The following is a 53879-nucleotide window of genomic DNA, read 5'->3' on the forward strand; positions in this document are numbered from 1 at the left end:
GCATATGCTGTGGCGGATTAAAAATATGTTTATTCTCACGGGGATTTTTTTCTTCTCAGTGCTTTTTGCGGGAGTTCTGAGTGAAGTGATTGAAGATACCTGGAAGGGCTTTGAGTTATTTATCACCACATACTTTTGGTTGTATGTTATAGCATTGTTGGGGGGAGGGGGTCTTTCAGGATTAATTGCATTCTTTGCTTATAAAGCCTGTGCTCCAACACGCTGCAAACTGGCGGAGGAGATATTTCATCTGCTGGGTGTGAAAAATATTAGAACAGTAAACCTCAATAAGGTGACAAAAAAACGTGAGCAACAACTAAAAGACAATGGGAAGTGGCATGAGCCGGGTGATAAAAGTAAACCTGCCTGTCCCAGTGGGAAATTCATTTATTCAGATGAAGGCTGGTTTTACTACTAGACAGAAAAAGACAGTGTTATTTTGGTTACCCTCGACAGGAAACGAGGTCAGCCAGCATGCCCAATTTTGAAATTTACCTACTCAGGAGGAAATTGCTATCTCTACTGAGAGAGGGAGCGGCTAAATATGAATAAGATAATGATGTTTTATGAAAATCATAAATAAAAATTAACTGAAATATTTTTCTAATATTATTCTGATAGGGTTGATTATGGATGGTAAATTTTTTAACGACATACATGAAGAAATTACCAATGCTGCTTTTGGGAAAAATGGGAAATGTTTTCTGCTAATAGATGCATCTTTAGAACAGTATCATTCAGAACTTTTTTTGCCCGGTATTCTTAGAGAGTATAAATCTTTTCCGGTTACATTCCGCCAGGAAGAACTTCAGGGGGCTTTACCACTTTACCTTTTCCCTATTAGTGCCTCCAGCGAGAGAGATGGTCAATTGTTTAAGAATAGTATTTACCATTCATTAAATGAGTTGAAAATAGAAAAACTTGACTCCGGGGAAGGGCGTAGCGTCTGTGCGTGGATTTCGACGGATTTAACTGGGGAGCAGCTTGCTGAACAGGTCGCTTTGTCCGCCGTACAGTCGATTCAATCAGTTGGTAATATATTACTTCGCTATTACGACCCATCAGTATTTGGTTTGTTAATGTATACGCTAGATAAATGGCAAAAACAACAGCTATTAAGCAATATTAATACATGGTCTTATATTGATGGAGGCGGAATAGCTCAGGTGGTGAATGGTGATGGTAAATGCAAAAAAAAATTAAACTACTCACTTGGATTAACAGAGCAAAATGCATTAGAAATGGGCCGAATTTTAGTTGTTAATTATATTTTGCGAGCATATCGGAAAATGAGAATGCCGCATAAATTTAGTGAGCGTGATGTTATGGGATTATTGCATCCTGCGTTGAATTATTATTATTCAACTTTCTCAACATCCGATAAGGATGTTATTGATTTTGGGCTTGATGTGTTGAGCGCGCAGCGGCTATTTTATCAGGATGAGGTATTTAAGAAGATCTTATTTAGTAATCGCAGTAAAGACCTTCAGTCATACTCAGATATTAAATCCATAATTGACAGTATGGCATGTTAAGAAGTTTTTTCTCTTAAAGTAAATGTGCTGTTAACAATGATGGAGAATGATATGAATTGGCCTGTGCAAATAATCCCTCCAGTCGAGAAGATTCCTGGAATTAAATGGAGTAAATGGTTTTTTTCTTTCATAAGTATTTTGTTGATTGTGGTGGTTAGTTGGGTTGGGGCTAAAATTATTTTGCCTGCTGAAGATGATGAGCTTTTGAAATTGCTTACCCTGTTGTTTTTTTCGGTGCCCCTAGCTTTTTCTGTCATAATTTCCGTTAGAATCTATTACCATGGTTTGTGTTTGTCGGCATTCGAAGCCAGAGAGCGCGAAGCAGCATTGGTCAGGAAAGACTGGACTGAATGGGCAAGTAAAAAGTTTTATGTTTCCGCTTATAAACTATTTCTCCCTTCTGCAATATCGCAAACCGATATAGCAATGTCTCATTCGGTTGAAATATATAATAACCAGCGATTGAAACTACGGGGCCATAACGATGATTTATATACTGAAGAACAACTGATTTACGAACTGTTGTCGTCTGTCAGAACAAGGCTGTTACGGTTGAGTGAATCATGTATATTTGATGTTATATTTACCTATGATAGTAATTATATTACTTTCTCAATATTTCAAGAGTGTTGGGCTGCGATCGGGTTTGATGAAAATTGCTTGCGTAATTATTACTGTTGGAGTAAAGCATTAGGACAGGGATTTGATACATTATCCAACATCTCAAAAAATCGGGTGTCAATAATAATATCTGCAAACATTGAAACTTTTGTAAAATACCCCCCTGACTCAACAGAGTTCGCTTCAATATTGCTGGTGACTCATCAAGGGCAACCACCTGAAAAAGACAATAATGGTGTGGCTTTGCGACCAATGGTATGCAACAAAAATCTCACCAAACAAGAGGTCATCCACATGATGACTTACCAGCCAGATATTCTTAAAACGACAAGAGTACTTTTTAGCAATATGAGTGCAGAGGAAGCTTCAGAAGTTTCGGGGATATTAAGACTCTCATCTTTATCTATGAATGTTGAATGGGAGTGTGAGATAATGCATTTAAATTTGATGCTGGGTAATTTAAATGAGCACCATTTTTGGTTGGTGTTTACTCTGGCACTTTTCATATCAGAAAAAAATAATGAGCCGGTTTTAATGGTCACTGGCGTTGGTGATGAATACCTTTTAAATGTCATTAACCCATTTGATAATAGCAAGGAGCATTAAATTGAACACCTCGGCAAAATGGAGAGTGATTGGCCTTGTATCCTGTCTCATTATCTTTGGTGTGCTGACTTTTATAGGATGTTACTACTATGGGGATATCTTTGGATGGGTATCCTCAAAAGAAAAAGTGAGCCTTTGGTTCTTATGCATGTTTTTAATTTCTGTGTTCCTGATGTTGATGAACTTCGGTGTGTGGTTCCATCAAAAAGAGTATCGCTTTCAGCATATCGCGGGAGGGAAGTCCGTCACAGCTAATGTTCTTAATAACTATAAAAAGTCCAGTAAAAAGGATCCTGTAAAAGCTCATTTACGCCGACGCTATAGCTTCTTGTGGCAAAACAAGATCCGCCTGCTGTTGATCACCGGCGATGAAGCCGCGATTGAGCAACTGGTACCTGGCCTGCAACAGCAGCAGTGGCTTGAAGGCAACCGCACAGTGCTGATTTACGGTGGCAGCCTGGCATCGGAGCCTGACCGCGAAAAATACATCGCGCTGCGTAAACTGCGCCGCGGGCGTCCGCTGGACGGGATTGTCCGTGTACTGCCTGAGTCACTTAATCTGACCCCACAAATCAGTGACAACGATTTACGCGGCCTGGAAAAAATCAGCGAACTGCTGCGTTATTCCGCTCCGGTCTGGCTGTGGCAACTGTGCAGCAGTCACTGGTCGCAGGGTACGCGTCCTGAGCAGGCGGTAGGGGCAAGCTTTCCACCACTCGCAAAAGAAGATGATGTAATCCGCCAGCTGGAACTGATGCTGCCGGCCCTGCGGGCGCAGGGGATGAGTCAGGTCGCGGAAAACAGCAGCCACGACTTCCTGCTGCGCCTGAGCCAGCACATGAACGACGGTGCTATTGCCCGCTGGGCTCAGCAGTTGCAGCCATGGCTCTTTGTTTCTCAACAGCGCGTCCCGCTGCGTGGTCTGATGTTCAGCCTGTCGGAGAAGAAACCTGCCGGAATGTCAGCGGGGACAGCCGATGCTGAGAATTATGGATCACAGCGTCATGCCCTGACTCTGCCAGCAACCTGGCAGGGTATTGTTGACGACTGCACCCGCGTACGTGGCCGTCGTGTCGGTATGCCGTGGGAACGAGCGCTGGCCTGGGCACTGATGGCCATCATCAGTGTCTGGGGGGGAGGGATGCTGCTGTCGTTTGCGGTCAACCGGTCACAAATAGTTTCTGTTGCACAGCAGGCTCATGCTCTGGTGGAGCACCCTTCTGTATCGGATTACCAGCTGACGGCCCTGCATGCTTTGCGTAATGATGCCGGTCGCCTGCTGCACCATATTCTGGACGGCGCGCCATGGTATCAGCGCTTTGGTCTTAACCATGATCAGCAATTGCTTGACGCAATGCTGCCCTGGTACGGGGTGGCGAACAACCGTCTGATACGTGATCCGGCAAATGAAGCGCTTAAGCTGAAGCTCATTGCGCTGGTCAATTCGGCACCCAACAGCGACCAGCGGACACAGATGGCGAAACCGGGTTATGACCAGCTGAAAGCCTGGCTAATGATGTCCCGTCCGGATAAAGCTGATGGTGCATTCTACGCGCAAACCATGAAAACCGTGCAGACGACGCGTTTAGGTATCTCAGCTGGCCTGTGGCAAAGCCTGTCACCGGATTTGTGGGCCTTCTACATCACCGAACTGCCAGCGCAGCCACAGTGGAAAATCACGCCGGATGCGCAACTGGTCAGCCAGAGCCGCCAGGTGTTGTTGCAGCAGATAGGACGGCGCAACGCGGAAAGTACGCTGTACGAGAACATGCTCAAATCCGTACGTCGTAACTTTGCCGATGTGTCTCTGGAGGACATGACCGGCGGTACCGATGCCCGTCGCCTGTTTACCACCGATGAGGTGGTGCCGGGCATGTTCACCCGTCAGGCCTGGGAGGGTGGTATTCAGCAGGCCATTGAGAAAGCGGCAAACTCCCGCCGCGATGAAATTGACTGGGTGCTGAGCGACAGCCGGAAAGCCGTCTCCTCAGACCTGTCGCCGGAAGCACTGAAAGCACGTCTGACGGAACGCTACTTCACCGACTTTGCCGGTAGCTGGCTGAGCTTCCTCAACAGCCTGCAACTTAATCCGGCAAACAATATTGCAGACGTCACTGACCAGCTGACGCTGATGAGTGATGTTCGCCAGTCACCGCTGATTGCCCTGATGAACACCCTCGCCTGGCAGGGGCAGGCCGGCCAGAAGAGTGAAGGCCTGTCGGACTCCATCATCAAATCGGCTAAAGACCTGGTAGGCGGGAAGGACAAACCGGTAATTGACCAGTCAGCCTCAGGCCCGCAGGGCCCACTGGATGAAACCTTTGGACCGTTGCTAACACTTATGGGTAAAAACAACGGCAGCAACGTTATGTCGGCTGACAATTCACTGAGCCTGCAAACGTATCTTACCCGTATCACCCGTGTGCGTCTGCGTCTGCAACAGGTCGCCAGCGCCTCTGACCCTCAGGAAATGATGCAGAGCCTGGCGCAGACCGTATTCCAGGGCAAAAGCGTGGACCTGACCGACACCCAGCAGTACGGCAGCCTGATTGCTGCAAGCCTGGGCGAAGAGTGGAGTGGTTTTGGCAGCACCATGTTTGTGCAGCCGCTGACCCAGGCCTGGGAAACTGTGCTTCAGCCATCGGCAGCGAGCCTGAATGACAAATGGAGTCGTTCCGTGGTGGCGAACTGGCATACGGCATTTGACGGACGTTTCCCATTTGCTGTCAGCAAGAGTGATTCCTCTCTGCCAATGCTGGCTGAGTTTGTGCGTAAGGATAGCGGACGTATTGAGCGCTTCCTGACCACGGAACTCGGCGGTGTGCTGCATAAGGAGGGCAGCCAGTGGGTACCGGATAAGGTCAACAGCCAGGGACTGAACTTTAACCCAGCCTTCCTGCGGGCGATTAATCAGCTCAGCCAGCTATCGGATATCTTGTTTACCGACGGCAGTCAGGGCATCAGCTTTGAACTACAGGCGCGTCCGGTACCGCAGGTGGTAGAAACGCAACTAACTATTGATGGACAAAAGCTACACTACTTCAACCAGATGGCAGACTGGCAGAGCTTCCGCTGGCCTGGTGACACCTACAAGCCCGGAACCATGCTGACATGGACCACCGTCAATGCGGGTGCACGTCTGTTTGGTGATTACAGCGGAACCTGGGGCTTTATTCGCTGGCTGGATGAGAGTAAACGAGAGCAGCTTGACCGCAGTCAGTGGATGATGAGTTTTACCGCCCCGGATGGTCGTACCCTACAGTGGGTACTGCGTTCACAACTGGGCAGTGGGCCGCTGGCGTTACTGGCACTGCGGGGCTTCACGCTGCCAGATCAAATATTTAGCGTAGATAGCGCGGCTATGGCGCAGGCGCTGATGACCAATACAGAAAACAGTGACATGGACGGAGTCGAATAATGGACGCTTTGCAGAATCTGGTTGTTGCCTGCCAGGCAGATGAAACCCTGCTGCGACAGCAGGCGCAGTCACATTCCGAAAGCTGGCAGCGCTGGCTTACCCCGATCAGTGAGAACAGACCTACAGGAGAAGACCCGGGTTATGACGATGATTTCCAGCGTATCCGGGAGGAGGTCAATAAACTTTCCAGTATTGATACCGGGCTGATTTGCCAGCTGGCTGAAAAGGTGTTGAACACTGTGGCCAAAGATGTCCGGGTTGCTACTTACTATTGTTGGGCGCGCTTGCACCAGGACGGTGAAACCGGGTTTGCTGAAGGGCTTGAGCTACTTGCGGGATTACTAACGCGCTATGGAAAGCAGCTTCACCCACAGCGAGAGCGAAGCCGTAAACCAGCACTGGAGTGGCTCGCAGGCTCTCGTCTGCTTGACAGCCTGTTACTATGGCCAGAAGTGGTACGCGACGATGCCCAGCGTACGACCGGTGCGTTGCTGCTCATCCGTGACAGTCTTGAAACTGAGCCGGAAGCGTCACGTCCAGATCTGAATGCTCTGTACAGCGCGCTGGGATCCCGCCTGATGAAAGCCGGTGGCGTGGATGCGGTAATACCCCAGAACGCCAGCAGTCAGACACGCGCGCATACAGCATCTCAAACGGCAGAACAGGACGCGCCAGTGCTGAGCCGCATCACGTCCGGTCAGGATTTGCTGGCTCAGGCCCGAACCCTAACGGGATATTTGCGTGAGCAACCTGATGGCTGGCTTGCCGCACACCGGCTGATGAAAAGTCTGCGTCACGACACGCTGAGAGCGATCCCGGCACCGGATGCCGAAGGGAAAACGCGCATCGAACCGCCGCGGGCTGACCAGCGGGCAATGCTCAAACGGCTGTATTTGCAACAGAGCTGGCTGGAGATACTGGAGCAAGCGGACAGCACTTTCTCGCGTGGCGCCAATCATCTCTGGCTGGATTTGCAGTGGTACATCCATCAGGCCCTGATTAAATCAGGCCAGGATGTGCTGGCCGATATCATTACCGCTGACCTGAAAGGGCTGCTGCGGCGCCTTCCCGGACTTGAAACGCTGGCCTTCAATGACGGCACACCCTTTGCTGATGAGGTCACGCTGAACTGGATACACCAGAACGTGCTGGACGAGATGTCCGGCTGGCGGGATGAGCCGGTCACTGCTGTCAGTGAGACGGACAACGATATTCTGGCCCTCGAGCCGGAAGCGCTGGAGAAAGCGGACACGGATGGTCTGGATGCCACACTCCACTGGCTGCAAACGCGCCCGGGCACCGACACCACAAAAGACAAATGGTTGGTGCGTCTGCTGATGGCACGTGTGGCGGAGCAGAAGGGTAAGAATGAACTGGCGCTGCATCTGCTGGGTGAGCTTGACGGTGCAGCACAGGCCATCACCCTCACTCAGTGGACGCCAGCGCTGTTGTTTGAAGTGAAATCACGCCGCCTCCGACTGCTGCGCATGAAAGCCGCCCGCAGTGAAACCGATAAGTCACGGCTTCAGCCAGAGATGGACCAGCTTCTGGCGGGCCTGATTGCGCTTGACCCGGCAGGCTGTGCGGTGCTTTGCGGGTAAAGCGACTGACATACCTTTAAAACACATTTATTCAGGTTCTTATGGATGATTTAACCCTGCGTTATTACGACGCTGAAATGCGCTACCTGCTGGAAGCCGGCGAAGAATTTGCCCGCGCTCACCCTGAGCAGGCAGCAATGCTCAATCTCGATAAGGCGGGCGCGCGCGACCCGTACGTGGAGCGCCTGTTCGAGGGCTTTGCCTTCCTGATGGGCCGTCTGCGCGAGAAGCTTGACGACGACCTGCCGGAACTGACCGAAGGGCTGGTCAGCCTGTTGTGGCCGCATTATCTGCGCACCATTCCCTCGATGTCGGTGGTGGAGTTCACTCCTGTCTGGCGTGAGATGAAAGAACCGATGCGTATTGCCAGAGGTTTCGAGGTCAATTCGCGGCCGATCGGTGAAAAAGGCACGCGTTGTCGCTACACCACAACTAAAGAGATAACCCTTCAGCCACTGGCGTTGGAGCATGCCCGCCTGTCGACTGATCCTGACGGGCGCTCTGTCATCAGCCTGCGCTTCAGTTGTAGCCATCTTGCTGACTGGAGCCGTGTCGATCTCAGCCAGATCCCGTTCTATTTCAATGCTGACGCACCGCTGGCCTGCGCTATGCATGAAGCTTTTACCATGAATACGGCGCGTCTGTGGCTGCGCATGCCAGGTGACGTAGACAGAAGGCCGATGGTCGGGTATTTCACCGCACTGGGGTTTGGTGATGATGACAGGCTGTGGCCAAAGGGTGACAGCAGTTTCAGCGGTTACCAGTTGCTGCTGGAGTACTTCACCTTCCGCGAGAAATTTATGTTCATGGGGCTGCGCGGGCTGGAGGCCGTGATCTTTCCTTCTGAGCTTCCTTGGTTTGAAATCGACGTGGTGCTGGCGGAACGCTGGGAGCATGACTTCAGCTTTACCGAAAAGCACCTGCGCCTGAATTGCGTGCCGGTCATTAACCTGTTTCCGCTGGAATCCGATCCGCTGACGCTCAATTCTCTGCAAACCGAATACATGCTGCGCCCGATGCGCGTGCAGGATGGCCATACCGAGATATATACCGTGGATTCGGTGATGTCGTCGAGTCAGCATACCTACGTGCCGTTTTCGAGCTTCCGTCATAAGGGAGGAATGATGCGTCATGAAGCACCGGAATATTACTACCACACCCGCGTGCGCCGCGGTCCGTCCGGCCTGCATAACACCTGGCTCATTCTTGGCGGCGAAGCATTTGATAATCATACCGTCCCGGAAGACGAAAGCCTGTCGCTGACGCTCACCGGCACAAACGGTCAACTGCCACGACGTGCGCTGCAAAGCACCGTGCTTGATACGGTGATGAAAACCACTTCGGTCAGCATTGCCGTGCGCAACCTGTGTGCGCCGACGCTGCCTTGTTACCCACCGGCGCAGGACCGTTTCCACTGGCGCGTGCTGAGTCACCTTGGCAGCGGATTTCTGTCGATGATGGATAATGCCGACGTGCTGCGCGGTACCCTGGCGCTGTATGAATGGACCGACAGCGAGATGAACCGTCGCCGCCTGGAAGCCATCATTGACGTGAAGCACAGTGAAACCGAACGCTTTGAGCAGGGCTATCTGGTGCGCGGCGTGCAGATTGAGGTGACCCTGGACAGCCATGGCTTTGCCGGGCGCGGTGACATCTGCCTGTTTGGCGAGATGCTGAGTCGTTTCTTTGCGCTCTATACCGACATTTATTTGTTTAACCGACTGATTATCATCCTGCAACCTACCGGAGAGCGCCTGGAATGGGAAGAGAAGCACAATCGCTGTATTCCCGGCTGAGCCCACGGCTGGAAGCCGACCTGCATCGCATTAACTTTTACCGTTTATGCCAGTTACTGGAGAAGCGTAACCCGGGCAGGCCGCTGATGGGCTCGACCAGTCACCCGGGGGATGATCCGGTACGCTTTGCCCCACATCCGGGGATGGGATTTCCGGCCAGTGAGATGAAAGCCGTGGAATATGATGAGGAGGATGACAGCCGGCCACCACTCATCCGCACGACCTTTATGGGAATGTACGGTGTCGACTCACCCTTGCCGACGGCGTATCTCGATGACATCGCTCAGCGTCGGGAAGGGCATGATGCACTACAGGGTTTTCTGGATATCTTCAGCCATCGCATTCTGACGCAGTTTTACCGTATCTGGCGTAAATACTCTTATCCGGCCACCTTTGAACCCGGTGGTACGGACAGCATCTCGCAGTCACTGCTGGGCCTGGTGGGGCTGGGTATTCCCGGCACAGCAGACCACATTGCCACACCGGTATCCCGTTTTCTGGCTTTGCTGGGTGTCCTACAGCAACCGGGCAAAACGCAGGAGGGGATGCAGGCGCTGGTGACTTTGCTGGCCCCGGAAACCACCGTGAAGGTTAGCCCGTACTGCCTGCGGCCGGTGGAAATTGGTCAGCCACTGGGCTTTTACGGTGATGACGATTTTCTGTTGGACGGCAACACGCCACTGGGTGACGAAGCGATGGATGCGGGTAGCCAACTGCTGGTTGCGCTTAGGACGGATAATGAACAGGAGGCACAGGGCTGGAAGCCGGACGGTCTGCTGTATCTGGACTTTATGGTGATGCTTCGTGTCTGGCTCGGTTGGCGTTTTAAGGCAAAACTCACCCTGACCACCCGGACCCGACTTCTTGCCGTTCCGCCGCTTGGTGAAGGCCCTTTCTGGCTCGGGATGAACGGCGTGCTGGGGGCTGATGAGGGGGAGTTTACAGACGATATCCCACCGACCTTTACGACGGAACTGGGCTATTACACCGGCCTGAAGCCGGCAATATCACAACAAGGAAACCGACGTGTTACGTACAAGTTCAATTAAACACGCGAGCTTGCTGCCTGCTCTGCTGGCATTCAGCCTGACGGGGTGCGGGGTGACGCAGGGCATCACTGATGGCACCAAATCGGCATTTAACTCCGTGTTCTACAAAAAAATTAAGATGCTGCACCTGGATTTCACGGCGCGTGAAGCGTTAAACACCGATTCCCGCGAAAATAACTCACTCTCCGAGCCGGTGGTAGTCCGCGTCTATCAACTGAAAGACCGCAAAATCTTCGATAAAACGGTTTACCAGCAACTCCTGAAAGATGGCGAAACCATCCTGAAAGCCGACCTGCTGACGACCCGAGATGTGGTCGTAAAACCGGGTGGTGATACAAATCTTGATATGCCAATGGAAGAAGAAACGCAGTTTGTCGCGGTAGTCGGCCTGTTTCGTCACCCGGACCTGGACAACAATACCTGGAAGCAGGTTCTAAAACGTGAAGATCTCGATCCGGATAAGCCGCGCATTCTGGAGGCCGGGAATAACCACCTGACGTTACAGCCATTGAAGGATGACTGATGCCAAAGGGACATAATACGCCATCGCTGTATGAAATGCTGAGCGGCAATTTCTCAGGTGGCCTGAACCTCAACCAGGTCAGCGAACAGAATCAGGTGATTTTATCAGTACTCGATAACATGCAGCGCATCCTCAACTGCCGCGCTGGTACGCTGGCTCACCTGCCAGACTACGGCATGCCGGATATGACAAAAATCCTCCAGGGGATGCCCGGAACCGCCCATCAGCTGATCACCACACTGTCGGCCGTGTTGCTGAAATATGAGCCGCGCCTGAATCGAATTAACGTGGTGATGCAGGAACAGATTCAGGCCGGTGAGCTTCGCTACGCCATTGACGCGGAGCTGAAGGGGGTGGGGCTGGTGCGCTACGGCACGGAATTTATGCCCGAGGGCAGGGTATTAATCCGTCATCTGAAACAACAGCAATACCTCGATGCACGAGCCGCCATCTAGTTATTACTCAGGTTAAAACAGTTATGACAATAAATTCTGAACGCCAACTTAAAACCGGCGGCGATCCGCGCACGCTTGCGGATTACGCTGCCTTGCGCGAAGAAATGAACAAGCTCACCCATCCGGCACGCCCGGATGTGAACTGGCAACACGCGGAAACGCTCTGTCTGTCACTGTTCGGGCATAACGGTGTGGAGCTACAAACGGCTGCCTGGTATACGCTCGCCCGTACGCATCTGGCCGGATTGTACGGTATGAATGAGGGGCTTGCGTTACTTGCTGCACTGGTAGCCCGCCAGTGGGGAAACCTCTGGCCACAGCCTGTCCATGCGCGAATCGAAATCCTCAGTGCACTCAACAAGCGCCTGCAACAGGTGGTACGGACGCTATCGCTGACGTACGCCGACTTAGGGCAGCTGTATCAGTCTGAAGAGCATCTGAACGCTTTGGAGGACGTCTTGCAGCGTCTGGAACTCAAGCATGCTACTCAGCTTGATGCTCTGCGCACGATGATGCAGAACGCAGCAGTGCGTCTGGAAAAGAGCGAAAATACGGACATGAGTCTGCACGGTGACGCATTGGGTGCTACGGAAATTCACCTCGTCGAACCGACTGAGCGTAGTAAATGGGTTTATGTGGTAGAGCCCGAGCCGGTGCTGAACGTTGGGGTGGTTAAAGAACCTCCGGTGTCGATGAAACCCTGGAAGCCATTTGCTGCTGGTATGTTGACCATGCTGGTGGCAGCCAGTGTCGTCGTAGGAGGATGGCAGATGTTGCATGCGCCAGATTCGGCACAAGCGCAGCTAGCCGCGGCTCTGGCTCCTCTACCTCAAGGGCTATCTACAGGGCAATTAGAGGCGCTGAAACAAACGTCACCGTCACCGGAACCGGGGATTGGCAAGACACAACAGCTGTTAGCGCAGCTTTTACAGTTGAAACCAGACTGGGCAGTGAGCTTCGGCGACCGTCTGGTGCAGCAGGCGCTGACGCTGTGGCCGGAAGAAGCCAAACCCCTGGCGCAATATTGGCAGAAACAGATGAGTATCGCTGCGCTAGCAGATTTAGATCTGAATGGATGGCATCAGGGTATGGCGCAGTTGCAGCAGTTGACGAACAAGCTGAACGCACTGGATGAACAGAAGGGGAAGTACATGACGGTGAGTGAACTGAAATCAGACGTGTTTGCCATGTCGCAGTCATTTAGCCAAACCATACCGCTTGAGGAGCAGCTTCGTCTGCTTTCCACTCTACCTGCCGGGCAACCCCGGTCAGCAGCGCAGCAAAACAAGGTCGAACAACATCTTCAGCAGTTGATTGTTAGCTACGCCCTGCTGAAGCACAAAAAAGAACAATAAGACTGGCGAAAAACACGGAGTTAACATGTCAGCAAGAGAGCGTTTTTTTAAGAAAGTGCAGCAGAATAACGTAAATAAACCGATTCATATTAATACGGCTGAAGCCGAAGTCAGGGCTTTTTGTCAGCGGATGGATGATCTTGCACAGCAAATTATTGTTTGGTTTGAGGGTTCTGGTATTGAAGTCCTGTTATCCCAAAAGCATATCACCGATTTGAGTACGGTCGGCTACAGCCTCAGTAGCAGTATATGTCGTTATGTCATCACGACTGTCATTCTGCGAAATGGAGATCGCAGCGTCAGCATTATGCCAGAACAGATCATCAGGGGATCAGAGAAGGGGTGTATGACAATGTGCATTAATGCCCCCGGCAGTATATCGGGGGAGAGGATATACCATTTAAGCATGGCGCCTGAAACAGGCTGGTATATTCGTCGCGGACATCAAAGTGTGAAAGAGAATGTTCTCATGACGGAGGACTATTTTTTCCAGTCAGTCGACTGTCTGGCCTGAACGTAAGCCAGCCTGGTGGGAGGTCACGGTAACGTAGTTGATATATATTAACTACGTTAACTTATTAAGCATGACTAAACAATGTTGCCCTACGGTACTCCTTCTTAAATAGGTAAGCGCTAATATTTAAGGGGGGGCGGTAACCAAACTACAAGCTGGATATTTACCGTATACCATGCTTTTTATCTGCCTTAAGCGAAACTGCTCAAATCAAACTGCAAAACAACAAACCAACGACGAACGTGAGGACAAAATACTGTGGCAATGCTATAAACCTTAGAGCCCACAAAAATATAAAGTCGTAGGAAAAACTATGCTAAGAAATATTAGTGTCAGAACCTTCATTGTCTATTTCCTTTTATGTGTGTTTTTGGTAAGTGATGGAGTTATAGCGCTATTTTCAGGGAGTTTTTCGCTTTTTATTGCAGTCATTATCGTACAATGTATCGCCTTAATTTTACTCTGGGCGTATATGACAAAATATCTTGTGACGCCGATCAATACTGTGAAAAAAAGTATTGAAGAAGTGACGTCAGGCAATCTTGGCGTGTCGATCCCTGAATTCGGCAACAACTGTGCGGGACGACTGATCCCGGGCATTAATAGTCTCTCCAGCAACATTGCAACGCTGGTCCGTGAGATCCGCGCCTCCTCGCAAACCGCGATGACCCTGTCAGATCAGCTTTCTTCACGCAGCGCGCAGCTTTCCGTTAAAACAGAACAGCAGTCAGCTTCGCTGGTGCAAACGGCAGCCAGCATGGAAGAGATGGCTGCAAGTACAAAAAATAATGCCGACAATACCCGTTTAGCCAGCGAACAGGCGAATATCGCGACGTTGCAGGCGCGTAAAGGCGGAGAGTTAATGGGGCAGGTCGCGAACAATATGCAATCAATTACCGACTGCGCCCAGCAAATGACAGAGATTATCTCGCTGATTGACGGTATCGCTTTTCAGACCAATATTCTGGCGCTTAACGCCGCCGTTGAAGCGGCAAGAGCGGGCGACCATGGAAAAGGATTTTCAGTGGTCGCTGGTGAGGTCAGAAGCCTGGCGCATCGTAGCGCCGAAGCGGCAAAAAATATTAAGTCATTGATTGAAGTCACCAGCCATAACGTGACGCAGGGCGTTAACGTAGTCTCTGAAGCTGAAAAAAACATGCACGACATCGTTACCGGCTCGGGCAACGTGAGCCGACTGATGGATGAAATTTCCGCCTCAACATCGGAACAAGAAAAAGGGATTTCACAAATCACGCTGGCATTGTCAGAGCTGGAACGCGTAACACAGAGCAATGTGTCGATGGTTGAAGAACTCAACGGTTCGTCAGATGTGCTGCGCAATCAGGTGATTGAACTTCAGACACGAACACGTAATTTCCGTCTGAAGAACGAGTACCAGGCTGATAATGCGTTAATAAGCCGCGAATGGGTGGTGAATTCCTGAGCATATTCAGGATGATGCCTCACATAATTATTGCTTAACCCTCGACGAAAGCTAGACTGACACCGAAAGAGATAAATCGGTGGAGGCGCTGTGGAGAGCATTAAAGGGTCTGAAGTTAACGTACCTGACGCGGTTTTTGCATGGGTACTTGATGGGCGCGGGGGCGCAAGGCCGCTTGAAGATCAGGATCACATCGACAACGAACACCCATGCTGGCTGCACCTCAACTACACGCACCCGGACAGCGCCGAGTGGCTCGCGTCCACGCCGCTATTGCCCAACAACGTTCGGGATGCGCTGGCGGGAGAAAGTCTCAGACCTCGCGTCAGCCGGATGGGTGAGGGGACGTTAATAACACTGCGTTGCATAAACGGCAGTACGGATGAGCGTCCGGATCAGCTGGTGGCAATGCGTGTCTACATGAATGAACGATTGATTGTTTCCACCCGTCAGCGAAAAGTGCTGGCGCTGGATGACGTCATTAACGATCTGAAAGAGGGCACGGGGCCTACGGATTGCGGAAGCTGGCTGGTGGATGTATGTGATGCGCTGACCGATCATGCCAGCGAGTTTATTGAAGAACTCCACGATAAAATCATCGATCTGGAAGACAACCTGCTCGATCAGCAAATTCCCCCACGTGGTTTTCTGGCGTTGTTGCGAAAACAGCTTATTGTTATGCGCCGCTATATGACCCCGCAGCGCGACGTCTATGCGAGACTGGCCAGCGAACGCATGAGCTGGATGAATGACGATCAGCGTCGCAGAATGCAGGATATTGCTGACCGGCTGGGACGTGGTCTGGACGAAATTGATTCGTGTATCGCCAGAACGGCGGTCATGGCGGATGAGATAGCACAGGTAATGCAGGAGTCATTAGCCAGGAGAACCTATACCATGTCGCTGATGGCGATGGTCTTTTTACCGAGTACGTTCTTAACCGGGTTGTTTGGCGTCAATCTTGGGGGGATCCCCGGCGGTGAATATCACTATGGCTTCACCACGTTTTGCATCATGTTAGTGGTTTTGATTGGGGGTGTTGCATGGTGGTTGCATCGTAGTAAATGGCTGTAAATTTACGCATTTTCTAATGCTGCGACTGCTTCAAAACGACATTTTAATTGAGCGAAGTCAATAAACTTAGACCATGTTAGGTGCAATATGACTCCCGCAGGTGAATGCAACGTCAAGCGATGGGCGTTGCGCTCCATATTGTCTTACTTCCTTTTTTTGAATTACTGCATAGCACAATTGATTCGTACGACGCCGACTTCATAGTCGGCTTTTTTTTGCCTCCTGTTTATCTGCGTCTACCCTTTAGGGGTAAGCACCCTAATCTGGAGGAAAAGATGAGTATGCTACTTGCCCTGCAACGCCTGAACACATGGCAGTCCGATCCGGTGCCCACCGATCCGACCCCAATTCCCGATCCCATCCCGCGTCCGCAGCCGATGCCGGATCCGCCACCGGACGAAGAACCGATTAAATTGTCGCATCGTTAGCGGAGATCTGCGAGGATACGCGCCATCTGACTGCAATCATTACCATGAGAGTATATTGTGACCGCTTTTTCCACGCTGAACGTTCTGCCTGAAGCCCAACTGACAAACCTGAATGAGTTGGGTTACCTCACTATGACCCCTGTCCAGGCCGCCGCGCTGCCGGCTATCCTTGAAGGCCGGGATGTGCGCGTGCAGGCGAAAACCGGTAGTGGAAAAACGGCTGCATTTGGACTCGGCCTGTTGCAGCATATTGATGCAACCCTGTTTCAGACCCAGTCCCTGATACTCTGCCCGACGCGCGAGCTGGCCGACCAGGTCGCGGGTGAGCTGCGTCGTCTGGCGCGTTTTTTGCCTAACACTAAAATTTTAACGCTCTGCGGCGGGCAACCGTTCGGTGCGCAGCGCGATTCCCTTCAACACGCGCCGCATATCATTGTGGCAACGCCGGGCCGTCTGCTCGATCACCTGCAAAAAGGCACCGTTTCACTCGATGCACTGCAAACGCTGGTGATGGATGAAGCTGACCGCATGTTGGATATGGGATTCAGCGATGCGATTGACGACGTGATCCGCTTTGCGCCCGCCACACGTCAGACGCTGCTTTTTTCTGCCACCTGGCCAGAGGCGATTGCGGCGATCAGCGGGCGCGTGCAGAAGAACCCGCTGACCATTGAAATCGATACTGTCGATGCGTTACCAGCGATTGAGCAGCAGTTCTTCGAGACGTCGCAGCAGGGCAAAATTCCACTGCTGCAAAAATTGCTTAGCCAACACCAGCCAGCGTCCTGCGTGGTGTTCTGTAATACCAAAAAAGATTGTCAGGCGGTGTGCGATGCCCTGAATGATGCCGGACAGAGCGCATTATCGCTGCATGGCGATCTGGAGCAGCGCGATCGCGATCAGACGCTGGTGCGTTTCGCTAACGGCAGCGCTCGCGTGCTGGTTGCAACGGATGTGGCGGCTCGTGGCCTGGATATTAAATCGCTTGAACTGGTGGTGAATTTCGAACTGGCATGGGATCCGGAAGTGCATGTCCACCGCATCGGGCGTACCGCGCGTGCGGGTAACAGCGGTCTCGCGATCAGCTTCTGCGCGCCTGAAGAGGCGCAGCGTGCTAATATTCTTGCGGAAATGCTGCAACTGAAACTCAACTGGGTGAATGCCCCCGGTAATATCGGCATCGCTCCGCTGGCGGCGGAAATGGCCACCCTGTGCATCGACGGCGGAAAAAAAGCCAAAATGCGACCCGGTGACGTTCTGGGGGCGTTAACAGGGGATATCGGTCTCGACGGGACAGATATTGGCAAGATCACGGTCCATCCTGCACATGTCTACGTAGCAGTTCGCCAGTCGGTTGCGCATAAGGCCTGGAAACAGTTGCAGGGCGGGAAGATTAAAGGGAAAACCTGCCGCGTTCGGCTGCTGAAGTAAGGGAAAAAAGCGTCTCAGAAGCACTGTCTGAGACGCAGTCAGGTTATTTCACTTCCACCACGTTCAGGCGCAGTTCATCGAATTGCGCATCCTCTTCCTCTGGCTGCCAGCCAGCAGGCTGCATCGGGATCTCTTCGCGGTCAAACGCCAGATCCCCGCCATTCACTACCTCTGAACCGTGGTTAATCCCTTTGAAATCGAACAGTTCAACATCGGCGAGGTGCGAAGGCACCACGTTCTGCATGGCGCTGAACATGGTTTCGATGCGGCCCGGATAGCGTTTATCCCAGTCACGCAGCATGTCGCCAATGACCTGACGTTGCAGGTTCGGCTGTGAGCCGCACAGATTGCACGGAATGATAGGGAAGGCTTTGGCCTGAGAGAAACGCTCAATGTCTTTCTCGCGACAGTAGGCGAGTGGGCGGATCACGATGTGTTTGCCGTCGTCACTCATCAGCTTCGGTGGCATTCCCTTCATTTTGCCGCCGTAAAACATATTCAAAAACAGCGTTTGCAGAATGTCGTCCCGGTGATGACCAAGCGCAATCTTGGTGGCGCCCAGTTCGGTTGCGGTGCGGTACAGAATGCCGCGACGCAAACGTGAGCAAAGCGAGCAGGTCGTTTTGCCCTCAGGGATCTTATCTTTTACAATGCCGTAGGTATTCTCTTCTACGATTTTGTACTCAACGCCCAGGTTCTCAAGGTACTCCGGCAGGATATGCTCCGGGAATCCTGGCTGTTTCTGATCGAGGTTAACCGCGACCAGGGAAAAGTTCACCGGTGCGCTTTGCTGTAGATTGCGCAGGATCTCCAGCATGGTGTAGCTGTCTTTACCGCCCGACAGGCAGACCATGATGCGATCGCCTTCCTCAATCATGTTGAAGTCTGCAATGGCTTCGCCCACGTTACGGCGCAGTCGCTTTTGCAGTTTATTCAGGTTGTATTGTTCTTTCTTGTTAAACTCTTGATTTGGTTGCATCTATTCGTTACTCAGATCTCAAATGGGGCACAGGGTGAGAAAACGATTTCAAAGCGTCAGCTTCGTGTTCATCTCTTCTATCCATGTAGCATAGATTTCATACACCATCTGCGCATTTACGTGCCCCATCTGGTTAGCGATAAAAGACGGGTTTGCGGCTACCGGTAAAAACCAGCATGCGAAAGTGTGTCGTGTATGGTACGGATTGCAGCGCCGAATGCCAGCACGATTTACAAATCAGCCCCTCAAAGAAGTTTGGTTAAGACTAACGGGTTGTCTACACTTACAGCTTACGCAGTAAAAACGGAGGTGAAAATGTCTGACCGTCCCGTTAATGGAGACCATCCTGATTATAATCCCAGCCCGGATAACCCGGAAAAGGATGGAAGAAAACCGAAAGATGATCCTGGCTCAGCGCCTGAATCAGGCGATAAAGATCCAGAGTAATGACCAGCCGCCTTTACGAAGGCGGTTTTAAAACCCATTACGGCCTCGCTATGCGCAACGCTATTCACGATATTCCGATACCCGCTCAGAACCCCCCTGTTTTGCCGGACGAGAAGGTGAGATAAAGCACCGATCTCATCCCCGCGTTCCAGCACGTTTTACAGTTCTCCTGCTACGCTTTTGAGGGGGACAAGGGAGCGCTTCTATGAAAAATAAAGACGAACAGACAGGATTAGTTGGGCTGGCGATTGGTGCCGCCGTTATCGGGCTGGTTTCAGCGCAGAAGATCATCAACCGTGAAAGTATTGTCGATGAGCTGGTGAGGCTCGGCAGGCAGAAGGGGGATGGTGTCGAAGATGAGGTCTTTTTGAAAGCGGCTGAGTTAGTGAGAAAAGGGGTATAAGCGATGGCTGAAATTCGTCATGCACAGTGTCATTGTGGGGCGGTGAAATTTACTGTTGAGCTGACGGACGGCCTGAATACCGCACGGCGATGTAGCTGCTCGTTTTGCAGGATGCGCGGGGCAGTAGTGGTTTCCGCGCCGTTGACGGGTATTAAGGTGACGCAGGGCGCGGACACGCTCACAGAGTACCGTTTCAACACCGGCACGGCGCGCCATTTCTTCTGCTCGGTTTGCGGTATTTATACGTTCCATCAACGACGTTCCAATCCCAATGAATATGGTGTGAATGTCGCCTGTCTGGAGAATGTTACGCCATTCGACTTCCCGGAAGTGGCGGTAATGGATGGAGTAAATCACCCAATGGATGGCGACAGCGGGGTAATTGGCTATCTCTCTTTTCGTAAAGAGCAGGCGAAACAGAGATAAAAAATTAGCCCGCAGATCGCTGCGGGCTAACGGGATTAGAACTGGTAAACCAGACCTAACGCTACGATGTCATCCGTACCGATGCCATTGTTTTTGTAGAATGAATCATCTTCATCCAGCAGGTTGATTTTATAATCAACATAGGTGGACATGTTTTTGTTGAAATAGTAGGTAGCACCGACGTCAGCGTATTTCACCAGGTCTTTATCGTCCTGACCATTGCCCAGATCTTTACCTTTGGACTGTAAATAGGAAACAGCCGGGCGCAGACCGAAATCGAACTGATATTGTGCGGTCACTTCAAAGTTCTGGGTTTTATTTGCAACCGCATCTGCATTGTCGCCGTACGGCGTCATATTACGGGTTTCGGAATACATTGCAGCCAGGTAAATGTTGTTGGCATCGTATTTGAGGCCTGCGGTCCATGCATCCGCAGTATCGCCGCCCGCAGTAGTGTAATTTACCTGATCGTTAGTACGGTCAGATGAAGCATATGCCGCGCCTGCGCTGAAGCCCATGCCGAAATCGTAGGTTGCGGAGATACCGTAACCGTCACCATTTTCATGACGTGTATCACGACCGTTGTTGGTCCCTTCATTAGTAGAGCAGAAATTCTCATCGCAGTTATTACCTTCATTATTACCCTGATACTGCACCGCGAAGTTCAGACCCTGCACCAGACCAAAGAAGTCGGTGTTACGGTAGGTCGCCACGCCGTTTGCACGACCGGTCATAAAGTTATCGGCATAAGTATAAGAGTCGCCACCAAATTCTGGCAGCATATCGGTCCAGCCTTCTACGTCGTACAGGACGCCATAGTTACGGCCGTAATCGAAGGATCCGTAGTCGCCTACCTTCACACCCGCGAAGGCCAGACGCGTCCAGGACTGATTGTCAGAGCCTTCGGTGTTGTTTGCCTGAATGTTGTATTCCCACTGCGCGTAACCGGTCATCATGTCGTTGATTTGGGTTTCACCTTTGAAACCCAGACGCATATAGGTTTGGTCGCCATCTTTTGACGCGTCGTCAGAGAAATAATGCAGACCATCTACTTTGCCATACAGATCCAGTTTATTGCCGTCTTTATTATAAATTTCAGCTGCGTGAGCGGCTCCAGCCATTAACAAAGCGGGGATCATCAGTGCCAGTACTTTTCTTTGCATTTTGATTATTCCTTTGCAGTTATTTTTTATTGCTTAGTGAACTTTCCGGGCTGGAAAGCTGTCCCATGCTAAATCACACTGAGGGCTGATGAATAAAATATAATTGTTACGGGTTGAGTAAAATCTAAAGCAAATGATGCGTTTGAAATAACAATTGATGCCGTGAATTAATCGTTATAATTGATACAAAATAAAAATTATTAATTAAGTGGTAAAGCAGGTATTCTCCATGGCGTTATATGCCTTTAAGATTTTTTCATCCATAATTCACGTGAATATTGTTCAGAACATTGAGGCAATTTTCACCGAACTTCTGGATTAGCCCGGTGCACGTGCATCGGGCTTTTTTATGGCAAAATAATGCCCGGACAAGCCGGGCATAATGGTTATTCGCTGGTTGATTTTTCTGCTTTCCCCGCCAGCTGAGCAAGGAAGTCATAACGCTTCTGAAGATCCGCTGCCGCGTCCCTCCATAGCTGCTCTGCTACTTCTGGTTGTTGGGCGTTCAGCCTGCGGAAACGCTGCTCCTGAAGTAAGGTTTCGGCAAGGGCGTCTGAAGGCGGACGTGAATCCAGCGCCAGCGGTAATTTTCCTTCATCGGCACGGCGCGGGTCAAAGCGGTACAGCGGCCAGAAGCCGGTTGCGGTAAGCTGACGCATCTGGTCGTGGCTAAGCGCCAGATCGTAGCCATGCTCCTCACACGGGCTATAGGCGATGATCAGCGACGGGCCAGGATACGCTTCCGCTTCCTGAATGGCTTTCACCGTCTGGTTAAGCTGCGCGCCCAGCGAAATCTGCGCGACGTAGACGTGTCCATACATCATCATGCTGACGCCCAAATCTTTACGCGCCTTTCGTTTGCCATGCTCACCAAATTTCGTGACCGCACCCAGTGGCGTTGCTTTCGAGGCCTGTCCGCCGGTGTTGGAATAACACTGAGTATCAAGCACCAGAATGTTAACGTTTTCGGTGAGGCTCAGGACGTGATCAAGACCACCGAAACCAATATCGTAGGCCCATCCGTCGCCACCGATCAGCCAGATAGATTTTTCAACCAGCGCGTCAGCATCGGTCAGCAGTTGTTCAGCCCCTTCAACACCCTGAAGCGCGTGGCGCAGTTCAGCAACCTGTGCGCGACGAACGTCAGGCGTGGCCTCCGCATGCAGGGCGTCATTCAGCTCTGCCGGGATTTTATCGGCAAACTGTTCCAGCAGACGCATTACGCGGGCGCGGTGCTGATCGACCGTCAGGCGGAATCCCAGACCAAATTCTGCGTTATCCTCAAATAGCGAGTTTGCCCAAGCCGGGCCGCGGCCATACGCGTCGGTGGTATAAGGCGTGGACGGCAAGTTCCCCCCATAGATTGACGAGCAGCCTGTCGCGTTGGCAATCAGCATCCGGTCGCCGTAAAGCTGGGTAAGCAGTTTGATGTACGGCGTTTCACCGCATCCGGAACACGCCCCGGAGTACTCGAAGAGGGGGGTGATGAGCTGCGAGGTACGAATGTCAATGCGTTCCAGCTTGTTGCGATCGATTTCGGGCAGGTCGAGGAAGAAGTCATAATTCACTTTCTCTTCTTCAACATGTTCCAGACGCGACATCATATTAATGGCTTTGATTGAGGGATCCTGACGATCTTTCGCCGGGCACACCTCGACGCACAGGTTACAGCCGGTACAGTCCTCTGGTGCCACCTGAAGAACATATTTCTGGCCACGCATATCACGGGATTTTACATCCAGCGAGTGCAGACTTTCCGGTGCGTCCGCCATCGCTTCTGGCGACACCACTTTGGCGCGAATGGCCGAGTGCGGGCAGGCCGCCACGCAGTGGTTGCACTGGGTGCACAGCTCTTCTTTCCAGATAGGGATCGCTTCGGCAATGTTGCGTTTTTCCCAGCGGGTCGTGCCCATCGGCCAGGTGCCATCAGGCGGAAGCGCAGAGACGGGAAGAGTGTCGCCCAACCCGGCAAGCATCGCCGCCGTAACGGTTTTGACGAAATCCGGGGCAGCGTCAGACACCACTGGCGGCCGGTTCGGGCTGCTGGTATTGACCGGCTGCAACGGCACCTCGAACAGCGACTCGCGGGCCAGCGCCAGCGCCTGCCAGTTGCGCTCAACCAGCTCCTGACCTTTGCTGCTGTAGCTTTTGGCTATCGCCCCCTGGAGCTCCATCAGCGCGCTGTCGCCCGGCAGAATATTGGTCAGGTGGAAGAACGCCATCTGCATAACCGTATTGATACGCGCGGCCAGGCCGCACTCGCGGGCGATCTTCGCGGCGTTAATGACATACAGGCGCGCCTGTTTCTGGTTTAGCACCGCCTGGACTTCCTGGGGCAGTCGTGCCCAGACCTCATCGGCGCTATACGGGGTGTTGATCAGGAAAATACCGCCGGGCTTCAGGCGCTCGGCCATCTGGTATTTATCGATAAACTGGAGCTGATGACAGCCAACAAAATCCGCCTGAGAAATCAGGTATGCCGAGCGGATTGGATGTTCGCTGACGCGCAGGTGCGAGACGGTCAACCCGCCCGCTTTTTTGGAATCGTAGACGAAATACCCTTGCGCATACCACGGCGTGGAGTTACCGATAATTTTGATGTTGTTCTTGGTCGCCGAGACGCTGCCGTCGCTGCCCAGACCGTAGAACAGCGCTTCCAGTTTCGCATTCGAGGGCAGGGTGTTTTCCGGCAAAGGGAGAGAAAGGTTAGTCACGTCATCATAAATGCCGACCGTAAAGCGCGGCTTCGGTTTTGCCTCGCGCAGTTCAGCAAATACGGCCAGGACGCACTCCGGCCCGAACTCTTTGGAAGACAAACCATAACGCCCGCCAATGACGCGCGGCAGCGTTTCGCGTTCACCGTGATTAAACGCCTCAGCCAGAGCGGTCATTACATCAAGGTAAAGGGGTTCAGCCTGCGCGCCAGGCTCTTTGGTGCGGTCAAGTACCGCCACGGCACGCGCGCTTTCCGGCAGGGCTGCGAGCAGATGTTTCGCAGAGAATGGACGGTAGAGGCGAACTTTTAGTACGCCAACTTTTTCACCACGCGTAAGAAGCTCATCGGCCACCTCTTCGCAGGTGCCGATGGCGGAGCCCATCAGGACGATCACGCGCTCGGCCTGCGGATGACCGTAATATTCAAATGGCTTATATGCGCGACCCGTCGCAGCGGCAAAATCGTCCATCGCCTGTTCGACGTGCTCATATACCGCGTTGTACCACGGGTTTGTCGCCTCGCGGGACTGGAAATAGGTATCCGGGTTGGCAGAGGTACCCCGGATCACCGGATGTTCCGGATTGAGGGCCCGAGCGCGATGGGCATCAATGTCAGCCTGCGGCAGCAGGTTCAGTATGGTGTCATCCGGCAGCGGAACGATTTTATTGATCTCGTGAGAGGTGCGAAAACCATCGAAGAAATGAATAAATGGCACTCGACTTTTCAGCGTGGCGATATGCGAAATCAGCGCGAAGTCCTGTGCTTCCTGCACGCTGCTGGCGCAAAGCATAGCGCAGCCGGTCTGACGCACGGCCATCACGTCTGAGTGGTCGCCAAAAATAGAGAGCGCGTGTGTGGCTACAGTACGTGCGGCGACGTGCAGGACAAACGGCGTTAATTGTCCTGCCAGCTTGTAAAGCGTGGGGATCATCAACAGCAGCCCCTGAGACGAGGTGAACGAGGTCGACAGGGCACCGGTCTGCAACGCACCATGCACGGTGGCAATGGCGCCGGCTTCGGACTGCATCTCAACAACCCGCGGGACATCGCCCCAGACGTTTTTTACCCCATTACCAGCCCAGGCGTCAGCCTGTTCAGCCATCGTGGAGCTTGGGGTGATGGGGTAGATGGCGATAACTTCGCTGGTGCGAAACGCAACAGACGCGACTGCACCATTGCCGTCAATAGTTTGCATAGGACAACACCCTTACATTGCGCAAAAATGAAGGGCCTGTAAAACGACGACAGACCCTGAATATTATCTGTGTATTTTAGCAAAGCTCAGGTTTTACGATTTTCGCTTTTGTGTCCTTGGTATGCGCTGTATCAATGACTGGATGGCTATTCGCGATAAAAAATTGCGAGAAATTGTTACCAGAGCGCATAAATACGCACATCCGCTCTCGACGATGCGGCGCGTGATGCCTATTATGCATAGGTTTCGCTTTAACTATGGGGAGGAAGGTATGCGTTCTGCATTTTGGGTCGGATGTGCCGCGTTACTGTTGTCGGCATGCAGCAATGAACCTGTACAGCAGGCGACTGCGGCACACGTTACGCCAGGTATGCGAGCGGCTATGTCCAGTTCAGGCCAGGCCAACTGCGCAATGATCGGAGGGTCACTCTCCGTTGCCCGTCAGCTCGACGGCTCCGCTATCGGCATGTGCGCGTTGCCAAACGGCAAACGCTGTAGTGAGCAGTCGCTTGCCGTAGGATCGTGCGGAAGTTACTGAGTTATTCAACTCGCTTAAACATTAAAGACTTATTGGCTGTCGCCAGCGTTAACTGGTCTTCGGTCAGGTCTACCTGAGCGCCTGTGCGTAGCATATCGGCGAGGGTCTGATCCAGTTCATTAAGCTGCGGCTCGGTGCAGAGTTTCCGCGTCATTGCCAGCGTTTTGACCGTCAACTCTCCTTCGGACAATTTTCCCTGGCCGTTGAAGCCGTTGCACATTGTGCCGGAGACGGCAATGTTGTTAATCAGGCTGATACTGGGCTGCGCGCTGAACCGAATTTCAGGCTGCGTTTTCAGGCCCTTAACCGCTTTGCCATCAACGTTTTCCAGCACGAAACGGTGATTCTCTAACTGATCGGTCTGAACGGAGGCTTTACCGGGATTAACGCATCCAGCCAGTGCGAGGCTGATTAAACTTACTGCCGCGAGCTTTTTCATTTTTCTTCTCAAACTATCAATGCTGTAAATATTTTTTCAGTGTAACCATACCCTCCAGGGTGTTAATGGGGTTTATCTGAAAGTGCGAGATAAGGACCGGGCGGCAACGCACCCGGTGAGTGAATTAGTGCGATTTAAATCCGGCTGCGGCCATCAGCATTTTAAAGAGCATACTTACGCAGGCCAGTGCCAGGACGCTGCCGCCCCAGATGATGGCAAGCCACATCAAACGTTTCCATACAGGTTGTTGCATCAGTGATAACCCTCCCCATGCTGTACTTTTCCGCGAAAAACGTAATAACTCCAGAAGGTGTAGACCAGAATCACAGGAATGATCAACAGTGCGCCCACCAGCATGAAGCCCTGGCTTTGGGCTGGCGCAGCGGCCTGCCAGAGGGTAATGTCCGGCGGGATGATATGCGGCCAGATGCTGATCCCAAGCCCGCTAAATCCAAGAAAAACCAGCCCTAACGTCATGATAAACGGCAGAGTATGGCTCGCAGGATCGTTCAGGCAGCGCCACTGGCACAGACTCAGGATCGCAACCAGCGCAGGAACGGGCAGCAGATAAAACAGATTTGGCAGCGTAAACCAGCGCGCAGCAATGGCTGCTTGGGCGAGAGGGGTCCATATACTGATTACCGCAATGAATACCAGAAGCAGGAGCAGAAGCACTTTCGATACCTGACGCATCCGCTGTTGCAGGGCATTTTCACTTTTCATTACCAGCCACGTTGTTCCTAACAGTGCGTAAGCCACCACAAGACCCGCACCGCAGAAAAGATTGAACGCGGTAAACCAGTCAAACGGACCACCGCTGTAAGCGCGACCGGTGACGTTGAACCCATGGATGACCGCGCCGACGGTGATGCCCTGGCTGAAGGTCGCCACAATTGACCCGCCAATAAAGGCCTTATCCCAGAACGGACGGTGCGCCGGAGTCGCTTTGAAGCGAAATTCGAAGGCGACGCCACGAAATATAAGCCCGATCAGCATTATTGTCAGTGGAATGGTTAGCGCGTCGATGATCACCGCATAGGCGAGAGGAAAGGCGCCAAACAGGGCCGCACCGCCAAGCACCAGCCAGGTTTCGTTGCCGTCCCAGACGGGAGCCACGCTGTTGACCATTACGTCGCGATCGTCCGCATTCGGCGTTACCGGAAACAGTATGCCTATCCCCAGATCAAAACCGTCCATCACGATATACATCAACGTGGCGAAAACGATAATCACGAACCAGATAATGGAAAGATCGATACCCATTACGGTTACTCCTTAAATTCAGTGGTGACGGCAGAAAGCGGACGAGCAGGGCGGCCATCGGATTCAGTCGCGAAGGATTCATAAGGCTGCGGCCCTTTTTTAATCAGACGCACCATATAGCTGTAACCCACGCCGAACACCGCGGTATAAACCACGAAGAAGGCCAGCAAGCTGATACTCATGTGCAGATCGCCATGTGCGGAAACCGCATCCTTCGTACGCTGTAGCCCATAGACGACCCAGGGCTGGCGGCCGACCTCCGTTGTTACCCATCCGGCGAGGATCGCGATTAGCCCGGACGGCCCCATCAGCAGGGTAAACCACAGGAAGGAACGTGAGGTGTAGAGGCGCTGTTTGTAACGCAGCCAGACCGCCACCATGCCCAGGAAGAGCATCAACATCCCTAAACCGGCCATGATGCGGAAAGACCAAAAGACAATGGTGGCGTTCGGGCGATCGTCTTTTGGGAACTCCTTCAATGCCGGAACCTGTTTATCGAAACTGTGGGTCAGGATAAGGCTGCCGAGAGCGGGAATTTCAAGGCTAAAACGGGTCCGTTCCTGCTCCATATCCGGCCAGCCAAACAGCAGCAACGGAGTAGGCTCACCCGGGGGATTCTCCCAGTGGCCTTCAATGGCGGCTATTTTCGCAGGCTGGTGTTTTAAGGTATTAAGCCCGTGCATATCACCCACCAGTGCCTGAACAGGGGCTACGATCAACGTCATCCACAACGCCATGGAGAGCATGGTGCGAATGGCAGGCGTGTTGTTTCCGCGCAGCAAATGCCAGGCCGCGGAGGCTCCGACAAACAGCGCGCTGCTGAGAAATGCCGCAATCGACATGTGCAGCAGGCGGTAAGGGAAGGAGGGGTTAAACACCACGGCAAACCAGTCCACCGGAACGACCTGACCGTTGATGATTTCATACCCTTGCGGTGTATGCATCCAGCTGTTTGACGAGAGGATCCAGAACGTAGACATGAGGGTCCCCAGTGCCACCATGCAGGTCGAAAAGAAGTGCAGCCCCGGCCCGACCTTATTCCAGCCAAACAACATTACCCCGAGGAACCCCGCCTCAAGGAAGAACGCGGTGAGCACTTCATAGGTCAGCAGAGGGCCGGTAATGCTGCCCGCAAACTGCGAAAACCCGCTCCAGTTGGTGCCAAACTGATAAGCCATCACCAGGCCGGAGACCACGCCCATCCCAAAGTTGACGGCGAAGATCTTCGACCAGAAATGGTACAGCGAACGCCAGACGGTGTTTTTTGTTTTCAGCCACAGCCCTTCCAGCACGGCGAGATAGCTCGCCAGGCCAATGGTTATCGCCGGAAAAATAATATGAAAGGATACGGTAAAGGCGAACTGTATTCGCGCAAGATGAAACGCATCGAAACCAAACATGCAAAACTCCGCAGTGCAAAAAATTCGATGCCATTCTAAGCTTTGCCAGGTCTGGGTTGCAGAGACAGACCGATGTTATTTATCTATAACAGTTTTCTTGACCGTCTATGTGAAACTTGTATCGGGCGGTAATATTACCGCCCATGTTAACGCTCACTTTCGTAACGCCCAAAGGTAGATCAATACGGCGTTAAGCAGAAAGGAAAAAATAAAAAGTAATAATGTGTAGCTTTCACTCCATTCAAGTTCAGTTACAAATCCAAAATGTCTGGTGTAGAGGTGATAAAGCAAAACATCCGGCATGATGTAGCATACCAGCGAAAAAATAATGAAAAGCATCAATGTTTCGACCACCCACGTAAGGGCATGTTTTCTTGCATTCATCAATATACCTGTATGGTGCCAAGTGCATTTAATCCAGCAGCGACTTTTATTGTGCCGGACGCCAGTAGTCCATGCATTAATATTCTGAAGTGAGCATGGTTTGGTAATGTGATGCATCCATTACTAATACCGGACTGTCCCGCAGGGTGTAGACGAAAAGATCCTCGCTCAACTCTGTTGATAAAGGTTGTATCGTCAATGTGATTATCATGACGATAAAGAGCAAACCAAAAATCACGGTTCGATCCGCTTTCAAACTCTTTGATAACATCATGCCAGTGGGTAGCTAATCCACCTCGAGGACGTGTAACGATATAATAGAGTCCGGGTGGTAATGGCCCTACCTCAGGCGTTGAAACGGCATCAGGATTGTTTCTGTTGTGACCTGAGTTTCCTGAATATGCGGGGAAAAAACCCAGGCAGGACAGCTCAGCGTTGAAAGTTGTCCCCCGTTTAAATGAAAAGTACATCGAATCATCTGTCTTTCCATTCATCAGAGAAGAGAATATTCCCGTCGCAATGCTTCCAGGTAATCTTTTCGTAGCGAAGTGCGATACTTTCGAGATGGTTATGTTTTTCAGTCGCGGGATTTTTTATATCATGCATGAGTGGGCAGATAGAGACAACTTTCACGTTCTCCAGTAGCATGTTGAAGTATTCGACCTCCTGGCCTGCATTATTGATATGATACCACTTAAACTCAGCGCTTTTTAAGGTTTGTCCTTTTGCTACTGCTTTGTACAAATAGGGGCTTGAGCTGTCGAACTCTTTTTCAAAATTAAGTGGGCTATGAATACGGGTACCTGTGATCTTACCGGTCATGTTGTCGGTAGGGAGATACAGGCCGTGCCCAAAACTCAAAATTTCGATACTTCCCTCACGATTTACAACGTCGACAGAGCCCTTAATATTCGCGCCACCGTCATCTTTTAGCCAGAGGTATGCTGGAATTGCCATCCTATAGTTCCTTTTTTCTGAGTGAATCTGAAAAGTTAATACCTCTGTTGAACCAACCAGGTAGGCATAAAATGCCATGTAAAACAATTATATTTCAATGTGTTATGTGTTGGTGCTTCGAAATCGGTTTCTTGAATAATCAATGAAGCTGTAGACAATCTTGAATAAAAAATTTCTTTTTATGATTTTTACGCATTAAACAGCTTGCTTTGTCGCCAGCAACATGCGTTAATGGATTTCTGGTTTTGAATCCAAATAAATATCTGACGTAGTTTTATAAAGCAGTTCTCATCACGTTGTGCCTCTCCGCAGCCTCTCTTGGGTCTTTATCTACATTCCGATTAGTTTTGTATCGAACCAACTTTTGCCTGATCGGCTCATGAGTAATTTACGTTTTTACGTTTACAGGAGAATCCTATGACTTCTTATATCCATTTCCGCTGCCCATGCTGTCATGGCTCGCAGTACCGCACCTCAGCTTTTGATGTGTCTGACAAAAATCCGTTCGGCGCAAAATGCATTTTCTGCAAATCGTCGATGATCACGCTCGACCACCTGGCCGCAGCGCGTTCTGCTCAGAATCACATTACTGAGTACCGCAAGTAATCTACCGCGTTTCCCATAACAGTTAGCAAATTTTTCTCTTTTTCTCCTGCTGATATACACTGTCAGCAATAAGGAGAATCTGATGAAAAAATACCAGCGTCTGGCGCAACAAATTATCTCGCAGATTGAGCTTGGCGTATGGTTGCCGGGCGATAAGCTGCCTTCTCTGCGAGAGCAGGTGGCAAGCAGCGGCATGAGTTTCATGACCGTGGGCCACGCGTATCAGATGCTGGAAAGTCAGGGGCGCATTGTTGCCAGACCGCAGTCAGGCTATTACGTTGCCGCCCGTCCGACCACACACCAGCCAGCACCGCCCGCGCAGGTGATGCGCGATGAAGTAGTTGACATCAACACCTATATCTTCGACGTGCTACAGGCCAGCCGCGACCCCTCCGTTGTCCCTTTTGCCTCGGCATTTCCCGATCCGCGCCTATTCCCGCTTCAGCAACTCAACCGCTCGCTGGCTAATGTCAGTAAAACTGCCACGGCCATGAGCGTGATTGAAAACCTGCCGCCGGGTAACGTCGACTTACGTCATGCCATTGCCCGTCGCTACGCTCAGCAGGGGATGAATATCTCCCCGGACGAAATTGTGATCACCGCGGGCGCGCTCGAAGCACTCAACCTTAGTTTGCAGGCTGTCACTGAACCAGGTGACTGGGTTATCGTTGAAAACCCCTGTTTTTATGGCGCACTCCAGGCACTTGAACGTCTGAAACTGAAAGCGCTGTCGGTTGCTACTGACGTGCGTGAGGGCATCGATCTCAGTGCCCTTGAGCAGGCGTTAAATGATTATCCGGTGAAAGCCTGCTGGCTGATGACCAACAGTCAGAACCCGCTCGGCTTCACGCTGAGTGCAGAGAAGAAAGCTCAGCTGGTGGCCTTATTAACCCGGCATAACGTCACGCTGATTGAAGACGATGTTTACAGCGAACTCTACTTTGACCGCGAAAAGCCGCTTCCGGCAAAGGCCTGGGATAAGCAGGATATGACGTTGCACTGCTCCTCATTCTCTAAGTGTCTGGTGGCCGGTTTCCGTATTGGCTGGGTGGCGGCGGGAAAACATGCGCGCCGTATTCAGCAGTTGCAGCTGATGAGTACGTTATCCACCAGCTCCCCCATGCAGCTGGCGCTGGTGGATTACCTGGCGACCAAACGTTACGACGCCCACCTTCGTCGCCTGCGGCGCACGCTTGCTGAACGCAAACAGCAGGCCTGGCAATCGCTTTTGCGCCATATGCCTGCTGGCGTCAAAATCCATCATAACGACAGCGGCTACTTTTTATGGCTGGAACTGCCTGAAGAGCTGGATGCGGGGCAGTTGAGTGAAAAGGCATTAACTCATCAAATCAGCATTGCGCCCGGCAAAATGTTTTCCACCTCCAATATCTGGACACCGTTTTTCCGTTTCAATACCTCATGGGGATGGGGTGAGCGGGAGGAGCAGGCGGTCGTCCAGCTGGCGGCGTTAATTCGCGTAATGATGCTGCCCCCAGTCACATCTTGATGAAAATTCCTGAAGCGACATGACGCGCGGTCTACCTTTAGTAAGGGAGTGTGGATTGGTAACGTGACGTTGTCACGCATCGACCCGCCAGAACGTGTGCTGACAGCGAAAACAATGTCGATTTCAACAGGACGATACTATGCAAAATCAACTGCTGATTAATGGTGAACTGGTGACCGGCGAGGGTGAGAAGCAGGCGGTTTACAATCCTGCCACGGGTGAAGTATTGCTGGAGATTGCTGAAGCGTCGGCTGCACAGGTGGACGCTGCCGTCCAGGCTGCCGATCGCGCGTTCACTGAGTGGGGGCAAACGACGCCCAAAACGCGCGCCGAAAGTTTGTTGAAACTGGCTGATGTGATAGAAGCCAACGCTGACGCGTTCGCACAACTGGAGTCGCTAAATTGCGGGAAACCGCTGCACTGTGTCCAGGGAGATGAGATCCCGGCCGTGGTCGATGTGTTTCGCTTCTTTGCCGGGGCCGCCCGCTGCCTGAATGGGCTGGCTGCTGGAGAATACCTCGAAGGACATACCTCGATGATCCGCCGCGACCCGGTTGGCGTTGTCGCCTCTATCGCGCCCTGGAACTATCCTCTGATGATGGCGGCGTGGAAGCTGGCGCCCGCGCTGGCGGCGGGAAACTGTGTCGTCATCAAGCCGTCTGAAATCACCCCGTTGACGGCGCTGAAGCTGGCGGAACTGGCGAAAGATATCTTCCCTCCAGGCGTGCTCAACGTGCTGTTTGGTCGCGGCAAAACCGTAGGAGATCCGCTGACCGGTCACGAAAAAGTCCGTATGGTTTCTCTCACCGGCTCTATTGCTACCGGAGAACATATTATCGGGCATACCGCATCTTCAGTTAAACGTACCCATATGGAATTGGGCGGAAAAGCCCCGGTCATTGTCTTTGACGATGCAGATTTGGATGCCGTGGTTGAAGGCGTGCGTACGTTTGGTTTCTACAATGCTGGTCAGGATTGTACCGCAGCCTGTCGTATCTATGCCCAGAAGGGGATTTACTCCGCGCTGGTCGAAAAGCTGGGCGCAGCTGTTACCAGCCTGAAAATGGGCGCGCCGGACGATGCTTCAACCGAGCTGGGCCCGCTCAGCTCCGCAGCGCATCTTTCCCGCGTTTGTGCTGCCGTGGATGAAGCCAAAGCCCTTGGACATATCCGCGTCGTCACCGGTGGCAGTAAAAGAGAGGGGGCAGGATATTACTTCCAGCCAACGCTGCTGGCCGGGGCGAAGCAGGAAGATGCGATCGTCCAGCGAGAAGTGTTTGGCCCGGTGGTCAGCGTGACGGAATTTGAGGATGAAGCGCAGGTGCTGAGCTGGGCTAACGATTCGCAATACGGCCTGGCCTCGTCCGTCTGGACAAAAGACGTCGGACGCGCCCATCGCCTCAGCGCACGGTTGCAGTATGGCTGCACCTGGGTCAATACCCATTTTATGCTGGTGAGCGAAATGCCGCACGGCGGGATGAAGTTATCCGGTTACGGCAAAGATATGTCGGTCTACGGACTTGAGGATTACACGGTAGTCCGACATGTGATGATCAAACACTAAACCCTCATGCCCGGCGCAGTGCCGGGCGATTCAGCTTACCAGCCACATACCTCGTGTTCATTTTCCGTATCGTAGGCGCGAACGGTATTCACCAGATCCTTCACGACATCTGCCGCGACGTCCGGGATCAACAGCTCCATTGGCGCTTCTGTTTCATAATCCACCGACACGCCGTTGCTGTTATTGGTGACGGTCACGGTATAGGTAGCCTTACCCATTATTTACTCCTTATGCGTGTTGACCACTTTACCGATACCCGCACCGCTGAGCGTGACGGCAGGATCCGCGAAAAAGTCGATATTAAAATACGTGTCGTCGGTCAGTAGCTCAATGCGGTGCCATTTTTGCGGTGGCGAGATGCCAAAAGAACCGGCCTCAATGATCACTTCCAGATCGGGTTCGGTGGCATCGCCATCGGCAAAGCCAAAGTAACGCACCGCACCCTGCATGACGGACAACCGACCGTACACGCCGGCTTTGGTGTTGTGATGGGTAAAAAGCGCTTTTGGGGCGCTCTCTTTATTCCAGAACGGCGTCGAGCGGGTATGAACAAAGTTTTCAGGAATACGTAACATAATAGTTTCCTTCATGTTGTCGGACGCTTAAAGGGACTTAAGCACCTCAGGTTCAACAAAGAATTCAATATTGAACAAGGTATCGTCGGTCATCACCTCAATGTGGTGCCATCTCTCTGGCGGGAAAACACCAAAACGACCCGCTTCAATGACGAGCTCGCTGTCAGGCTCAGGTGTAAATTCATCAGCATAGCCCAGATAACGCACCGCGCCGCGCATCACCGACAGGCGAGGGTAAACGCCCGGCTGCGTGCCCGTATCAAGGTGACGTTTAAAAATGCCGGCGGGGGCCGTTTCTTTGTTCCAGAAAGGCGTGGAACGGGTGTGAATGCAACTCTGCGGAATGCGTAGCATGTTTCCTCCCTTAAAAGCCTGCTTTTATTAGACTGCTTTCTGCAGGGATCGATTTACCAAAAAGTGCATTATATATGCATCTTATCAATAATAACCGTTTTGCTTTACCCGGCGTTGTTACACAAGGTACTCAGTTGTTATTATCATTAATAATTAAGTGGTTATTGTGTAACGAAAAAACTTGATCTGTGTCAACATATGACGCATATTGCGTGCGGTTATTTTTCGGCTCAGGTAAACAGAATGACGTTGTATCAAAAGATGTTGGTGTTCTACGCAATCATGGCCTCCATCTGCGCATTAATCACCTGGTTCCTGTCTAAAGATCGTAAACGTATTCGCCTGTTGAGCGCATTCCTGGTGGGCTCCACCTGGCCGATGAGCTTTCCTGTTGCCCTGTTAATCTCTCTTTTCTGAAGCACGCTTCAAGAATCGGCATCCAGACATAGCATTCCATACATTGAGGCTGTATAAATATACAGTCCGTCATACATGGAGTGCTTATGAACAGTTTCTATTCACAGCAAGCAGGCTGCACGGTGCGCTGGCAGGATCTTCCCGGTTTCGGTGACCCGGTTGTGTTTATCCACGGGTTGGGCTGTGCATCGTCGTATGAATATCCCCGTATTGTCTGTGATACCCGTTTCGGGGGGCGCAGAGCCATTCTGATCGATCTCCCCGGTAGCGGTTACAGTGACAAACCTGACAACTACCGTTATCGCACAAGTGAACAGGCGCAGGTGGTGGTTGAACTGTTAGACCATCTCGGCCTGGATAGTCTTTGGCTCTATGGTCATAGCATGGGGGGGAGTATCGCTATCGAAACGGCAACGCTGCTAAAGTCACGCGTTAAAGGCCTGATAGTGTCTGAACCCAATTTTCATGCGGGTGGCGGGATGTTCAGCCGGGCAATTGCGGCCCAAACGGAACAACATTTTCTGGAACAGGGCTATGATGACATGCTGCGGGCGGAAACGTCGGCGTGGTCTGGAAGCCTTCAAAGCAATGCCCCCTGGGCCGTCTGGCGCGGCGCAACGAGCCTGGTCAAGGGCGTTAAACCCGACTGGGAACACCTGTTTTTGTCATTGAGCTGCCCGGTCACGTTAGTTTTTGGTGAGTGGTCCCTGCCTGATGAAGATTTTAATCGCCTGCAACAAAAAGGCGTTGCTGTAAAAATTATCCCTGATGCGGGCCATTCAATGTCCTGGGAAAACCCGTCAGCGTTGGCTCAGGCTTTGTCTGGCTTCATAAACGGATCATGAAGGGGTAGCCCGCATTGCTGCGGGTTGCAATGATTAAGACAGCAAGGCAGACAAGGCTTTCCGCGCAGCAGGCTTAATGTCATACGGGCACTGATAATCCACATTCTCAATCGCGCGGGTGTAGAGCGCAACCAGCCAGTCATAAACATAGGCTGTCGCCGCATGAACAGGCTGCTCGCCAAGTCGGGTAAGACGGGGTGAAGCATTGCTCACAACTGGTGTCACAAAAATTGGCTGACCTTTGCGGATCCGGCTTGCAGGCCGTTCAGAAACGGGCGTCAGTTCATAGCCAAGCCAGCTAATGAAATTGCCTGTCGCGGCATGCAGCTGCGCAGCACTGCTTTTATCTTTTTCTGCAATGCGTTGCAGTTGCAGCGGCAGATCCAGCCGGTAGCTGGTAACGATCAGCACATCCGCAATTTGCTGCAATACCTCTGGGTCCAGGCCCAGACGGGTGGCGGCCGCGTCGTTGCGACTCCACTGACGAAGATGGTTAACCCATACGTTATGGGCCAGTCGCGCCTTGTCTTTGGTCTGCAACGCGCCTGGATATTCCGGCGTCTCTTCCGCAAACAGATCGATAACGTCGTTAAACAGGCCGTTGACCTTTTCCTCACGGGGCTGGTGAACCGTCAGCAGCGTCTCAAACGCGTTTAACGGCGGCAGAAGCCCCTCAAGCAGTTCTCCATGACGAGCGGCGCTGCCTTGCAGCGTTCGGACCATTTTTTCGGCCTCTGCCCGCCCTGCGCCTGGCTCCTGAGTGAGTGGGGCTACGTATGCGCGCATCAGCGTGGTCAGAGACTGTTGCAACAGCCTTTTCAGCGCGTGGAGACGCTTCTGGCGCTGTGCTGGAAGGGTAGCCTGCGACAGCCATTCAATTACCCGCTGCATGCTGTGGGTATCGAGCGCCTGGAGCGTGCCCCAGCGCAGACCCGGCTGGCCCAGCAACTGTTGCACCGCTTCGTCCAGATTCTGCTTTGTGGTAAACCGCGCATCGTGAGGGGTAATGGCCCAGACCAGGCCCGGCAACGCGGACTCTTCCACCGGCTGCGTCTCTTTGACCCAGTTTTGCAGGAGCCTGGCCGTTTTTGCCGTCTGCTGGTGGTGGGCCGTCGCATTGCAGATAACCAGGACATCCGGCTGTATGTGCTGACGATAATGCTCCAGCAACCACAGGCATTTTGCCTGCGTCATCAGCGGCGTGTTTTCCTCAGAAATGGCCGGAATATCAATAATATCTACGTTATCCAGAACGCAGTTTTCAACGGGCAGCACCACTTCGCGGGTCAGACAGGCCAGCACATCGACGGGCAGGCTAATGGCATTAAGTAACTCGCCGTTATTTACCGGATGAAGCAATGTTTCCTGCGCTTCCGGCACGGTAAAGGCCCCGTGAGTAAGGAAACCTTCACACGGCAGACCAAAACTGTCCACCAGCAGACTCAACGGCGCCGCAAGCGCGCTGGCATGGCTGGTTTGATGCAGCACCTGGGCGAGTTTAAGCCACTGCTGGGTTAACTCCTGCTGCTCACCCCACAGCAGAGACCAGACGCTGGCGCGGGTGCTGAGATCAAGCGACGGAACCAGCAGGGCAAACTGGTGCCACAGGGCATCATCAATATGCTGCTTAGCGCCGGGTACTACGGTTTGCCAGAACCGGGCAACGGTCGCGACTTCCTGCGCCGTTATTCCCGGCACGCTGTGCGGCTGACGCAGCGTACGCCACTTCTCAAGCCGGGCTTCAATCACCGATTTATCCACCGCGCGGATCTGCGGATCCAACGTGGTGCGGGCGATAAACAGCTGTACCAGCTCGGCCTCCGTTACCAGGCTCAGGCGCAGGGGAAACGCGTCGTCTGCGACCTCGCGGGACGCTCTGGTGAAACGCACGGCCATGTTGGTCGGCGCATGCCCGGGGTTAATATGCGAGAAGTAATCAAACGTGCGTTGACCCGGCGTAACGTTCAGCCGTTCGTCGCCGCTGCCGCACAGGGAGGCCAGCAGATGCGCTTTCGCGGCCTGCGAGTGGCCGTATAAGCCGATGCTGCCCTGGCAGACAAGGGCACGTTCGAGGGCCTCTTCACGCGCGCGCGCGGCGTTAAGGCGGGCAAGCAGGGCGTCGGCTTCGTTATCCAGCATCGGGGCGTGCTGTCGCGTCTCGTTGATCCACCCGATTAAGGCCTGAGTGGTGGCAGTCGTCGCAGTCATTTGAGGTATACGCTCCCGCTGTCGATCCAGTAGTGGCTGCCGCTGTGTCGGCGATCGGCCAGAGTATTCAGTTTAAATGTCAGGGCGTCCGGCGGCACTGGCGTGCCGTCCTGTAGCCAGGCATCACTCAGCTCGAAAGATTCCGGGCCTTCCTGCTTAGTGCCGCCACGCAGCTTCAGGCGCACGTTCAGTACGCCGTCGCCCGCAATGGCTTTCGCCAGCTCGGCTGAGTTGATGCTCAGGGTATAGAGCGGCGTCGCGGGCCAGCGGGCATTGGCCAACTGCCGGAAACCGAGCGTAACGTTGCCGCGCAGCGGGAAGTGCAGACGGGCGTCCAGTTTCGCGCCGGGTTTATCGAGGTCGATATCGTGATACCAGACGTTCTCGTCCCGCAGGGTATTGATCGTGTTATCCAGCACGCCCAGATAGCGCACCGTAGAGTACGCGCCGATATCCGCTGCTTTAAAGTTAAAGCGCGGCAGACGAAGATCCAGCGCCAGGCTACAGAGCATCGCTCCCACCGCAGCGGTGGATTTCGGGTTGCCGATCCGTCCCTGCTGGCTGAACGGATACCATTCATGAACCTGGTATTTATCCAGCCAGACGATGCGGTTGACGGGCACCGGTTGCAGGTGGCGAATCAAGGCCTGAACGCCTGGCAGACAGCCTGGCCGTCCCGTGATCAGCAGAATATCGCAGCTGTAGTGAGAGATCGCCTCACATACCGCATGCAGCGGGGCGGCAAGCGTGAACTGACCCGCCAGCATCGCGTCCTGCATCTCGCGGAAACTGACGTGCAGCGGGACGCTGAACAGATCAAAGTGTTCTGAGCCGGCAGGCAACGCATGGTCGATCGCCTGCCGGAGATAGTTCATCACGTTGCGGGTCGGTTTTTGCGCAAGCAGATCGCCAAAGGTGGCATGCAGCCCGGCCAGCGGATCGTCAACATCGCTCGATTCCCACGCCGCCAGGATCGCGTGGCCGATCGGCATAAAGAGCTGAAGTGCCGTCTGCTGGCGCAGGACCGCCTGGGTATCGATCCGCCCGGAGTCGCCGAACAGGGATGCCATCAGCTGGGAGGCATCGGCAATGCCGGATTTCTGAAGCTGGGTTTGCAGGGCGGGCAGAACGTAGCGCTGGATCACGTCCAGCAGTGTGTCGTCGCCAGCGACCTTGAACCCTTCGCGGAACAGCAGTTGCGGGGTGATTTTGACGTTATTACCGGTACCATCGTCTAGCTGATAGTGTGTGATGGCCATATCCGTCGTGCCGCCGCCGATATCAATCGAGGCCACGCGCAGAGCGCGCCCCGGCTGGACGCCAGGCTCAGGCGCGCGATCCGGACGGGCAAGGGAGGCGAAAAAGGCCTCGGTCTGGCCACCGAAGTGGGAAATGGCTTCGTTATACAGCCACACCAGCTGGCCGCAGCTGGCCTCGTCCCATTCCATCTGGATCTCAGGGACCGGCACCACGCTTTTTTCCTGCTGCTTGCGGCTGGCAAAATCTTCATCCTGCGGATGCCAGCCCATCGCTTTCCAGACGATGGCGATGGCTTCGAACATGCGGCGGCGGAAAATCTCGCGCTCCTGTTTCGGCATCGCCGAAGGCAGGGTGAGGATCAGCGTTCGCAGCTGGCGGGGAGAGGCCGGGAAGCCGAGCCGCAAGCGGGTGGCTACGCTGTTAATCTGGCCAAGCGCCTGAGCCAGCAGCTCGCAGAGCATGTGCGTCATCAGGGTGCTGCGGCTGTACTGCGGCGAGAACACCGGCAGGCGCTCATCCTGCGGCAGCGTAAAGAGCGGTTCCCCGTCGTCGTTCATCAGGTTCATCAGCGGAAACGCGGTTGCCAGCGGTTCGCGCTGAGTTTTGCTGTTCATCTGGCTAAAGCGCCAGTCCTGCACCACCGGCGTCTCGTCCCACAGATAGCGACGCGGGCTGGAGATACCGCTGTTGCCTTCCGTGCCCAGACGCTGCATCGCCAGCTTACGCGCTTCATCACCCACGCGGACAATGGATGGCCAGACGAACGCATCCTCCCGGCCGCTTTCCACCGAGAAGTGCTGCTTGCCAAAACGCGCTTCGGAAAATTCAAGACGGCTGGTAAAAAGCGGCTCATTCAGGAACTGCGGCTCACTCAGGGAACGCACCTGGAGTTCAGCTGTCTGGCGCAGGCCGTCGTTGGCATCACCATGATCTTCAATAATCACGCCGCAGGTGTGGGTGTTGCCTACGTCAAGGATCAGATCGACAGGAATAGCAGGGGTGCTCAGGGTATGGGTGACAAACTTCACTTCCGGCACGGTGAGTTGTTCACCGAGCATGGAGAGCAGGTTGAGCCAGTGCGCCTGATATTCAAAGCTGCGCATGGCCTGATGCAGCTCGCGCTCGGCGCGTTTTTCAACCCCGTCAGCATATTGTGTGAAGGCTTCACGCAGCCAGCCGTCAATCCAGGTCTGGTCGAGGAAACTCTCAACCTCACTGTCGCGCCAGGCGAGGGCGAAACGCGTGCCGTTAAGAATGTCGTTTTCAACCGGCGACAGGGCAGACGTCGCATGCTCCGCAATCTGGCTGTCGAGCGCGACGGTGACCCGGTGCGTATTGCCTGCCGCGTCGGGCGTGGACAGCTTCCGTACCTGGACGCGCGCCCAGTTATCCGGGCCATCAACAAACGTCCGCGGCGGGTTAAAGCGCAGGAAAGGGAGCGGCAGCCAGACACCGTCCAGCACGGTCAGGGAGTCATGCAGTGGAATGGTGCTTTCAGGCTTGACCACTTCCGGCTTCCCGCCATCGGTGGCAGGCAGCGTGTACCGGCCGTTGACCAGGTCAAAATCCAGGCGCAGCAGCGGGCCATTTGCCGTTTTACGCACGAAACGCCCGTTGCTGGCGGTGTCCTGCGGAGTCAGGCCAAAATCGAGAAACTGTACGCCGCTGTTAGCAATCAGCGTCACGCTCTGTTTATAGTCGCAAAGATTAACCAGCATAGGATCAGACACCTGCTTTCTTGAACGTCAGAGGAACGACGGTGTTGGCATCGTAACGTGCGGTGCATTCCGCCACGTCGCTGGCACCTGCCTTACAGGTCACTTCCGGCATCGGATAGCGTGAACCGTCGGTGCAACGAGCGTTTCCGCGCGTTTTGATCAACAGCTCACCGTTGCTGTGTAATCCGGAAAAGACGTCTACCCGGCAGACAATGTTGTCGCCATGCACGACCCGGGCGAAACCTTTATTGTTCTGGATCTGGTAGCGCAGAGACGGCGGTTTGCCGGTGAGCGGATCCTGCACATCGAGAAACGCGCGCCAGGTGCCGTTCAGGAAGCGCGTTAACCCCGCTTTGACCTGGTTTGCCTCCATCACCATCGCATCTTTCGGGATAGCGGTAATGACCACCGGTTCGGCTGCCGGGGCAGGCGTCTTCACCTTCGGCTCTACCACTTCTGCCTGGTGCAGCGGGAGTTTCAGCTCAAGCGGCTCAACCGTCTTCACGGGGGCCGGAGCAATGGCGACAGGTGCTGGCGCTGGTGAGGTAACTGGTGCTGCGGTCGGGGCCTGTTTTGGCCAGAGCAGCGGCGTGGCAATGGCTGCAATAATGACGGCGGCAACCGGCAGCAACCACAGGGGGGAGCGACGTTTTTTCTGCACCACCGATGGTGCGGGCTCTGACGGCACGGTGTTCATGCACACCGGCTCTGGCGTATACAGCTCATCTTCGGTGATACGGACGGTAGCCACAGGCGTGATAAGCGGCGCGTCGGCCTGCTCGAAGGTCACCACCGGGGCCGGTTCTGGCTCAGGTTCAGGTTCGTTAATCATCACGGGTTCAGGTTCAGGGACCAACGATTCGCGCAGGCAGTCCAGCACGTCGTCGCGCGCGTTTTCGTTAAGATTGACGAAACCCCAGAAGCAGATCACCGGTTTGCCATCCACCAGGAAAACAAAGTTTTCACCGGGAAACTGGAAAGCTTTAGAGAGCAGAGATCCAAACAGTTGCTGCGCCGTTTTCGGTGACTGAAGGCATTTTTTACTCACCGACTCCATGCTGGCGAGCGTGTTTTCCAGATAGCGCAGGGCGCGAAAACGATCGTCTTCATCCGCCGCCTTCCAGCTGGAGACGGTTCCCTCAACCGGGGAGTACCAGTCAACGCGATCGCCGCCGTCATTGACCTGAGGAATGGCCAGGCAATCGACGATAGCCTGCTGTTTGCGCAACCGAAGCGCTTCGCGGATTTGCAGCGCTGATTCAAAAACGGCCTGTCCGCCGCCGCCAACGGCCTGAAAATCATCCAGATTACCGCTGCGTAAAAGTGTTTTTGCCACGATTTGGTCCTGTAGACTTCTTCACGCCATTACTTTAACGAAACAGGTAAGCAAGCAAACGGCGGAGGAGACGACAAAAGGGACGATTTCTTGCGGCATTGATCGTAACGGTTGTGCTTGACGAATAATGGACCTTAAGGCAAATCGGTTTCTGCGGGCTGATGCTAAAACCAGCGAAATGTACGGCTTTAGAATAACCTGATAGTGATTCGTTATTTGTCAGGCCAAAACGTCTGTGCTGTTATTACTGTTCACTATAATAAAACCGAAAGGGTAATAATTATGTTTACAGGGAAAACCGTGCTCGCCCTCGCGCTGAGCGCGCTGCTACCGGCAAGCGCCGCATGGGCGGCAAACAAAGACACCATTATCTACTGCTCCGAGGCGTCGCCGGAGTCGTTTAACCCGCAGATCGCCAGCTCTGGCCCCTCGTTTGTCGCCAGCTCGCAAACGCTGTATAACCGTCTGATTAACTTCGACCCGGTAAAAAACACGCCGGTGCCTTCTCTTGCGGAGTCGTGGACCATTTCGCCAGACGGCAAAACATACACGTTTACCCTGCGTAAAGGGGTGAAATTCAACAGCAATAAATACTTCAAACCGACCCGTGATTTTAACGCTGATGACGTTATTTTCTCCGTTATGCGTCAGAAAGACCCTAAGCATCCCTATCACAATGTTTCCCAGGGTAATTACGAATACTTTAATGACGTGGGCCTCGACAAGCTCATTCAGGATGTGAAAAAGATCGACGATTATCACGTTCAGTTCACGCTGAGCGAACCCAACGCGGCTTTCCTGGCCGACTGGGGAATGGACTTCGCCTCGATCCTCTCTGCCGAGTACGCGGACGCGATGCTGAAAAAGGGCACGCCTGAAAATGTGGACACCTGGCCAATCGGCACCGGGCCGTATGTGCTTCAGCAGTACAAGGTGGATTCGCTTATCCGCTACGTCGCCAACCCGAACTACTGGGAGGGAGAGGTGCCGACCAAACACCTGATCTTCTCCATCACGCCAAACGTTGAGACGCGTCTGGCGAAGCTGCAAACGAACGAGTGTCAGATCATTCCTGCGCCGTCGCCGGTGCAGTTTGAAGCGATCAAGAAAAACAAAGACCTGACGCTGCACTCGGTGGATGCGCTGAATGTGGGGTACCTGGCGTTCAACACAGAGAAAAAACCGTTTGATAACGTGCTGGTGCGCCAGGCTCTGAATTACGCGACGGACAAAAAGGCCATTGTGAACGCGGTCTTTATGGGGTCTGGTACGGTCGCTAAATCGCCGATCCCGCCGAACATGCTCGGCTTTAACAAAGATCTGAAGGATTACGGCTACGATCCGGAAAAAGCAAAAGCGCTGCTGAAGCAGGCGGGTCTGGAGAAAGGCGCGGAAGTGACCCTCTGGTCCATGCCGGTTCAGCGTCCGTACAACCCGAACTCCCGACGCATTGCAGAGATGATCCAGGCTGACTGGGCGAAAGTGGGCGTGAAGGCGAAAATCGTCTCATATGAGTGGGGGGAATATCTCTCCGGCATGCGCAAAGGCGAGCATGATTCCGCGCTGTTCGGCTGGATGTCTGATAACGGCGATCCGGACAACTTCGCCGATGTGCTACTGGGTTGTAACAGCATCAAAACCGGATCTAACGCCGCGCGCTGGTGTGATAAGGGGTATGATGAGCTGGTGCAAAAGGCCAAACTGACCAGCAACCCGGACGAACGTGCGAAGCTGTATGGCCAGGCACAGGAGATTTTCTACCAGCAGGCACCGTGGATTGCGTTAGCTAACGGCAAAACGTTCTACGCGACCCGCAGCAATGTGACCGGGTACAGCGTAAGCCTGATGGGCAGCGATTTCTCGAAAGCGAAGCTGAACTGATCGTATTTTGCCGGGTGGCGGCTATGCCTTACCCGGCCTACGGGTGTCATATGTAGGCCCGGTAAGCGTAGCGCCACCGGGCATGTGAAAAGGAGTGACAATGTCACATTTAAATGATGTTATCGCCCGCGTCGATGCCACCATCGAAGAGAGCGTAATTACTCACATGAACGAACTGCTAATCGAATTAAGCGATGATGCAGAGCTCAGCCGTGAAGATCGCTATAGCCAGCAGCAGCGCCTGCGTACCGCGATTGCGCATCATGGCAAGCAGCATAAAGAAGAGGCGGAGGCGCGCCATGCCCACCTTACGCAGGGCGGGACTATTCTGTAAGGGTTAAAACTGGCGCCGTGCCACCAGCCAGGCGCCGACCACCAGCATCACTGCGCCGCAGACCGGGCCAACCAGCGCGCGCAGGGGAACGCCGTTGCTCTTGAGGATGTCCATCACCAGACCGCCAATCAGCTGGCTTGCCACCAGGACGGCAATGGTCGTTGCCGCGCCCACATTTTGATAGCCGCTAATACTGGCAAAGACAAAAAAAGACCCCAGCAGGCCGGGGATCAACGTCCACCAGCGCACCGTTGACGCCAGTTCGTTAAACCCCGCCAGGCCATTTTTCACCAGCAAAATGCTGACAAACAGCACAATCCCCACCAGCGAGTTCAGCAGCATGGCGATAAGAATGGTGGAGGAAGATTGCGTAATGCGCACCATCAGGGTGTTTTGCACTACCAGCCCAATCCCGGCGGCTACCAGAAACGCTAACGTCAACGATTGATTCATGGCAGAGCATCCGGATCGCTGCGCTCATCAAGCTGGAGCTGCATAAAGGTTAAATCCAGCCAGCGACCGAATTTGGTTCCCACCTGCGGCATATTGCCGGTGGTAATAAAGCCAAGGGTTTCGTGCAGATGAATTGACGCCTGGTTCTGCGCCTCAATACCGGCAACCATCACGTGTTTACCGATCTGGCGGGCTTCCTTGATTAACTCCGTCATCAGCAGCCGGCCAATGCCTTTGCCCTGATGTTCGGGATGAACGTACACCGAGTGCTCCACCGTGTGGCGAAATCCGTCGAACGCTCTCCAGTCGCCAAATGAGGCGTATCCCGTCACCACTCCGTCTTCTTCACTGACCAGCACTGGATAACCCGACAGAGTACGCGCCTCAAACCATGCAATACGGTTATCGGTGTCGACAGTTTTATCATTCCAGATGGCGGCAGTGTGCAGCACCGCATGGTTATAAATTTCACCGATAGCGGCACAATCTTCTTTGCAGGCATGACGAACAATCATGGGTAACCTCTGGCTGTGGTGTTCACTATAGTAGTACGATTTACTCACAATATTACACAGTTCTTATATTGCATCGCTACGACAAAATCCCTATTTTTTTGTCACAAAACTGCCCCGAAAAACCATCCGTACACTATAGTATGACGTCATGAATACAATGACAGACAATATGAATCAACGCATTAGCGCCCGCATACGCCTTGAACGCGAGTCGCGGGGCTGGTCATTAAGCGAACTGGCCGAACGGGCAGGTATCTCACGCGCCATGATCCATAAGATTGAACGGGGTGACAGTAGCCCAACGGCGACGCTGCTTGCGCGGTTATCCGGTGCCTTCGGTATTAGCATGTCTACGCTTATTGCGCGCGCGGAAATGCAGGAGGGCAAACTGTTACGTCTGGCGAATCAGCCCGTCTGGCGCGATCCGCAAACCCACTATTTGCGTCGCCATGTGTCGCCGCGCAGCGATATGCCTATCGACCTCGTCCAGGTGGAGCTACCCGCAGGTAGCGATGTGCCGATGCCCGCCTCCTCTTATGCGCTGGCACGACAGCTGATTTGGTTGCAGGCAGGTGAACTGGTCTTTCTGGAGGGGGATACTCGCCATGAAATGAAGGCCGGAGATTGTCTGGAACTCGGGCCGCCGAACGACTGCCGGTTTATCAACGAAACGGATGAATCGTGCCTTTATCTGGTCGTGCGGCTTAATCAGTCCGGCTCATAATGCACAGGCGATCCGCAGGATAACGTGCCAGACTTGAATGACATTTTCAGCAGTAAGGAGCGATGAATGAGTCAATCTACTACGCAAAACCGACGCTGGGTGCTGGCTTCCCGTCCACACGGCGCGCCGGTTGCCGATAATTTCCGCCTGGAAGAGCAGCCGATCCCCGCGCCCGCAGAGGGGCAGGTGTTATTACGCACCGTATGGCTCTCGCTTGATCCGTACATGCGAGGCCGTATGAGCGATGCGCCATCCTATTCACCTCCGGTCGAGATTGGCGCGGTGATGGTGGGCGGCACGGTAAGCCGCGTCGAGACCTCCCGTCATCCGGATTATAAAGAGGGTGAATGGGTTCTGGGTTACAGCGGCTGGCAGGAGTATGAACTATCCGACGGGCAGGGGCTGGTGAAGTTGGGTGAAAACCCGTCGCATCCTTCATGGGCACTCGGCGTGCTAGGGATGCCGGGCTTCACCGCGTATATGGGGCTGCTCGATATCGGCCAGCCTCAGGCAGGGGAAACCCTTGTCGTGGCGGCGGCCACGGGGCCGGTCGGCGCAACGGTGGGGCAGATCGGTAAAATCAAAGGATGCCGGGTCATCGGCGTGGCTGGCGGGGAGGAGAAATGCCGTCATGCGGTCGACGTGCTCGGTTTCGATGCCTGTCTGGATCACCATGCGGATGATTTTGACGAACAACTGGCTAAAGCCTGCCCGCAGGGCATTGATGTGTATTACGAAAACGTCGGCGGTAAAGTCTTTGACGCCGTGCTGCCGCTCTTGAATACCTCCGCGCGCGTGCCGGTTTGCGGACTGGTCAGCGGCTACAATGCGACCAATCTGCCGGAGGGTCCGGACCGCTTACCGCTACTGATGGGGACCATCCTGAAAAAACGCATCCGTATGCAGGGTTTTATTATCGCGCAGGACTATGGTCATCGTATTGACGAGTTCCAGCAGGAAATGGGCCGCTGGGTGCAGGAAGGCAAAATTCACTATCGCGAGCAGGTTACGGAAGGGCTGGACGCGGCGCCGGACGCCCTGATTGGCCTGCTTGAGGGGAAAAACTTCGGCAAGGTTGTGATCCGCGTGGCGGCCGACTAAACAGAGCATCGGTTATGGCGGGCAGTGTCCGCCATAATTATTTGTGAAGATACGATATATTGTCTTTAATTAATCCATAAGCTTTGCGCGCCTCGGCCCAGCTGAGCCAGAAGTGAAAAATGCAATATTATTTGAACGATTTTAATATTACGCGCGCCCCTCATAACAGGCATGACGATACAGGATATATCTAACCGGCGATGTTTTTTTAAACAGACGCTGAAAATGGCATTTTGTTTGGCTACGGGAATTAAACATGCTTGATTTGGAACATATGGAAAAAGCACAAAGAATCAGTCTGACTTTGCAAGTAGAGAACAGTTTAAAGGGAGCATTAATTACGGGCTCATTAAAACCTGGGGCTCGACTCGTTACAAAAGAGATTGCGGATAAATTGGGCACCAGTATCACACCGGTGCGCGAAGCCCTGCTGCGCCTGGTGTCGGCGGGGGCATTACAGGCCACGCCAGCGCAGGCGTTTTTGGTGCCAGAAGTGACGCTGGAACGCTATAACGAAATTAACGCCATCAGAAAGCAGCTTGAACCGATGGCCGTTGCGGCGGCGTGCCAGAATATGACCGAGACCAAACTGGATGCGTTACGCGCGCTGTCAGATAACTTCAGTGCCGCCATGCATCAGGGCGATGTACAGAAAGCGATCCATGCCAACCGCGTGTTCCGGTTCACGCTCTATCAGTATGCCGAGATGCCGACCCTTCACTCGCTGATTGAGCAGCTCTGGGTACGGATTGGTCCGTGCATTCACTATCTGCATGAAGAGTTAAGCGAGGTTCCCGCAGCGACCTATCATTATGACGATCTGCTTTCTGCGCTTGAGCAAAGGGATGTGACGGCCAGCCGGGAAGCGATCGACAAAGCCATTGATGAAGCCAATATTCTTCTGCAACGGCAATACTACAGTTAAGGATCCCTCTGGCGCACTTATTTGTTTATTTGTATCAAACGTCCTTGATTATATTCCCGGCGCATCAGGCAACCGGGAATGATGTTATTTTGCTTATTTTTTTACCGGCAACGTGCGCTGCCGGAGAATGGTTTACTCAAAACGATAAGAGACCGACAGGCCCACGCCATAGTTACGACCAGGGGCAGGTTCGTAATAGCGGTTGTAGCCAGCGTTAACAATCTCTGAACCGGCGTACTCTTTATCGAACAGGTTATCGACGCGACCAAAGACGTCCATTCCCCATTTGCCGTAGTTGAGTTTATAGCCGGTATTCAGGCCCACAACGGTATAAGAGGGCGCTTTAGCGGTGTTGGTATCGTTGGCCATGACATCGCTCATGTAGCGGGCATCTGCCCCCGCGTACCAGCCTTCCTCAGGCTCCCAGCCAAACGACGCATAACCCATGTTACGGGCGATCCCCGGCATCCGGTTGCCGCTACAGTCTGCATTGCTACAGACGTTGGTGCGGTAGGTGGCATCAAGATAGGTCCACGCCATCTTCAGCTTCCAGTTCTCGGCAAACTGCTGGTCGAGCGCAATTTCCACACCCTGACGGCGCGTTTTTCCCGCGTTTTTATAAGTCGTGCGACCATCCTTGCTTTCGTCCACCACGATCTCGTTGTCGGTATCCGTGCGGAACAGCGCCGCCGTCAGGATGCCATTGCCGATGCGGGTTTTGCTGCCAATCTCATAGGTGTTGTTGGTGGACGGTTGCAGGTTCATATTGAGGCCACCTTTGCCATCAGAACGGTAGGAAAGTTCGTTGATGGTCGGCGTCTCAAATCCCCGTCCTGCCGCGGCATACAGGTTCCATGCGTCGGTCACGGCGTATTTCACCGCACCTGCCGGGAGCCATTTGTGGTAGCTGGCGTCGCCGCTGTCATCACCGTTTTGCGGGGTAATGTAACGATCGTTGGAGTCAAACCAGACGGAGCTATAACGTACGCCCGCCTCTAAGGACAGTTTTTGCGTTAGCTGCCACTGGGTTTGCAGGTAGGGATCCAGGTTCCACATCAGATTGCGTTCGTCACGGCGTTTATTACCCTTCACGCCATAATCTGGCACGCCGTTGCCCATCACGAAGTTCTCATACCCGCGACGATTTTCGCTCATGTTTTCGTAGTTCAACCCGGTGGTAAATGTCACCGGAACCAGCAGTTCGCCGCGGTGGGTCCAGCGCGTATCAATACCCTGATAGTGACGCTGCATATCAATCACACCGCCCGAATGCGCAGGATTCTCGCGCTGAGTGGACGCCGGAATGGACTGGTACTGAGTCATTTCACGCTCACCGGCATACATCATCACGCTGAGGTCGTCCTGTTCGCTCAGCTGACGGTCGTAGCGGATCCCGGCCTGGGTCTGCTTAATGGTCTTACGCGTGTTGTACTGATCGCCACGTGGTGACTGGCGCGGGTTGTTCTGCCACTCCTGATAGCTCAGTCCGCCCGGATCGTTGGCTTTCATGTCCACGCTGTTAAAAATCAGCGTCAGCTTGCTGACATCATTAATGCGCACGCCCAGTTTCGCGTTGGCGAGGTTTTTGCGCGCGCCGCTGTGGTCGCGATAGCCATGGGTGGTAAAACGGGTAGTGGATACGGCGTAATCCACATCGCCCGCCTGAGTACCATCACCCACCGCCCCGGTGGCCTTCATACCGTAACGCCAGGTGCCGTAGCTGCCGTAATAGCTGCTGGCTTCAATGGTGGCTGGCTGTTGTCCGGTCTGGGTGTTGATGTTGATCACGCCGCCGGAGGCATTACCGTACAGGGCAGAGAAGGGGCCGCGCAGCACGTCGACGCTCTCTATGCTGTTGAGGTCAATGTTTGATGTCTGCCCCTGGCCATCGGGCATGGTTGCCGGAATGCCGTCCACGTACATGCGGATCCCGCGTACGCCGAAGGTTGAGCGCGCGCCGAATCCACGAACGGAAAGTTGCAGATCCTGAGCATAGTTCTGGCGGTTCTGGATTTGCAGGCCAGGTACGCTCCCAAGGGATTCAGAAAGGTTGATGCGCGGTGTGGCATGTCGCATATCCTCGCCGCTCACCACGCTGACTGCGGCCGGGGTGTCCAGTTCTGAGACGGTTTGCGGCGTGGCGCTGACGATCAGGGTCTGTTCATCCGCGGCCATCGCACTCAGCGGGCCAAAAATGACGGGAACGAACAACAGGGGTAGTGAGGCCTTATGGGCAGTAATAATTTTCATGGAGTAAGCCGGTTAAGAAAAAATTCGAACCAAATCAACTGGAACCTGTGTATATATGTTAAATCCTTTGTAAATGTTATGAAAACTATAACCGCACATTTCGTGAATGTAAGGTTTTGCAGGAAAGAAATACTCCACATTCAACTCATTAATGATTACTATTCTCATTAAAATAACGGCAAAGCGATGACTTTGCCCGCCGGAAGCGATGTCAGCGGTAAATCTCCTCATTTAAAAAGGAATTGTTATGTCTTTACGTCATCTGTGCTCGCCGCGCCTGCGTGGGTCTCTGCTGTTGGGCTCTTTACTGTTTGCCGGTACGTTCCAGGTTCATGCCGCTGAAGAGATGCTGCGCAAAGCGGTCGGCAAGGGCGCGTATGAAATGGCCGTCAGCCAGCAGGAAAACGCGCTGTGGGTTGCGACGTCACAAAGCCGCAAAACCGATAAGGGCGGCGTGGTCTATCGTCTGGATCCGGTCACGCTGGAAGTGACGCAGGCGATTCATAACGATCTCAAGCCGTTTGGCGCCACGATCGATAACGCCACCCAGACGCTGTGGTTCGGTAACACCGTCAACAGCGCCGTGACGGCGATTGACGCCAAAACGAGCGAGGTGAAAGGGCGCCTGGTGCTGGACGATCGCAAACGTAGCGACACGGTGAAGCCGCTTCAGCCGCGCCAGCTGGTGGCCGATGACACGACCAATACGGTATACATTACCGGCATCGGCAAGGAGAGCGTGATCTGGGTTGTTGATGGCGCAACGCTGAAGCTGAAGGACACCATCACGAACACCGGCACGTTCAGCACCGGACTGGCGCTGGATGCGAAGGCAAAACGCCTGTATACCACCAATGCGGACGGTGAGCTGGTGACCATTGATACCGCGACCAACAAAATCCTCAGCCGTAAGAAAGTACAGGAAGACGGAAAAGAGCACTTCTACCTGAACCTGAGCCTGGACACTGCCGGCCAGCGTGCGTTTGTGACGGATTCAAAACAGCCTGAAGTGCTGGTGGTGAATTTGAAAGATGGCAGCGTAATGCAGAAAATCGCCGCGCCAGAATCGCTGGCCGTACTGTTTAACCCGGCGCGTAACGAAGCCTATGTGACGCACCGCGAGGCGGGCAAGGTGAGCGTGATTGACGCCAAAACTTACAAAGTGACCAAAACCTTCGATACGCCGGTTTACCCGAACAGCCTGGCGCTGTCTGCGGACGGTAAAACGCTGTACGTGACGGTGAAACAGAAGTCTACCCGTCAGCAGGAAGCCACTCAGCCTGACGATGTGATTCGTATCGCGCTTTAAGGTGGGAATTGCCCGGTGGCGCTGCGCTTACCGGGCCTGGAAAACCATGAAATGCAGGCCGGGTATGGCGTAGCCGCCACCCGGCTTTTTTATTAACGCGACGTCTCTTCCACCAGCGGACCATCCTGTTTGTCATCTCCAGGATGAACCGGGGCGGTACTGTGGATTTCATTCACGCGTTTACGCACGCCAAACCAGCCAGCAATCAACAGCACCGCCAGCAGCGGGATTGTGGCGATGGTGTAAGTACCGTTCGGGTAGTCGAAGGCCATCAGCACCAGCACACTCAACAAGAACAGCAGGGTAAGCCAGGAGGTCACCGGCGCGCCCGGCAGCTTGAAGCTGACGTCAGCCGCTTTCCCTTCTTTAATTGCTTTGCGCAGACGCATCTGACACACCACGATAAAGGCCCAGGAGGCGATGATGCCCAGCGCAGCGACGTTCAGCACGATCTCAAACACTTGAGACGGCACGAGATAGTTCAGGAACACGCCAAAGATATACACCACCAGCGTAGCCAGAATACCCGCGTAAGGCACCTGCTGCTTGCTCATCTTCGACATAAACTTCGGCGCAGAGCCCCCCATCGACATGGAGCGCAGGATACGGCCCGTCGAATAGAGCCCGGAGTTCAGGCTGGAGAGCGCGGCAGTCAGTACCACGATGTTCATGATGCTGCCCACGTACGGCACGCCCAGCTTAGAGAAGAAGGTCACAAACGGACTTTGCCCCGCCTGGTATGCATTCCACGGCAGCAGCAGTACCAGCAATACCACGGAGCCCACATAGAACAGACCGATACGCCAGATCACGCTGTTGATGGCTTTTGGCACCATCGTCTGCGGATCTTTACATTCACCTGCCGCCGTACCGACCAGTTCGATGGAGGCAAAGGCGAATACCACGCCCTGGACCAGAACCAGCGCTGGCAGCAGGCCGTGCGGGAAGAAACCACCGTTATCGGTAATCAGGTGGAAGCCGGTGGCGTTGCCGTCCAGCGGTTTACCGGTGCCGAGGAATACGGTCCCGACCACCAGGAAGATCACAATGGCCAGCACCTTCACCAGCGCGAACCAGAACTCCATCTCGGCGAACCATTTCACGCCGATCATGTTCATGGTCCCGACGATTGCCAGCGCCCCGAGGGCGAATACCCACTGCGGCACATCGCCAAACGCGCCCCAGTAGTGCATGTACAGCGCAACGGCGGTGATATCGACGATACCGGTCATTGCCCAGTTAACGAAGTACATCCAGCCCGCGACATACGCGGCCTTTTCACCGAGAAATTCACGGGCGTAAGAGACAAAGCTACCGCTGGAAGGGCGGTGGAGCACTAGCTCGCCGAGGGCGCGAAGAATGAAGAAAGAGAAGATACCGCACACCAGATAGACCAGGGCGAGAGCCGGGCCAGCCATTTGCAGACGTGCGCCTGCACCTAAAAAAAGACCTGTACCGATAGCGCCGCCGATGGCGATCATCTGCACCTGACGGTTGCCCATCGCCTTGTGATAGCCCTCTTCATGAGAGTTCAACCAGCGACGTTTAGCAGCATGATGATCGGCTGCGCTTTTATTGCTTGTTTTCATTGAGTTACCTGTTTGCCTGTCTGAACCATTAACGTGATAGTCCTGCCTGGCAGAAGCCGAAACAAACGATTGCTTCTGCGCAGACACATGCTGCCTTTCCAGTCATTCTGTGTATGGATAAGGCAAAACATGGCGAGGCATCCTACCCGCAATTGATAAGCGACGCAAAATATAACCGTGCCGAAAGTGATGCTCGTCGAAGGAAATCGTGTGGTCAGAGCAGACGGCGATCACAACGCGCTGAATCG

General features: G+C 53.4%; 49 protein-coding genes and 1 pseudogene. 30 read left to right on the forward strand and 20 right to left on the reverse strand.

Annotated features, from left to right (window positions below):
- The 15 genes from HP459_RS01645 to dbpA form a co-directional block, all read left to right on the forward strand.
- A partial coding sequence (locus tag HP459_RS01645) for a hypothetical protein (RefSeq protein WP_216661617.1) occupies positions 1-418 on the forward strand: 418 nt, incomplete at its 5' end.
- Positions 419-629: 211 nt separating this feature from the next.
- A complete protein-coding gene (locus HP459_RS01650; RefSeq protein WP_023300225.1) occupies positions 630-1535 on the forward strand; it encodes a DUF4123 domain-containing protein in 906 nt (301 codons plus the stop codon).
- Between the two features lie 51 nt (positions 1536-1586).
- On the forward strand, positions 1587-2762 hold the full coding sequence (locus HP459_RS01655; RefSeq protein ID WP_171935850.1) for a hypothetical protein: 1176 nt from the start codon (positions 1587-1589) through the stop codon (positions 2760-2762).
- A complete protein-coding gene (locus HP459_RS01660; protein ID WP_216661618.1) occupies positions 2725-6180 on the forward strand; it encodes an ImcF-related family protein in 3456 nt (1151 codons plus the stop codon). Before HP459_RS01655 ends, HP459_RS01660 begins: the two co-directional genes overlap by 38 nt.
- Entirely contained in the window at positions 6180-7781 is a 1602-nt protein-coding gene (gene tssA / locus HP459_RS01665) for a type VI secretion system protein TssA (protein WP_171935852.1), read from the forward strand. The genes HP459_RS01660 and tssA overlap by 1 nt, the downstream gene beginning before the upstream one ends.
- 41 nt (positions 7782-7822) lie before the next feature.
- The gene (tssF, locus tag HP459_RS01670) at positions 7823-9577 is read left to right on the forward strand and encodes a type VI secretion system baseplate subunit TssF (RefSeq protein WP_171935853.1); all 1755 of its coding nucleotides are present in this window, start codon (positions 7823-7825) and stop codon (positions 9575-9577) included.
- A complete protein-coding gene (gene tssG, locus HP459_RS01675; RefSeq protein ID WP_171935854.1) occupies positions 9541-10626 on the forward strand; it encodes a type VI secretion system baseplate subunit TssG in 1086 nt (361 codons plus the stop codon). Before tssF ends, tssG begins: the two co-directional genes overlap by 37 nt.
- A complete protein-coding gene (tssJ, locus tag HP459_RS01680; RefSeq protein WP_023300219.1) occupies positions 10604-11149 on the forward strand; it encodes a type VI secretion system lipoprotein TssJ in 546 nt (181 codons plus the stop codon). Before tssG ends, tssJ begins: the two co-directional genes overlap by 23 nt.
- Positions 11149-11604, forward strand: coding sequence for a type VI secretion system baseplate subunit TssE (gene tssE, locus HP459_RS01685; RefSeq protein WP_023300218.1), 456 nt, complete (start codon positions 11149-11151; stop codon positions 11602-11604). Before tssJ ends, tssE begins: the two co-directional genes overlap by 1 nt.
- A gap of 23 nt (positions 11605-11627) precedes the next feature.
- Positions 11628-12959, forward strand: a complete 1332-nt coding sequence (locus tag HP459_RS01690; protein ID WP_171935855.1) for a VasL domain-containing protein — start codon at positions 11628-11630, stop codon at positions 12957-12959.
- A 25-nt stretch (positions 12960-12984) separates the two neighbouring features.
- Positions 12985-13473, forward strand: a complete 489-nt coding sequence (locus tag HP459_RS01695) for a hypothetical protein (RefSeq protein WP_022648265.1) — start codon at positions 12985-12987, stop codon at positions 13471-13473.
- A 313-nt stretch (positions 13474-13786) separates the two neighbouring features.
- On the forward strand, positions 13787-14917 hold the full coding sequence (locus HP459_RS01700; protein ID WP_022648264.1) for a methyl-accepting chemotaxis protein: 1131 nt from the start codon (positions 13787-13789) through the stop codon (positions 14915-14917).
- A 90-nt stretch (positions 14918-15007) separates the two neighbouring features.
- The gene (zntB, locus tag HP459_RS01705; RefSeq protein ID WP_045308186.1) at positions 15008-15991 is read left to right on the forward strand and encodes a zinc transporter ZntB; all 984 of its coding nucleotides are present in this window, start codon (positions 15008-15010) and stop codon (positions 15989-15991) included.
- Positions 15992-16266: 275 nt separating this feature from the next.
- Positions 16267-16419 carry a hypothetical protein gene (locus HP459_RS01710; RefSeq protein ID WP_154815129.1) on the forward strand — a complete coding sequence of 51 codons (153 nt, stop codon included), beginning with the start codon at positions 16267-16269 and terminating at the stop codon, positions 16417-16419.
- A gap of 57 nt (positions 16420-16476) precedes the next feature.
- The gene (dbpA, locus tag HP459_RS01715; protein ID WP_171935856.1) at positions 16477-17850 is read left to right on the forward strand and encodes an ATP-dependent RNA helicase DbpA; all 1374 of its coding nucleotides are present in this window, start codon (positions 16477-16479) and stop codon (positions 17848-17850) included.
- Between the two features lie 43 nt (positions 17851-17893).
- Here the strand turns inward: dbpA and ttcA are convergent, their stop codons facing one another.
- Together ttcA and HP459_RS01725 are read right to left on the reverse strand one after the other, a co-directional pair.
- On the reverse strand, positions 17894-18829 hold the full coding sequence (ttcA, locus tag HP459_RS01720; RefSeq protein ID WP_171935857.1) for a tRNA 2-thiocytidine(32) synthetase TtcA: 936 nt from the start codon (positions 18827-18829) through the stop codon (positions 17894-17896).
- A 48-nt stretch (positions 18830-18877) separates the two neighbouring features.
- A pseudogene (locus tag HP459_RS01725) lies at positions 18878-19063 on the reverse strand (tyrosine-type recombinase/integrase); the annotation flags it as partial.
- Between the two features lie 81 nt (positions 19064-19144).
- Here HP459_RS01725 and HP459_RS23675 point away from each other — a divergent pair.
- From HP459_RS23675 to HP459_RS01735, 3 genes are all read left to right on the forward strand, one after another.
- The gene (locus HP459_RS23675) at positions 19145-19276 is read left to right on the forward strand and encodes a hypothetical protein (RefSeq protein ID WP_255248590.1); all 132 of its coding nucleotides are present in this window, start codon (positions 19145-19147) and stop codon (positions 19274-19276) included.
- Between the two features lie 205 nt (positions 19277-19481).
- Positions 19482-19679: a hypothetical protein gene (locus tag HP459_RS01730; RefSeq protein WP_022648260.1), complete on the forward strand. Its 198-nt coding sequence runs from the start codon at positions 19482-19484 to the stop codon at positions 19677-19679.
- A gap of 3 nt (positions 19680-19682) precedes the next feature.
- On the forward strand, positions 19683-20105 hold the full coding sequence (locus tag HP459_RS01735; protein WP_045308183.1) for a GFA family protein: 423 nt from the start codon (positions 19683-19685) through the stop codon (positions 20103-20105).
- 35 nt (positions 20106-20140) lie between these two features.
- Here the strand turns inward: HP459_RS01735 and HP459_RS01740 are convergent, their stop codons facing one another.
- Both HP459_RS01740 and nifJ read right to left on the reverse strand, forming a co-directional pair.
- Positions 20141-21268, reverse strand: coding sequence for a porin OmpC (locus tag HP459_RS01740; RefSeq protein WP_022648258.1), 1128 nt, complete (start codon positions 21266-21268; stop codon positions 20141-20143).
- Positions 21269-21654: 386 nt separating this feature from the next.
- On the reverse strand, positions 21655-25179 hold the full coding sequence (nifJ, locus tag HP459_RS01745) for a pyruvate:ferredoxin (flavodoxin) oxidoreductase (protein ID WP_171935858.1): 3525 nt from the start codon (positions 25177-25179) through the stop codon (positions 21655-21657).
- Between the two features lie 271 nt (positions 25180-25450).
- Between nifJ and HP459_RS01750 the strand changes: the two genes are divergently transcribed.
- Positions 25451-25717 (forward strand): DUF333 domain-containing protein, encoded by a 267-nt coding sequence (locus tag HP459_RS01750; protein ID WP_003856935.1) that lies wholly within the window; start codon positions 25451-25453, stop codon positions 25715-25717.
- A 1-nt stretch (position 25718) separates the two neighbouring features.
- On the opposite strand, the gene hslJ is transcribed toward HP459_RS01750, so the two are convergent.
- From hslJ to HP459_RS01780, 6 genes are all read right to left on the reverse strand, one after another.
- Entirely contained in the window at positions 25719-26156 is a 438-nt protein-coding gene (gene hslJ / locus HP459_RS01755; RefSeq protein WP_023300211.1) for a heat shock protein HslJ, read from the reverse strand.
- A 124-nt stretch (positions 26157-26280) separates the two neighbouring features.
- Positions 26281-26409 carry a DUF2474 domain-containing protein gene (locus HP459_RS01760; protein WP_017693358.1) on the reverse strand — a complete coding sequence of 43 codons (129 nt, stop codon included), beginning with the start codon at positions 26407-26409 and terminating at the stop codon, positions 26281-26283.
- Complete coding sequence (gene cydB / locus HP459_RS01765; RefSeq protein ID WP_063200111.1) at positions 26409-27419, reverse strand: cytochrome d ubiquinol oxidase subunit II; 1011 nt, start codon at positions 27417-27419, stop codon at positions 26409-26411. The genes HP459_RS01760 and cydB overlap by 1 nt, the downstream gene beginning before the upstream one ends.
- A 5-nt stretch (positions 27420-27424) precedes the next feature.
- Complete coding sequence (locus HP459_RS01770; protein ID WP_171935859.1) at positions 27425-28819, reverse strand: cytochrome ubiquinol oxidase subunit I; 1395 nt, start codon at positions 28817-28819, stop codon at positions 27425-27427.
- 383 nt (positions 28820-29202) lie between these two features.
- The gene (locus HP459_RS01775) at positions 29203-29697 is read right to left on the reverse strand and encodes a DUF2778 domain-containing protein (RefSeq protein WP_367670998.1); all 495 of its coding nucleotides are present in this window, start codon (positions 29695-29697) and stop codon (positions 29203-29205) included.
- Positions 29678-30160 (reverse strand): Hcp family type VI secretion system effector, encoded by a 483-nt coding sequence (locus tag HP459_RS01780; RefSeq protein ID WP_063147267.1) that lies wholly within the window; start codon positions 30158-30160, stop codon positions 29678-29680. Before HP459_RS01780 ends, HP459_RS01775 begins: the two co-directional genes overlap by 20 nt.
- Positions 30161-30577: 417 nt before the next feature.
- Here HP459_RS01780 and HP459_RS01785 point away from each other — a divergent pair, with 417 nt between their 5' ends.
- From HP459_RS01785 to patD, 3 genes are all read left to right on the forward strand, one after another.
- Positions 30578-30766: a hypothetical protein gene (locus HP459_RS01785; RefSeq protein WP_017693360.1), complete on the forward strand. Its 189-nt coding sequence runs from the start codon at positions 30578-30580 to the stop codon at positions 30764-30766.
- 82 nt (positions 30767-30848) lie between these two features.
- Positions 30849-32273: a PLP-dependent aminotransferase family protein gene (locus HP459_RS01790; protein ID WP_171935860.1), complete on the forward strand. Its 1425-nt coding sequence runs from the start codon at positions 30849-30851 to the stop codon at positions 32271-32273.
- 139 nt (positions 32274-32412) lie between these two features.
- A complete protein-coding gene (patD, locus tag HP459_RS01795; RefSeq protein WP_171935861.1) occupies positions 32413-33837 on the forward strand; it encodes an aminobutyraldehyde dehydrogenase in 1425 nt (474 codons plus the stop codon).
- 35 nt (positions 33838-33872) lie between these two features.
- Here patD and HP459_RS01800 read toward each other — a convergent pair whose 3' ends face one another.
- The 3 genes from HP459_RS01800 to HP459_RS01810 are packed head-to-tail and all read right to left on the reverse strand — an operon-like array spanning position 33873 to position 34766.
- On the reverse strand, positions 33873-34055 hold the full coding sequence (locus tag HP459_RS01800; protein ID WP_003856955.1) for a DUF1869 domain-containing protein: 183 nt from the start codon (positions 34053-34055) through the stop codon (positions 33873-33875).
- Positions 34056-34058: 3 nt separating this feature from the next.
- Positions 34059-34412: a DUF1971 domain-containing protein gene (locus HP459_RS01805; RefSeq protein ID WP_022648250.1), complete on the reverse strand. Its 354-nt coding sequence runs from the start codon at positions 34410-34412 to the stop codon at positions 34059-34061.
- A 27-nt stretch (positions 34413-34439) separates the two neighbouring features.
- Complete coding sequence (locus HP459_RS01810; protein ID WP_022648249.1) at positions 34440-34766, reverse strand: DUF1971 domain-containing protein; 327 nt, start codon at positions 34764-34766, stop codon at positions 34440-34442.
- A gap of 243 nt (positions 34767-35009) precedes the next feature.
- On the opposite strand from HP459_RS01810, the gene HP459_RS01815 reads away from it, so the two are divergent.
- Together HP459_RS01815 and HP459_RS01820 are read left to right on the forward strand one after the other, a co-directional pair.
- The gene (locus tag HP459_RS01815; RefSeq protein WP_003856960.1) at positions 35010-35183 is read left to right on the forward strand and encodes a GhoT/OrtT family toxin; all 174 of its coding nucleotides are present in this window, start codon (positions 35010-35012) and stop codon (positions 35181-35183) included.
- A gap of 86 nt (positions 35184-35269) precedes the next feature.
- On the forward strand, positions 35270-36028 hold the full coding sequence (locus HP459_RS01820; RefSeq protein WP_171935862.1) for an alpha/beta fold hydrolase: 759 nt from the start codon (positions 35270-35272) through the stop codon (positions 36026-36028).
- Positions 36029-36061: 33 nt separating this feature from the next.
- Here HP459_RS01820 and HP459_RS01825 read toward each other — a convergent pair whose 3' ends face one another.
- From HP459_RS01825 to HP459_RS01835, 3 genes are read right to left on the reverse strand one after another with little or no spacing between them, the layout of a single operon-like run.
- A complete protein-coding gene (locus tag HP459_RS01825) occupies positions 36062-38236 on the reverse strand; it encodes a virulence factor SrfC family protein (protein WP_171935863.1) in 2175 nt (724 codons plus the stop codon).
- Positions 38233-41214, reverse strand: coding sequence for a virulence factor SrfB (locus HP459_RS01830; protein WP_171935864.1), 2982 nt, complete (start codon positions 41212-41214; stop codon positions 38233-38235). The genes HP459_RS01825 and HP459_RS01830 overlap by 4 nt, the downstream gene beginning before the upstream one ends.
- A 4-nt stretch (positions 41215-41218) precedes the next feature.
- Positions 41219-42550 carry an SrfA family protein gene (locus HP459_RS01835; protein ID WP_171935865.1) on the reverse strand — a complete coding sequence of 444 codons (1332 nt, stop codon included), beginning with the start codon at positions 42548-42550 and terminating at the stop codon, positions 41219-41221.
- Between the two features lie 282 nt (positions 42551-42832).
- On the opposite strand from HP459_RS01835, the gene HP459_RS01840 reads away from it, so the two are divergent.
- Together HP459_RS01840 and HP459_RS01845 are read left to right on the forward strand one after the other, a co-directional pair.
- On the forward strand, positions 42833-44431 hold the full coding sequence (locus HP459_RS01840) for an ABC transporter substrate-binding protein (RefSeq protein ID WP_023306283.1): 1599 nt from the start codon (positions 42833-42835) through the stop codon (positions 44429-44431).
- A 100-nt stretch (positions 44432-44531) separates the two neighbouring features.
- Positions 44532-44765, forward strand: coding sequence for a YdcY family protein (locus HP459_RS01845; protein WP_045308172.1), 234 nt, complete (start codon positions 44532-44534; stop codon positions 44763-44765).
- Positions 44766-44768: 3 nt separating this feature from the next.
- Here the strand turns inward: HP459_RS01845 and HP459_RS01850 are convergent, their stop codons facing one another.
- Positions 44769-45218: a DMT family transporter gene (locus HP459_RS01850; RefSeq protein ID WP_022648242.1), complete on the reverse strand. Its 450-nt coding sequence runs from the start codon at positions 45216-45218 to the stop codon at positions 44769-44771.
- Positions 45215-45733 carry a GNAT family N-acetyltransferase gene (locus HP459_RS01855; RefSeq protein WP_023306282.1) on the reverse strand — a complete coding sequence of 173 codons (519 nt, stop codon included), beginning with the start codon at positions 45731-45733 and terminating at the stop codon, positions 45215-45217. Before HP459_RS01855 ends, HP459_RS01850 begins: the two co-directional genes overlap by 4 nt.
- 148 nt (positions 45734-45881) lie before the next feature.
- On the opposite strand from HP459_RS01855, the gene HP459_RS01860 reads away from it, so the two are divergent.
- The 3 genes from HP459_RS01860 (at position 45882) to HP459_RS01870 (ending at position 48483) form a co-directional block, all read left to right on the forward strand.
- The gene (locus HP459_RS01860; protein ID WP_017382277.1) at positions 45882-46457 is read left to right on the forward strand and encodes a helix-turn-helix domain-containing protein; all 576 of its coding nucleotides are present in this window, start codon (positions 45882-45884) and stop codon (positions 46455-46457) included.
- A 66-nt stretch (positions 46458-46523) separates the two neighbouring features.
- Positions 46524-47558, forward strand: coding sequence for an NADP-dependent oxidoreductase (locus HP459_RS01865; RefSeq protein ID WP_022648239.1), 1035 nt, complete (start codon positions 46524-46526; stop codon positions 47556-47558).
- A 256-nt stretch (positions 47559-47814) separates the two neighbouring features.
- Positions 47815-48483, forward strand: coding sequence for a GntR family transcriptional regulator (locus HP459_RS01870; protein WP_022648238.1), 669 nt, complete (start codon positions 47815-47817; stop codon positions 48481-48483).
- A gap of 132 nt (positions 48484-48615) precedes the next feature.
- Here HP459_RS01870 and pqqU read toward each other — a convergent pair whose 3' ends face one another.
- Entirely contained in the window at positions 48616-50733 is a 2118-nt protein-coding gene (pqqU, locus tag HP459_RS01875) for a TonB-dependent receptor PqqU (RefSeq protein ID WP_171935866.1), read from the reverse strand.
- 247 nt (positions 50734-50980) lie between these two features.
- Between pqqU and HP459_RS01880 the strand changes: the two genes are divergently transcribed.
- Positions 50981-52042 (forward strand): YncE family protein, encoded by a 1062-nt coding sequence (locus HP459_RS01880; RefSeq protein ID WP_022648236.1) that lies wholly within the window; start codon positions 50981-50983, stop codon positions 52040-52042.
- A 92-nt stretch (positions 52043-52134) separates the two neighbouring features.
- Here HP459_RS01880 and ansP read toward each other — a convergent pair whose 3' ends face one another.
- Entirely contained in the window at positions 52135-53631 is a 1497-nt protein-coding gene (gene ansP / locus HP459_RS01885) for an L-asparagine permease (protein WP_022648235.1), read from the reverse strand.
- Positions 53632-53879: the final 248 nt, after the last annotated feature.

Origin of the sequence: Enterobacter sp. CM29 (genome assembly GCF_013179605.1) — a bacterium.
Classification (GTDB): Bacteria; Pseudomonadota; Gammaproteobacteria; order Enterobacterales; family Enterobacteriaceae; genus Enterobacter; species Enterobacter intestinihominis.

What these genes read in the sequence shown, in the direction of transcription:
- HP459_RS01650 (WP_023300225.1), top strand. Translation starts at nt 630, where the DNA reads ATGGATGGTAAATTTTTTAACGACATACATGAAGAAATTACCAATGCT.
- HP459_RS01655 (WP_171935850.1), top strand. Translation starts at nt 1,587, where the DNA reads ATGAATTGGCCTGTGCAAATAATCCCTCCAGTCGAGAAGATTCCTGGA.
- HP459_RS01660 (WP_216661618.1), top strand. Translation starts at nt 2,725, where the DNA reads ATGTCATTAACCCATTTGATAATAGCAAGGAGCATTAAATTGAACACC.
- tssA (WP_171935852.1), top strand. Translation starts at nt 6,180, where the DNA reads ATGGACGCTTTGCAGAATCTGGTTGTTGCCTGCCAGGCAGATGAAACC.
- tssF (WP_171935853.1), top strand. Translation starts at nt 7,823, where the DNA reads ATGGATGATTTAACCCTGCGTTATTACGACGCTGAAATGCGCTACCTG.
- tssG (WP_171935854.1), top strand. Translation starts at nt 9,541, where the DNA reads ATGGGAAGAGAAGCACAATCGCTGTATTCCCGGCTGAGCCCACGGCTG.
- tssE (WP_023300218.1), top strand. Translation starts at nt 11,149, where the DNA reads ATGCCAAAGGGACATAATACGCCATCGCTGTATGAAATGCTGAGCGGC.
- HP459_RS01690 (WP_171935855.1), top strand. Translation starts at nt 11,628, where the DNA reads ATGACAATAAATTCTGAACGCCAACTTAAAACCGGCGGCGATCCGCGC.
- HP459_RS01695 (WP_022648265.1), top strand. Translation starts at nt 12,985, where the DNA reads ATGTCAGCAAGAGAGCGTTTTTTTAAGAAAGTGCAGCAGAATAACGTA.
- HP459_RS01700 (WP_022648264.1), top strand. Translation starts at nt 13,787, where the DNA reads ATGCTAAGAAATATTAGTGTCAGAACCTTCATTGTCTATTTCCTTTTA.
- HP459_RS01710 (WP_154815129.1), top strand. Translation starts at nt 16,267, where the DNA reads ATGAGTATGCTACTTGCCCTGCAACGCCTGAACACATGGCAGTCCGAT.
- ttcA (WP_171935857.1), bottom strand. Translation starts at nt 18,829, where the DNA reads ATGCAACCAAATCAAGAGTTTAACAAGAAAGAACAATACAACCTGAAT.
- HP459_RS23675 (WP_255248590.1), top strand. Translation starts at nt 19,145, where the DNA reads ATGTCTGACCGTCCCGTTAATGGAGACCATCCTGATTATAATCCCAGC.
- HP459_RS01730 (WP_022648260.1), top strand. Translation starts at nt 19,482, where the DNA reads ATGAAAAATAAAGACGAACAGACAGGATTAGTTGGGCTGGCGATTGGT.
- HP459_RS01735 (WP_045308183.1), top strand. Translation starts at nt 19,683, where the DNA reads ATGGCTGAAATTCGTCATGCACAGTGTCATTGTGGGGCGGTGAAATTT.
- HP459_RS01740 (WP_022648258.1), bottom strand. Translation starts at nt 21,268, where the DNA reads ATGCAAAGAAAAGTACTGGCACTGATGATCCCCGCTTTGTTAATGGCT.
- nifJ (WP_171935858.1), bottom strand. Translation starts at nt 25,179, where the DNA reads ATGCAAACTATTGACGGCAATGGTGCAGTCGCGTCTGTTGCGTTTCGC.
- HP459_RS01750 (WP_003856935.1), top strand. Translation starts at nt 25,451, where the DNA reads ATGCGTTCTGCATTTTGGGTCGGATGTGCCGCGTTACTGTTGTCGGCA.
- hslJ (WP_023300211.1), bottom strand. Translation starts at nt 26,156, where the DNA reads ATGAAAAAGCTCGCGGCAGTAAGTTTAATCAGCCTCGCACTGGCTGGA.
- HP459_RS01760 (WP_017693358.1), bottom strand. Translation starts at nt 26,409, where the DNA reads ATGCAACAACCTGTATGGAAACGTTTGATGTGGCTTGCCATCATCTGG.
- cydB (WP_063200111.1), bottom strand. Translation starts at nt 27,419, where the DNA reads ATGGGTATCGATCTTTCCATTATCTGGTTCGTGATTATCGTTTTCGCC.
- HP459_RS01770 (WP_171935859.1), bottom strand. Translation starts at nt 28,819, where the DNA reads ATGTTTGGTTTCGATGCGTTTCATCTTGCGCGAATACAGTTCGCCTTT.
- HP459_RS01775 (WP_367670998.1), bottom strand. Translation starts at nt 29,697, where the DNA reads ATGAATGGAAAGACAGATGATTCGATGTACTTTTCATTTAAACGGGGG.
- HP459_RS01780 (WP_063147267.1), bottom strand. Translation starts at nt 30,160, where the DNA reads ATGGCAATTCCAGCATACCTCTGGCTAAAAGATGACGGTGGCGCGAAT.
- HP459_RS01785 (WP_017693360.1), top strand. Translation starts at nt 30,578, where the DNA reads ATGACTTCTTATATCCATTTCCGCTGCCCATGCTGTCATGGCTCGCAG.
- HP459_RS01790 (WP_171935860.1), top strand. Translation starts at nt 30,849, where the DNA reads ATGAAAAAATACCAGCGTCTGGCGCAACAAATTATCTCGCAGATTGAG.
- patD (WP_171935861.1), top strand. Translation starts at nt 32,413, where the DNA reads ATGCAAAATCAACTGCTGATTAATGGTGAACTGGTGACCGGCGAGGGT.
- HP459_RS01800 (WP_003856955.1), bottom strand. Translation starts at nt 34,055, where the DNA reads ATGGGTAAGGCTACCTATACCGTGACCGTCACCAATAACAGCAACGGC.
- HP459_RS01805 (WP_022648250.1), bottom strand. Translation starts at nt 34,412, where the DNA reads ATGTTACGTATTCCTGAAAACTTTGTTCATACCCGCTCGACGCCGTTC.
- HP459_RS01810 (WP_022648249.1), bottom strand. Translation starts at nt 34,766, where the DNA reads ATGCTACGCATTCCGCAGAGTTGCATTCACACCCGTTCCACGCCTTTC.
- HP459_RS01815 (WP_003856960.1), top strand. Translation starts at nt 35,010, where the DNA reads ATGACGTTGTATCAAAAGATGTTGGTGTTCTACGCAATCATGGCCTCC.
- HP459_RS01820 (WP_171935862.1), top strand. Translation starts at nt 35,270, where the DNA reads ATGAACAGTTTCTATTCACAGCAAGCAGGCTGCACGGTGCGCTGGCAG.
- HP459_RS01825 (WP_171935863.1), bottom strand. Translation starts at nt 38,236, where the DNA reads ATGACTGCGACGACTGCCACCACTCAGGCCTTAATCGGGTGGATCAAC.
- HP459_RS01830 (WP_171935864.1), bottom strand. Translation starts at nt 41,214, where the DNA reads ATGCTGGTTAATCTTTGCGACTATAAACAGAGCGTGACGCTGATTGCT.
- HP459_RS01840 (WP_023306283.1), top strand. Translation starts at nt 42,833, where the DNA reads ATGTTTACAGGGAAAACCGTGCTCGCCCTCGCGCTGAGCGCGCTGCTA.
- HP459_RS01845 (WP_045308172.1), top strand. Translation starts at nt 44,532, where the DNA reads ATGTCACATTTAAATGATGTTATCGCCCGCGTCGATGCCACCATCGAA.
- HP459_RS01850 (WP_022648242.1), bottom strand. Translation starts at nt 45,218, where the DNA reads ATGAATCAATCGTTGACGTTAGCGTTTCTGGTAGCCGCCGGGATTGGG.
- HP459_RS01855 (WP_023306282.1), bottom strand. Translation starts at nt 45,733, where the DNA reads ATGATTGTTCGTCATGCCTGCAAAGAAGATTGTGCCGCTATCGGTGAA.
- HP459_RS01860 (WP_017382277.1), top strand. Translation starts at nt 45,882, where the DNA reads ATGAATACAATGACAGACAATATGAATCAACGCATTAGCGCCCGCATA.
- HP459_RS01865 (WP_022648239.1), top strand. Translation starts at nt 46,524, where the DNA reads ATGAGTCAATCTACTACGCAAAACCGACGCTGGGTGCTGGCTTCCCGT.
- HP459_RS01870 (WP_022648238.1), top strand. Translation starts at nt 47,815, where the DNA reads ATGCTTGATTTGGAACATATGGAAAAAGCACAAAGAATCAGTCTGACT.
- pqqU (WP_171935866.1), bottom strand. Translation starts at nt 50,733, where the DNA reads ATGAAAATTATTACTGCCCATAAGGCCTCACTACCCCTGTTGTTCGTT.
- HP459_RS01880 (WP_022648236.1), top strand. Translation starts at nt 50,981, where the DNA reads ATGTCTTTACGTCATCTGTGCTCGCCGCGCCTGCGTGGGTCTCTGCTG.
- ansP (WP_022648235.1), bottom strand. Translation starts at nt 53,631, where the DNA reads ATGAAAACAAGCAATAAAAGCGCAGCCGATCATCATGCTGCTAAACGT.